47 protein-coding genes and 2 pseudogenes are annotated in these 57294 nt (G+C 62.6%); 20 read left to right on the forward strand and 29 right to left on the reverse strand.

Annotated elements, in window-relative coordinates; translation table 11 throughout:
• Window positions 1–149, reverse strand: a pseudogene (locus tag AWB68_RS46630) (1,2-phenylacetyl-CoA epoxidase subunit PaaA); the annotation flags it as partial.
• Window positions 150–416: 267 nt separating this feature from the next.
• Window positions 417–1172 carry a hypothetical protein gene (locus AWB68_RS19820; RefSeq protein ID WP_087646091.1) on the reverse strand — a complete coding sequence of 252 codons (756 nt, stop codon included), beginning with the start codon at window positions 1170–1172 and terminating at the stop codon, window positions 417–419.
• A 327-nt stretch (window positions 1173–1499) separates the two neighbouring features.
• Between AWB68_RS19820 and AWB68_RS19825 the strand changes: the two genes are divergently transcribed.
• The 4 genes from AWB68_RS19825 (at window position 1500) to AWB68_RS19840 (ending at window position 5438) form a co-directional block, all read left to right on the forward strand.
• The gene (locus AWB68_RS19825; RefSeq protein ID WP_087646052.1) at window positions 1500–1889 is read left to right on the forward strand and encodes a tautomerase family protein; all 390 of its coding nucleotides are present in this window, start codon (window positions 1500–1502) and stop codon (window positions 1887–1889) included.
• Between the two features lie 255 nt (window positions 1890–2144).
• Window positions 2145–2558, forward strand: a complete 414-nt coding sequence (locus AWB68_RS19830; RefSeq protein ID WP_087646053.1) for a VOC family protein — start codon at window positions 2145–2147, stop codon at window positions 2556–2558.
• A gap of 386 nt (window positions 2559–2944) precedes the next feature.
• Window positions 2945–4291 (forward strand): acetyl-CoA hydrolase/transferase family protein, encoded by a 1347-nt coding sequence (locus tag AWB68_RS19835; RefSeq protein WP_087646054.1) that lies wholly within the window; start codon window positions 2945–2947, stop codon window positions 4289–4291.
• A 148-nt stretch (window positions 4292–4439) separates the two neighbouring features.
• Window positions 4440–5438, forward strand: coding sequence for a LysR family transcriptional regulator (locus AWB68_RS19840; protein ID WP_087646055.1), 999 nt, complete (start codon window positions 4440–4442; stop codon window positions 5436–5438).
• A 22-nt stretch (window positions 5439–5460) separates the two neighbouring features.
• On the opposite strand, the gene AWB68_RS19845 is transcribed toward AWB68_RS19840, so the two are convergent.
• Entirely contained in the window at window positions 5461–6243 is a 783-nt protein-coding gene (locus tag AWB68_RS19845) for an SDR family NAD(P)-dependent oxidoreductase (RefSeq protein ID WP_200828742.1), read from the reverse strand.
• 316 nt (window positions 6244–6559) lie between these two features.
• On the opposite strand from AWB68_RS19845, the gene AWB68_RS19850 reads away from it, so the two are divergent.
• On the forward strand, window positions 6560–7495 hold the full coding sequence (locus AWB68_RS19850; protein ID WP_087646056.1) for a LysR family transcriptional regulator: 936 nt from the start codon (window positions 6560–6562) through the stop codon (window positions 7493–7495).
• A gap of 77 nt (window positions 7496–7572) precedes the next feature.
• Here the strand turns inward: AWB68_RS19850 and AWB68_RS19855 are convergent, their stop codons facing one another.
• From AWB68_RS19855 to AWB68_RS19900, 11 genes and pseudogenes are all read right to left on the reverse strand, one after another.
• Window positions 7573–9576: an AMP-binding protein gene (locus AWB68_RS19855; protein ID WP_087646057.1), complete on the reverse strand. Its 2004-nt coding sequence runs from the start codon at window positions 9574–9576 to the stop codon at window positions 7573–7575.
• A gap of 207 nt (window positions 9577–9783) precedes the next feature.
• The gene (locus AWB68_RS19860; RefSeq protein WP_087646058.1) at window positions 9784–10740 is read right to left on the reverse strand and encodes an electron transfer flavoprotein subunit alpha/FixB family protein; all 957 of its coding nucleotides are present in this window, start codon (window positions 10738–10740) and stop codon (window positions 9784–9786) included.
• A gap of 14 nt (window positions 10741–10754) precedes the next feature.
• Window positions 10755–11504 (reverse strand): electron transfer flavoprotein subunit beta/FixA family protein, encoded by a 750-nt coding sequence (locus tag AWB68_RS19865; protein ID WP_087646059.1) that lies wholly within the window; start codon window positions 11502–11504, stop codon window positions 10755–10757.
• Between the two features lie 72 nt (window positions 11505–11576).
• Window positions 11577–11702, reverse strand: a pseudogene (locus AWB68_RS46635) (citryl-CoA lyase); the annotation flags it as partial.
• Window positions 11703–11783: 81 nt separating this feature from the next.
• Window positions 11784–12653 carry a MaoC/PaaZ C-terminal domain-containing protein gene (locus tag AWB68_RS19870; protein ID WP_087646060.1) on the reverse strand — a complete coding sequence of 290 codons (870 nt, stop codon included), beginning with the start codon at window positions 12651–12653 and terminating at the stop codon, window positions 11784–11786.
• Window positions 12650–13462 (reverse strand): enoyl-CoA hydratase/isomerase family protein, encoded by an 813-nt coding sequence (locus AWB68_RS19875; RefSeq protein WP_087646093.1) that lies wholly within the window; start codon window positions 13460–13462, stop codon window positions 12650–12652. The genes AWB68_RS19870 and AWB68_RS19875 overlap by 4 nt, the downstream gene beginning before the upstream one ends.
• A gap of 77 nt (window positions 13463–13539) precedes the next feature.
• A complete protein-coding gene (locus AWB68_RS19880; protein ID WP_087646061.1) occupies window positions 13540–14736 on the reverse strand; it encodes an acetyl-CoA C-acetyltransferase in 1197 nt (398 codons plus the stop codon).
• A 139-nt stretch (window positions 14737–14875) separates the two neighbouring features.
• Entirely contained in the window at window positions 14876–15781 is a 906-nt protein-coding gene (locus AWB68_RS19885; RefSeq protein WP_087646094.1) for an SDR family NAD(P)-dependent oxidoreductase, read from the reverse strand.
• A 352-nt stretch (window positions 15782–16133) separates the two neighbouring features.
• Window positions 16134–16763 (reverse strand): helix-turn-helix domain-containing protein, encoded by a 630-nt coding sequence (locus tag AWB68_RS19890; protein WP_087646062.1) that lies wholly within the window; start codon window positions 16761–16763, stop codon window positions 16134–16136.
• Window positions 16760–17887 (reverse strand): acyl-CoA dehydrogenase family protein, encoded by a 1128-nt coding sequence (locus AWB68_RS19895; RefSeq protein WP_087646063.1) that lies wholly within the window; start codon window positions 17885–17887, stop codon window positions 16760–16762. The genes AWB68_RS19890 and AWB68_RS19895 overlap by 4 nt, the downstream gene beginning before the upstream one ends.
• 9 nt (window positions 17888–17896) lie before the next feature.
• Window positions 17897–19093, reverse strand: a complete 1197-nt coding sequence (locus tag AWB68_RS19900) for an acyl-CoA dehydrogenase family protein (protein ID WP_087646064.1) — start codon at window positions 19091–19093, stop codon at window positions 17897–17899.
• Between the two features lie 472 nt (window positions 19094–19565).
• On the opposite strand from AWB68_RS19900, the gene AWB68_RS19905 reads away from it, so the two are divergent.
• Window positions 19566–20753 (forward strand): CaiB/BaiF CoA transferase family protein, encoded by a 1188-nt coding sequence (locus AWB68_RS19905; RefSeq protein ID WP_087646065.1) that lies wholly within the window; start codon window positions 19566–19568, stop codon window positions 20751–20753.
• 46 nt (window positions 20754–20799) lie between these two features.
• On the opposite strand, the gene AWB68_RS48250 is transcribed toward AWB68_RS19905, so the two are convergent.
• Window positions 20800–21015, reverse strand: a complete 216-nt coding sequence (locus AWB68_RS48250; protein WP_235028421.1) for an MmgE/PrpD family protein — start codon at window positions 21013–21015, stop codon at window positions 20800–20802.
• 259 nt (window positions 21016–21274) lie between these two features.
• On the opposite strand from AWB68_RS48250, the gene AWB68_RS19915 reads away from it, so the two are divergent.
• Window positions 21275–21970 (forward strand): nitroreductase, encoded by a 696-nt coding sequence (locus AWB68_RS19915; RefSeq protein ID WP_087646066.1) that lies wholly within the window; start codon window positions 21275–21277, stop codon window positions 21968–21970.
• Window positions 21971–22069: 99 nt separating this feature from the next.
• Here AWB68_RS19915 and AWB68_RS19920 read toward each other — a convergent pair whose 3' ends face one another.
• Window positions 22070–22861, reverse strand: a complete 792-nt coding sequence (locus tag AWB68_RS19920; protein ID WP_087646067.1) for an IclR family transcriptional regulator — start codon at window positions 22859–22861, stop codon at window positions 22070–22072.
• A gap of 7 nt (window positions 22862–22868) precedes the next feature.
• Window positions 22869–23735 (reverse strand): IclR family transcriptional regulator, encoded by an 867-nt coding sequence (locus AWB68_RS19925; RefSeq protein ID WP_087646068.1) that lies wholly within the window; start codon window positions 23733–23735, stop codon window positions 22869–22871.
• A gap of 1168 nt (window positions 23736–24903) precedes the next feature.
• Between AWB68_RS19925 and AWB68_RS19935 the strand changes: the two genes are divergently transcribed.
• The gene (locus AWB68_RS19935) at window positions 24904–26301 is read left to right on the forward strand and encodes an MFS transporter (protein ID WP_087646070.1); all 1398 of its coding nucleotides are present in this window, start codon (window positions 24904–24906) and stop codon (window positions 26299–26301) included.
• Window positions 26302–27217: 916 nt separating this feature from the next.
• Here AWB68_RS19935 and AWB68_RS19940 read toward each other — a convergent pair.
• The 5 genes from AWB68_RS19940 to AWB68_RS19960 all read right to left on the reverse strand — a co-directional run bounded on the left by AWB68_RS19940 (window position 27218) and on the right by AWB68_RS19960 (window position 32378).
• A complete protein-coding gene (locus AWB68_RS19940) occupies window positions 27218–28375 on the reverse strand; it encodes a CaiB/BaiF CoA transferase family protein (RefSeq protein ID WP_087646071.1) in 1158 nt (385 codons plus the stop codon).
• A gap of 51 nt (window positions 28376–28426) precedes the next feature.
• Window positions 28427–29671, reverse strand: a complete 1245-nt coding sequence (locus AWB68_RS19945; RefSeq protein WP_087646072.1) for a CaiB/BaiF CoA transferase family protein — start codon at window positions 29669–29671, stop codon at window positions 28427–28429.
• Between the two features lie 53 nt (window positions 29672–29724).
• Complete coding sequence (locus tag AWB68_RS19950) at window positions 29725–30915, reverse strand: acyl-CoA dehydrogenase family protein (protein ID WP_200828744.1); 1191 nt, start codon at window positions 30913–30915, stop codon at window positions 29725–29727.
• An 83-nt stretch (window positions 30916–30998) separates the two neighbouring features.
• Window positions 30999–31454 carry a MaoC family dehydratase gene (locus tag AWB68_RS19955; protein ID WP_087646073.1) on the reverse strand — a complete coding sequence of 152 codons (456 nt, stop codon included), beginning with the start codon at window positions 31452–31454 and terminating at the stop codon, window positions 30999–31001.
• A gap of 48 nt (window positions 31455–31502) precedes the next feature.
• Window positions 31503–32378, reverse strand: a complete 876-nt coding sequence (locus AWB68_RS19960) for an HpcH/HpaI aldolase/citrate lyase family protein (protein WP_087646074.1) — start codon at window positions 32376–32378, stop codon at window positions 31503–31505.
• 289 nt (window positions 32379–32667) lie between these two features.
• On the opposite strand from AWB68_RS19960, the gene AWB68_RS19965 reads away from it, so the two are divergent.
• Window positions 32668–33558 (forward strand): alpha/beta fold hydrolase, encoded by an 891-nt coding sequence (locus AWB68_RS19965; RefSeq protein WP_087646075.1) that lies wholly within the window; start codon window positions 32668–32670, stop codon window positions 33556–33558.
• A 31-nt stretch (window positions 33559–33589) separates the two neighbouring features.
• Here the strand turns inward: AWB68_RS19965 and AWB68_RS19970 are convergent, their stop codons facing one another.
• Together AWB68_RS19970 and AWB68_RS19975 are read right to left on the reverse strand one after the other, a co-directional pair.
• Window positions 33590–34237, reverse strand: coding sequence for a TetR/AcrR family transcriptional regulator (locus tag AWB68_RS19970; RefSeq protein ID WP_510183572.1), 648 nt, complete (start codon window positions 34235–34237; stop codon window positions 33590–33592).
• Window positions 34238–34461: 224 nt separating this feature from the next.
• Window positions 34462–35283: an enoyl-CoA hydratase/isomerase family protein gene (locus tag AWB68_RS19975; RefSeq protein WP_087646076.1), complete on the reverse strand. Its 822-nt coding sequence runs from the start codon at window positions 35281–35283 to the stop codon at window positions 34462–34464.
• 492 nt (window positions 35284–35775) lie between these two features.
• On the opposite strand from AWB68_RS19975, the gene AWB68_RS19980 reads away from it, so the two are divergent.
• Entirely contained in the window at window positions 35776–36957 is a 1182-nt protein-coding gene (locus tag AWB68_RS19980; RefSeq protein ID WP_087646077.1) for a porin, read from the forward strand.
• 91 nt (window positions 36958–37048) lie between these two features.
• On the opposite strand, the gene AWB68_RS19985 is transcribed toward AWB68_RS19980, so the two are convergent.
• Window positions 37049–37906 carry an oxidoreductase gene (locus AWB68_RS19985; RefSeq protein WP_087646078.1) on the reverse strand — a complete coding sequence of 286 codons (858 nt, stop codon included), beginning with the start codon at window positions 37904–37906 and terminating at the stop codon, window positions 37049–37051.
• A 120-nt stretch (window positions 37907–38026) separates the two neighbouring features.
• Here AWB68_RS19985 and AWB68_RS19990 point away from each other — a divergent pair, with 120 nt between their 5' ends.
• Window positions 38027–38980: a LysR family transcriptional regulator gene (locus tag AWB68_RS19990; protein ID WP_087646079.1), complete on the forward strand. Its 954-nt coding sequence runs from the start codon at window positions 38027–38029 to the stop codon at window positions 38978–38980.
• A 58-nt stretch (window positions 38981–39038) separates the two neighbouring features.
• On the opposite strand, the gene AWB68_RS19995 is transcribed toward AWB68_RS19990, so the two are convergent.
• The 3 genes from AWB68_RS19995 to AWB68_RS20005 all read right to left on the reverse strand — a co-directional run bounded on the left by AWB68_RS19995 (window position 39039) and on the right by AWB68_RS20005 (window position 43481).
• Window positions 39039–40772, reverse strand: coding sequence for an FAD-dependent oxidoreductase (locus AWB68_RS19995; protein WP_087646080.1), 1734 nt, complete (start codon window positions 40770–40772; stop codon window positions 39039–39041).
• 170 nt (window positions 40773–40942) lie between these two features.
• Window positions 40943–42115 (reverse strand): thiolase family protein, encoded by a 1173-nt coding sequence (locus AWB68_RS20000; RefSeq protein WP_087646081.1) that lies wholly within the window; start codon window positions 42113–42115, stop codon window positions 40943–40945.
• A gap of 61 nt (window positions 42116–42176) precedes the next feature.
• Window positions 42177–43481 (reverse strand): MFS transporter, encoded by a 1305-nt coding sequence (locus tag AWB68_RS20005; protein WP_087646082.1) that lies wholly within the window; start codon window positions 43479–43481, stop codon window positions 42177–42179.
• A gap of 287 nt (window positions 43482–43768) precedes the next feature.
• On the opposite strand from AWB68_RS20005, the gene AWB68_RS20010 reads away from it, so the two are divergent.
• Entirely contained in the window at window positions 43769–44536 is a 768-nt protein-coding gene (locus AWB68_RS20010) for an SDR family oxidoreductase (protein ID WP_087646083.1), read from the forward strand.
• Between the two features lie 13 nt (window positions 44537–44549).
• Window positions 44550–45353, forward strand: coding sequence for an enoyl-CoA hydratase/isomerase family protein (locus AWB68_RS20015; RefSeq protein ID WP_087646084.1), 804 nt, complete (start codon window positions 44550–44552; stop codon window positions 45351–45353).
• An 18-nt stretch (window positions 45354–45371) separates the two neighbouring features.
• Here AWB68_RS20015 and AWB68_RS20020 read toward each other — a convergent pair whose 3' ends face one another.
• Window positions 45372–46271 (reverse strand): LysR substrate-binding domain-containing protein, encoded by a 900-nt coding sequence (locus tag AWB68_RS20020; RefSeq protein ID WP_087646097.1) that lies wholly within the window; start codon window positions 46269–46271, stop codon window positions 45372–45374.
• A 171-nt stretch (window positions 46272–46442) separates the two neighbouring features.
• Between AWB68_RS20020 and AWB68_RS20025 the strand changes: the two genes are divergently transcribed.
• From AWB68_RS20025 to AWB68_RS20055, 7 genes are all read left to right on the forward strand, one after another.
• Window positions 46443–48476: a CaiB/BaiF CoA-transferase family protein gene (locus AWB68_RS20025; RefSeq protein WP_087646085.1), complete on the forward strand. Its 2034-nt coding sequence runs from the start codon at window positions 46443–46445 to the stop codon at window positions 48474–48476.
• 222 nt (window positions 48477–48698) lie between these two features.
• Window positions 48699–49730, forward strand: coding sequence for a PDDEXK nuclease domain-containing protein (locus AWB68_RS20030; RefSeq protein ID WP_087646086.1), 1032 nt, complete (start codon window positions 48699–48701; stop codon window positions 49728–49730).
• Window positions 49731–49981: 251 nt separating this feature from the next.
• Window positions 49982–50668, forward strand: a complete 687-nt coding sequence (locus AWB68_RS20035; RefSeq protein ID WP_374729586.1) for a hypothetical protein — start codon at window positions 49982–49984, stop codon at window positions 50666–50668.
• A gap of 559 nt (window positions 50669–51227) precedes the next feature.
• Window positions 51228–51941 (forward strand): thioesterase II family protein, encoded by a 714-nt coding sequence (locus AWB68_RS20040; protein WP_087646088.1) that lies wholly within the window; start codon window positions 51228–51230, stop codon window positions 51939–51941.
• Entirely contained in the window at window positions 51931–52755 is an 825-nt protein-coding gene (locus AWB68_RS20045; protein WP_087646089.1) for an SDR family oxidoreductase, read from the forward strand. The genes AWB68_RS20040 and AWB68_RS20045 overlap by 11 nt, the downstream gene beginning before the upstream one ends.
• Before the next feature lie 20 nt (window positions 52756–52775).
• Window positions 52776–55769, forward strand: a complete 2994-nt coding sequence (locus AWB68_RS20050; RefSeq protein WP_200828745.1) for an amino acid adenylation domain-containing protein — start codon at window positions 52776–52778, stop codon at window positions 55767–55769.
• Between the two features lie 11 nt (window positions 55770–55780).
• The gene (locus tag AWB68_RS20055; RefSeq protein ID WP_160110034.1) at window positions 55781–57265 is read left to right on the forward strand and encodes an AMP-binding protein; all 1485 of its coding nucleotides are present in this window, start codon (window positions 55781–55783) and stop codon (window positions 57263–57265) included.
• Window positions 57266–57294 lie beyond the last annotated feature (29 nt).

Raw genomic sequence — 57294 nt, forward strand, 5'->3', positions numbered from 1 at the left:
TAGGCATCGGGCATCCAGTCCTGCGGCTCGATCTTGCCGTCGGCCTGCATCACGGCGTCGAAGCGTTGCTGCTCGGGGGAGGCGTTGGCATCGGGCGATGTGCCGAGAGACTGGACGTTGCCGGGGATATCGAGGGATTGGGTGTACATCACTGTTCCTTGGTTGGGGAGCGAGTGAAGCGATTATATCCAGACCGACCGGTCGGTTAATTATTTATTTGATCGGGAATAACCCGTAGATGATTTCTCCACACGAATGATTGACCGTGCGCAAAGCATCAGCGAATGAGCGGGAGACTGCATGGGCTGAACCGACCGAGGAGTTAAAGCGCGGATGGCGGGCACTGCGGTCGATGAGGGAATGCGGGAGTGGCCAAACCGACTTGACTCACAACGCATGGCGGAGCGGTGCTCCGTTCACATCATGCCGCCAGTGGCACCGGTTGTGCCGCCCGTGCCGGATGAAGGCGCGGACGTGGTTGTGAGGGGATGAGCAGCGCCCGCCGCCGATATCAGCGAGACGGCGGCCGGATCGGGCATGCCATTAGCGTCGATCGCGCCGGCTGTCGCCAGCGCGCCGAGATCGCTGTCGACGCCTGCTTGCCCGACGACAAACGGTGTCGTCAAAAACGCTGGCGCCGTCAGTGTGACCGAATAGCGCGACTGCAGATTCGCGACGACTGCCGATTGCGCAGCCAGCACATCGGTCTGGTTTGCCAACACCTGCTGGAACCGCGAGTTGCCAGGAAAACCCGCAATCAAGCCGCTCTCGGTCGTGCCGAGTTGTGCAGCGAGGTAGACGAGCATCAGCTCGGTCTCGGGCGTCGTATTGAAGGTGCCACCGGCAAATCCGAGCGAATGCAGGGTCATGCCGCCGGAGGTCACGGCGAGAATGCACGGAAGCGTGGCGTTGAACGTGATGTTGTAGTGCCCACCGCCGTCGGACAGGGCGGACCCCGATCCCTGCGCGCAAGTGAAGCTGACCATCGCGCTGGCGAGCGCCTTGCCCGTGGCGGCGGTGCCGGACAGCACGACGCTTGGCGCCACGTTAGCGCCGCTACAGCCATCCAGACCGATACAGGCGTTTCCGCCGCACCCGACGAGCGCGGCGAGCGAAGCCACGCAAAGTGCAGCCAACCCGGGGCGAGCCAAACGTGCATCGTCAGTGTTCATGTCCGCCTGCCATTGATGCGAGGGCATAAGGAGACCGGTCACATGCAAATGGACCGGTGCCATTTCCAATCTTATGCCCGATGCGCCGAAGCCGCTTGTCACGCCGCACACTTCGCCGCGATATTGCCATAGCGCTCGTCAAGCAGTGAAGGTGCGACTACACCTCATATCGCCCGTGCTTGTCCATTTCCATATCGTTCCGAGTGCTGAACAGTGATTTCACGTTCAGCGCTTCCAGCATGCTGTCTGCGCATCTACACTCAGTCCATCGGTTTATGCGTAGAAGGCGCCGTCCGCTTTCCCTGACCCTGCCAACTGGAGAAGTCAATGCCCATGCTCAAGTTTGATCTCGTCGAAGGCCGCACCGATGAACAAATTCAAACGATGCTCGATGCAGCGCATCGTGCCGTGCTGACAGCTTTCAACGTGCCCGAGCGCGATCGCTATCAGGTCGTCAATGAGCATAAAGCCTCGCGGATGGTGATCGAGGACACAGGTCTCGGCATCACGCGCACCAACAATGTCGTCGTCGTGTCCGTTGTTTCCCGCGAGCGTTCGAAGCAAGCGAAGCAGCTTTTCTATAGCGAACTGTGTCGCGAACTCGAAGCAAGCTGTGGCATCAAACCGAACGATGTCATGGTTTCGATAACCATCAACGCGGATGTCGACTGGAGCTTCGGCAACGGCGCCGCACAGTTCATCACAGGCGAACTTTGAGCTTTGAATTCCATGACAAGGCCAACAGCCTACGCGTTGGCCAGTTATCGAGAGTGTTCACGCTGGGAGCGTGTGCGGTCAATCGACTGGCGGGAAAAACATTCTTTCCCCCATGGCGTCAACGGCGCGGCGCAAGACATCGGCGCGGAACCGGAAGCCGCCGCTTGCCGGCGACCGGTTCGTCAACTACGATCAAGGCTAACGCCATGTCAATCGTCACGGCGCCTCGCTGGGTTATGAACGGAGAAGATGACCATGGACGACAAACCTCTGACGCGCGGAATCGACCATCTTGGGCTGACGGTTCGCGACCTCAACGTCACGCGCGATTTTTTCATCCAGTGCCTTGGCTGGACCCTGGTCGGAGAGCGTCCTAACTACCCTGCGGCCTTTGTGTCGGATGGCCACGTCATGCTGACGCTCTGGCAGGTGACAAATCCCGACGGGCGTGTTGAGTTCGACCGCAAGACCAATGTCGGTCTGCATCACCTCGCGTTACGGGTTGGCAGCGAAGAAGCGCTCAACGATATCTTTACACGCGTCTCAGGATGGCCCGGCGTGGTGGCCGAGTTCGCACCGGAGAACCTGGGTGAAGGACCGAAGCGGCACACGATGGTGTACGAACCCGGCGGCATCCGGCTCGAGTTCGATTTCGACCCGCGCATTTAGACGGTGGGGTCGAAGGTGCAGTTGCGAGGCAGGTTGGGTGCGCGCTGAAACGTCAGCGGCGCCAGGCTGGGGGTCGCCATTTTCGTGTCTCCATAACCTGATGTGGGTGACAGCAGCCGGCTGGTTTCTCGGCTGCGTGGAAAGGACAATAGCGGGATGCGCCGCGCCGCCCAATCCCTCCGTCGACATTGACTCTATGTGGGCGACTTAATGGGCTTCCATCGCCCGCGAGCGCTATCCACTTTCGCCAATCAATTTCCAACTCGCGAAGCGGCGCTTCTCGACACACAAATTGAAGACCTACGTGACCCGGCCTAGGATTCTGAGTACACGATCCGCTCCCCGGTGCAGGAGCGAAGCGCTCTAGCCAACCGGAGAGACCCCCCATGATTGTTTGCAGCAGCGTCGATGCGCTGGACCTGTCGGCCTTGATTCGCGCGGGCGATGCCGTCGTCTGTAGCCAGGGACTCGCCGAGCCCGTCACGCTGACGCGGGCACTGGTCTCGCAACGCAAGGCGATCGGTCCGATCAGTCTCTTCATCGGGCCGACGTACAGCGACACCTTCAATACCGCGCATGGCGATTCCATCGCGTTCAGGAGTTATTGCGGCACGGCCGGCAACGCACCGCTTCAGGCCGCGCGGGTGCTCGACATCGTCCCCGCGCATTACTCCGATCTGCCGCGTCTTTTCGAGCGCGGCATCTTTCCGGCTGACGTCGTCCTGCTGACGCTGAGCGAGCCTGACGAGCACGGCCGCTTCAACCTGGGGCTGGTCAACGATTACGTCGTCGATGCGGCGCGTCGTGCGCGAGTCGTGATCGCCGAAATCAGCGATCGCATGCCGCGGGTGTACGGCGCCGAATTGCCAGCCGACATTCGTCCGCATGTCGTCGTGCGCACGTCGCGCGATCCCATGAGCCTGCCACGCAAGGAACTCGACGATGCCAGTGAGCAAGACCGCGTCATTGCCCAATCGGTCGCATCGCTGATCCCCGACGGCGCGACGCTCGAGCTTGGAATCGGCACGTTGCCCGATCTGGTGTTGCAAGCGTTGCACGGCCACCGCGACATCGGCATCCATTCGGGCGTGTTGGGTGACGGCGTCGCGGACCTGATGGAACGCGGCGTGATCAATAACGCTCGCAAGCCAAACTTTCGCGGCATCAGCGTCGCGGGAATGTTGATGGGAAGCCGGCGCCTGTATGACTTCGCGCATGGCAACAGCAGCGTCTTTCTCGCTGCTCCAGGCGAAACGCACGACATCGGCGTGTTGCGCGCGATCCCGCATTTCATCGCGATCAACGGCGCGATCGAAATCGATTTGACCGGCCAGGTGAACGCCGAAACCGTGAATGGCAAATACGTGGGCGCAGTCGGCGGACAGGTCGACTTCGTGCGAGGCGCCAACGGTTCGCCTGGCGGCCGCTCGATCATGCTGCTGCCAGCTACGGCGCGCAACGGCGCGGTCAGCCGCATCGTCCCCTGTCTGCCGGGCTCGGTCGTCACCACTCCGCGCAGCGACGTCGACATCGTCGTCACCGAGTGGGGCATCGCCGAACTGCGCGGAAAGAGTCTGAGCGAACGCGCGGTAGCCCTTGCCGCGATTGCCCATCCCGACTTTCGCGAACCACTCGAACGGCTGGCTTGCGAGACGGGCCCGATACACGTGACCCGAGCCGGAACCTCGATTCAACGATGCCTGCATGACATCGAGGTCCGTGAGCATCCCTGAAGACAGGACATCTTCAATCGACGCGATCCGCCCCTCTTGCTGACCAAGGGAACTCCAGCACGTATACCCGCCGTTGACCATCAACCCGGCAACGTGATAGCTTTTTGAGCCAAGGAAAACAATAATAAAAAGTGACTCAGGAGGCGCAATGAACGGGCTCAGCATTCACTCCCTGGTGAGGAAAGTCGATCTCTTCACCTTGAAGCTCTTTCTCACCGCGATCGAGGAAGGCCAGATCGGCCGGGCCGCGGTGCGCGAGCACATCGCAGCCTCAGCCGCCACCAAGCGCATCCAGGACCTCGAAGATCTCGCAGGGCTCAAACTGTTGGACCGCAGCCCGAAAGGCGTCGTGCCGAGTGCGGCGGGCGAGGTATTCGCGCGTCACATCCGGATGATGCTCGCCAATCTCGACGACATGCGTCGCGAAATCGGAGAGTTCACGGAAGGCATTCGCGGCCATGTCGCCATCTGCGCGCCGCGCCTGATGATCACGGGATTCCTGGGTAACGAGATCGGCGATTTCACGCGGCGCTTCCCGCTGGTGAACATCGAGGTGCGGGAAGACAGCAATGCGAATGCGGTGAAGGCGGTCGCTGCCGGCGACGTCGATCTGTCAGTGTTCGTTGCGAACAACGAGTTGCCATGCGACACCATCGACATGGTCGAGTATCGGTCCGACAGGCTGGTCGCCGTGCTGCCGCCGAATCATCCGTTGAGCAGCCGGAGCAGTTTGACACTCGAAGAACTGCTCGATCTCGACTTCGTGGCACATCACACGACGGTGATCACCGGCATCCGTCGTGCGGCGATCGGCATTGGCCGGGAACTTCACGTGAAGTTAAGCGTGAACACGGTTGAATCCGCGCGCAGCCTCGTCAGAGCGGGCCTCGGCGTTACCGTGCAGCCAGGATGCATGCTGTCCGTGGAAGATCAGGCGCAACTCGCGGCGGTGCCACTCGACGGCGACTGGGCGAAGCTCAGTCATTGCATCGGGACGCTGCGCGGCCGTTCGTTGACGGCCGCCGCCAAAGCGCTGATCGATCAGCTCACGTCGCATGCGTCGGCGTTGACGGCAGAAGGCAACGCACCACCGCCGCATTCAGGCGCAGACGGCGAACGCATACCGACGAACCCGCTTGCGCATTGAATTGATCACATGCCACCGCCGCTCACCAGCCGCCGAATGACAGGCCGCCGTTCACGCTGATCGTCTGCCCCGTGACCTGGGCCGATTCCTCCGACGAGAGGAACACGGCGACCCGTGCCACTTCTTCCGCGGTAGGCGGTCGTCCGGAAGGGAAACGCTCGACCAGCTTGCTAAAAAGACGATGCTGGAAGTTTTCCTGCGCGAAGATGCGTTCCCACGAGGGCGTATCGGAGGTCAGCGTCAACGAGACGCTATTCACGCGAATCTTCCATCGCGAGAATTCCTTCGCAAGCGCCTTGGTCATCAGGATGACGCTTGCACCGACCGCACCGACGATCGACTCGCCCGGCGTCGGATGCCGGCCGGCATCGGTGCCGACCATCACGACCGCGCCGCCGCGAGTCTTCAGGTGTGGCACCGCCGCGTGGACCGGAAAGATGCGCGCGAAAAAGCGTGATTCGAACGCTTCCACCAGTTGCGCACCGGTCATGTCGGCGAAGGGCATCGGGCTGACCGATCCCTGCGCGCCAGAACTCACGACGATATCGATGCCGCCGTTGATGCTTGCGGCCGTCTCGGCCAGGCGGGTCGCCGCCGCGTAGTCAGCGCAATCGCCGAGGGCGTAGCTGACGCGGTCGGAAATCGAGCGCAGGCCGGCGACGGCTTTTTCCGCGGATTCCTGGGTTCTGCTGTTGATGACGACGATCGCACCGCTCGCGGCAAGCTTCTCGGCGATTCGCAATCCCAGCCCGCCGGATGCGCCCGTTACCAGTGCTACCTTGTCTTCGAAATCGGCATATCGCACGATCTGTCTCCTGTATGTTTGTGGGTTTTGCCAAACACGCGGCTTAGGAAGATCGTAGAGCCGACCCAACCACGACTCAATGAGTGAGTCACGAAGCGGCGCTTCTCTTTCCAAGAAGTACACGTCCCGCTTTGCTTCGCGAAGGCCTGATCTCAAACCTGTACGCTAACGTACAGGTTTGAGTATAATTGGGGCACTCCACGCCTGGCCGTCAGACGCGATCCTCTCAGCAAGATATCGACAACCCCTCGCGAAGGTCTGCATCGAGCCATTTCAATCATGCGCGAAGCGCACCACACCGCGGAGTAACCGAACCGTGGACACACTCACGAACATGCGGATCTTCGCTCGCGTAGCGGAAGAAGGCAGCTTCACCATCGCAGCGCGTCGCATGGACCTCACGACACCCGCCGTGTCACGCGCGATCACCGCCCTCGAAACGTATCTGCGCGCTCGCCTGATCAATCGAAGCACGCGCAGGCTCGTCCTCACCGAAGCGGGAATTCGCTATCTGCAGCGTTGTGAACAGATTCTCGCGTTCGTCGATCAGGCCGAAGCCGAGGCCGCCGACGCCCAGGTCAGTCCGACCGGCCAGCTCCGCATCCACGCGACGGCCAGCTTCGGCCGGACCTATGTCACGCCCGCCATCGTTCGCTACAAGCAACGCTATCCAGCGGTGTCGGTGGACCTCACTCTGTCGCAGCATGTGCCCGACATCATCGACGAGGGATACGATGTCAGCGTGCAACTGACAACCACTGACCTGCCCGATTCCAGCCTCGTCGCGCACCGGCTGGGTACGTTGCACAGCGTGTTGTGCGCAGCGCCCGCGTATCTGAGCGAACATGGCGCGCCACAAAGCGCTCAGGCCTTGTCGCGACATGCATGCTTCCAGTTCGTATCGGCCGTCTACGCCAACGACCGCTGGCTGCTCGAAGGGCCACATGGTGTTGAATCCGTGAATCTTTCGGAAGCGGGTTTTCGGACCAATTCGGCCGACGCGCTGGCGGTGGCCCTGAAGGAAGGAATCGGCATTGGGGCATTGCCGATGTCGACGGCGGTTTCAGCGGTGCGCGATGGCTCTCTGGCCCGGGTTCTGCCGGCCTACCGTCTTCAGCCACTCACGGCATACGCGCTCTATACCTCGCGCCGTTATCTCGACGCCAAGACGAAGACCTTTGTCGAGTTCCTGCAGCAGTTCATCCCAACGATGCTGGAAGCGCATGAGGCAGGTCTGCGGGACATGGCGTAGCGCATGTCGACGAGCCCGGCGCCAGCCATGCTCCACCGCGTTTTCGCGCGCTGCCGGGCGAGAACGCGCTTCCTTCTTCAACTACCTTGCGCGACCCGTACCGAAGCGGCGAGTGCATCGATCGCTTCGGGATTGGCAAGCGACGAGAGATCGCCCGGAGGCTGCCCCACGTAGACCGCCCGCACGACGCGGCGCATGATCTTCATGTTGCGGGTCTTCGGAAGGTCCGGCACGAACAACACCGCGGCGGGCCGGAACGCCACGCCAAGCCCCGCGACGACCGCATCGGACAGCCTCTTTTGCATGGCCGGCGTTGCCTCGACACCGGCCATCAGCGATACCACGAGCACGAGCGATTCACCCTTGACGACGTCCGGCACACCGATCGCCGCGACTTCCGCAGCCATGCCCGTCGCACTGACGAGCGCTTCGACCTCGGACGGGCCGGTTCGCTTGCCGGCGATCTTGAGCGTATCGTCGGAGCGACCGAGGATGAACCAGTAGCCGTCCTTGTCGACATATGCGCGGTCGCCGTGCCACCACACGCCGGGCACTTTGCTCCAGTAGCTCTCGATATAACGCTCTGGGTCGTGCCACAGGCCGCGCGTCAACCCGATCGACGATCGGCGCAACACCAGTTCACCCGTTCCGCCCGGTTCGACGGACCGCCCCGTCTCGTCGACGACATCGGCTCCGATGCACGGCACGGGGCCCGAGAATGCGCAGGGCTTCATCGGATGCAGCACCGTGCCGGTCACGATGGCCCCGCCGACTTCAGTACCGCCGCAATAGTTGATGATCGGTGCGCGGCGCGCGCAGACCTTCTCGAACATCCACCGCCATGCGTCCTCGTTCCACGCTTCGCCGGTCGAGAGCGTGATCCGCAACGACGAAAGATCGTATTGGTCGATACCCGCGCCGCCGGCCTGGATGAAGCTGCGAACGATGGTCGGCGCGATGCCGAGCACGCTCACCCTGTTTTCCTCGATGAGGCGCCAGAAGCGGCCGGCATCGGGATAATCGTGGGCGCCTTCGGCCATCACCATGGTGGCGCCGAGCAAGGTGGTCGAGTAAATGAGGATGGGGCCGACCAGCCAGCCCATGTCGCTCATCCACATCATCCGGTCGCTCGCCTTATAGTCTGCGCACAGGCCCATGTCGAGTGCAAGCTTGACGATGAAGCCGCAATGCGTGTGCACCGTGCCCTTCGGCTTGCCCGTGGTGCCCGAGGTGTACATCACCATCATCGGCGCGTCGGCATCGACCATGGTGGTCGGCGCGTGATCGGTGCGGCCTTCGCAGATCTCATGCCACCACTGGTCGCGTCCGGCCTCCCACGGCAGCGGGCCGTCGACGTTCTTCAACACGACGACGTGCCGCAGCGCCGGCACGTCCTTCACCGCGAGGTCGACGGTCGTCTTCATGTCGATCCGCTTGCCGCGACGCCAGGTGCCATCGGCCGTCAACACGCCCACGGCGCGGCCGTCGTTCAGCCGAGAAGCGATCGCGGCGGGACCGAAGCCCGAGAAAAGCGGCAACACGATGCCGCCGATCTTCGAGATCGCCAGCAATGCCGCGGCCGCTTCCGGCACCATCGGCATGCATACGCCGATGACGTCACCGGGGCCGAAGCCCAGCGCACGCAACCCCTCTGCAAGGCGGCTCGTCTGTGCGCCGAGTTCGGCGTAGCTCCAGCGACGCTTCCTCCCGTCCTCCCCCTCCCACACCACCGCATCCTTTGCAGCATGAGCTTCGTCTTCGTGGCGGTCGAGACAGTTCAACACCGCGTTGCCCGTCGCGCCGACGCACCACTTCGTCCACTCGATGCCTTCCGTGTCGTCGAACACGCGCGAATAAGGGCGATCGAAGCGAATGTCCATATGCTCGATGATCTGGTTCCAGAAGCCCGCCGGGTCCGAGTCGGCAAGCGCGATCAGTTGTCGATAGCCCTGCGGGTCCGCGGATTCGATACCGACGCGCCGCATGAATCCGGCGAGATTGCTCGATTGCACGAGCTCGGCATCCGGGCGCCAGACGATCTTGGCGTTCTCGTTGATCTCTTCCACTTTGTCTGTCTCCATGCGGGTCGTCGCACCGGTGTGGTGGTCGCCTTCGCGAATCGTGTTGTGAGGAACCAGCCGTTGCTAATCAATGCGTCACCCGCGAAGGACTGGCACGCGCCGCAGAGTCGGCCAGCATGGCTTCATGCTACGTCGCTCCCTGCGAACTGCAATTTCCGAATTTCGAACCGCCTGCTTCTCATCGACGAGTTCACTCCCGAAGTCCGCTCAAAGCGCCGCGTCCAGCTCCGGCACCACGCTGAACAGATCGCCGACCAGACCGTAATCGGCGACACTGAATATCGGTGCTTCCGGGTCCTTGTTGATCGCGACGATCACCTTCGAGTCCTTCATGCCCGCCAGATGCTGGATCGCCCCGGAAATGCCCACCGCGATATACAACTGCGGCGCGACGATCTTGCCCGTCTGCCCGACCTGATAGTCGTTGGGCACGTAGCCCGCATCGACGGCCGCGCGCGAAGCGCCCATCGCGGCACCAAGCGTGTCCGCCAGAGGCTCCAGCACCTTCGTATAGTTCTCGCCACTGCCGAGACCACGGCCGCCCGAGACGATGATGTCCGCGCTCGTCAGTTCCGGACGATCGAGTTTCGTCACTTGGCGGCTTACGAACTGCGAAATGCCGGCGTCGGCGGCTGCGTCGATCGTCTCGACCGGCGCATTGCCGCCTGCGGCCGCGACCGGGTCGAAGCCCGTCGTGCGGACGGTGATGACCTTGATCGCATCCGACGACTGCACGACGGCAATCGCGTTGCCCGCATAGATGGGACGCTCGAACGTATCCTCGGCAACGACGGCGGTGATGTCGCTGATCTGCGCGACATCCAGCTTCGCCGCGATGCGCGGCGCGATGTTCTTGCCGTATGCCGTCGCGGGCGCGAGGATGTGCGAGTAGTCGTTCGACGGGTCGCTCAAAAGCGTCAGCACCGTTGCCTCGACGTTTTCCGCGAGGCCATCGGCCAGTTGCGGCGCGTCCGCGAGCAGCACCTTTGTGACGCCTGCGATCTTCGCGGCCGCATCCGCTGCGCCCCGTGCGTGGTGTCCCGCGACCAGTACATGAATGTCCCGGTTCGAGAAGCTGGCGATGACAGCGGCGGCCGCTATCGTATTCAACGTGGCCGGTTTGATCGACGCGGCGTCCTGTTCAGCAATAACCAGAATCGTCATTTCTTTTTCTCCCTTTACAGCACCTTGGCTTCATTCCTGAGCTTCGCGACGAGCGAACCCACATCGGGGACCTTCACGCCAGCGGTGCGCCTGGGTGGCTCACTGACCTTCAGCGTCTTCAGACGCGGCGTCACATCGACGCCGAGGTCTTCGGGTTTCATCGTGACCAGCGGCTTCTTCTTTGCCTTCATGATGTTGGGCAGCGTCACATAGCGCGGCTCGTTCAGGCGCAGATCGGTGGTCACCACGGCAGGCAGCTTCAGCGACAGCGCTTCTGCCCCGCCATCGACTTCGCGCGAAACGGTGGCCCGGCCGCCGGCGATCGTCACACTGGAAGCGAACGTCGCCTGCGGCAGACCCGCCAGTGCCGCGAGCATTTGCCCGGTCTGGTTGGAATCGTCGTCGATGGCTTGCTTGCCGAGGATCACCAGTTGCGGCTGCTCCCTGTCGACCAGCGTCTTCAAAATCTTCGCCACCGCGAGCGGTTCGACCGGCTCGTTCGATTCGACGAGGATCGCGCGATCCGCGCCGATAGCGAGCGCCGTGCGCAACGTTTCCTGCGCCTGCGCGACCCCCACCGACACCGCGATCACCTCCGTCGCCACGCCTCTTTCCTTCAGGCGCACGGCCTCTTCCACCGCAATCTCGTCGAACGGATTGATCGACATTTTCACGTTGGCGATATCGACGCCGGACTGGTCGGATTTCACGCCGACCTTGACGTTCGCATCGACCACGCGTTTCACCGCGACCAGGATTTTCAAGTTCAATCTCCTCACTTTGCTTGCGTTGTTTCACTGACACGCGCCATTGCGCGACCTTTACATGCGCCCCGCTCACGCCTCTGCACGCAAGTACGCGGACGCCTCGTCCTCGACGCGCTGCCACAGTTCTAAAAACGCCATCGGCCGTTCGCCTTCTTCCAGCAGATGCCCGACCAGCCCGATGGCGCGCGCCATCACTTTGCGATGTCGGAACGCACCAGCGGTTTCGGTTGACGGGACATGACATGATTTCCGTGAAGGAGTGAGCAGACGCGCGTTTTAGCGCAGTTCCGCGTAACCATTGTTGAGCACGACGACATCGCGCTCGATCACGCGTGAACGGAAATGCACCACGTTATTCTCATGCCAGACTTCGGTACGGATCGTCTCGCCCGGATAAACCGGCGCCGTGAAGCGCGCACGGAACAGCGCGAGGCGCGTCGGGTCGCTGCTGCACGTCGTCTTCAGCACCGCGTGCGCCGCCACGCCCCAGGTCGCGAGACCATGCAGGATCGGACGCTCGAAGCCGGCATTGCGGGCGACGTCGGGATCGACGTGCAACGGGTTGTCGTCGCCCGACAGGCGGTAGATATGCGCGATTTCCGGACGCGTCGGCAAATCGCAAACCGCGTCGGGCCCGTGCTCGGGCACCGGCGGCGGCGAGCTTGGCGCTTCGTCGCTCGGGTCTCCGCCCGCGCTGTATCCGCCATCGCCGCGACAGAAATTCAACTGCTCGATGGTCGCCAGCAGTTCGCCGGTTGCCTTGTCGGTCACGGTGCGTTCTATCAGCACGAGCGCGCCCTTTCCCGGACCCTTGTCGACAATGCGCGCGACCCGCGAGCGGCCGATCACGGTCGCTTCGCGTGGCAGCGGCTTGTGAACGCGCAACGTCTGCTCGCCGTGCAGCATGCGGACCCAGTCGATCCCGCTACGCGGGTCCTTGACCCAGAAGCCCGGGAAACCGAGCGCGACAGCGAAGGTCGGCGTGACGCGCAGTTCCTTCTCGTAGACGAACGCAAGCTCGTCGGGATCGAGCGGATTCGACCCATAGCCTGCACCGAGGCTATAGAGGATCACGTCGCGGGCACAGTAATGCTGCTCGATATCCTCGAACGGCCAGTTCTTCAGGTTGTGGTAGTCGATCGTCATTGCAGGTTTCCCAGGCTTGGGCCTGAAGCGGGCCATTTGAAGAGCGGCGCGTCCTTCTCCTTGAAGCGCCGCACGGCTTCCTTGTGGTATCCGGTCGTGAACGCGATGCCTTGCGCAAGCGCCTCCATCTCGAGCATCCCGCGCAGGTCGCTGCTCAACGACTGATTGATCGCGCGCTTGGCAAGGCCGAACGCAACGGGCGATGCGTTCGCAAGGCTTGTCGCCAGTTGCCGGGCGCGGTCGTGCAACGCCTCCTTTGCAACGATCTCGAACACAGCGCCCATCTGCCGCGCTTCGTGAGCGTCGATTTCCCGCGCACTGAAGACGAGGTCCCGGGTGCGCGCCATCCCGATCACGCGTGGCAGGGTGTAGAACGCACCGCAGTCCGGAACGAGGCCGACCTTCATGAACGGCATGCAAAAGCGCGCGCGCGGTGTCGCGATCACGAAGTCAGCCAGCAAGGCGAGACTGAATCCGGCGCCATAGGTGACGCCGTCCACCGCCGCGATGACCGGCCGGTCGAGATCGAGCAGCAGGCCGATCCAGCCATGCAGGTCGTCGATGCGCTCGCGTCCTGCCTGGGCGTCGGCCACGTTCATCGCGCGGATGTCGCCGCCGGAACAAAAGTCCTCACCGCTGCCGCGCAGGATGACCGCGCGCACGGAGCGGTCCGCGCGAATCGCGTGGACTGTGTCGCGCAACGCATGGCGCATCGGGTCGTTCAATGCGTTCTTTTGCTGCGGACGGTTCAGCGTCAGCGTGGCGATGCCGTCGGTCAGGTCCACCAGCAGGCTTGCTTCTTCATTCATCGATTTCGCTCCAGTCAGTGGGCGGGAATCCGCGAGGCTCGCGAGAGCGCATTCGAGCGCAGGGTCAGTCGCATCCATCACGCGCGCTCGAAAATCGCCGCGATGCCTTGCCCGCCGCCGATGCACATCGTCTCCAGCCCGTAGCGCCCCTTGCGGCGCTGGAGTTCGTGGAGCAGGGTCGCGAGCATCCGCACGCCTGTCGCGCCGATCGGGTGGCCGAGCGAAATCGCCGATCCGTTCACGTTGAGCCGCGAGCGGTCGTCCCAGCCCCAGCCCTTCAGGACCGCGAGCACCTGGCACGCGAACGCCTCGTTCAGTTCGACGAGATCGATCTGGTCGATCGTGAGACCGGTCTTCTTCAGCAGCTTCCGGACGGCGGGCACCGGGCCGATGCCCATCTTCGCGGGCTCGCATCCGGCTGCCGCCCAGCCCGTGAGATAGGCGAGCGGCGTGAGCTTCAGCTCCGCGAGCTTGTCCTCGGCGACGATCAGGCAGGCCGCCGCCGCATCGTTCTGCTGGCTGGCGTTGCCCGCGGTCACGGTGCCGTCCTTTGTCAGCGCGCGCAGCTTTCCAAGCGACTCGACGCTTGCATCCGCGCGCACGCCTTCGTCACGCGTGAAGAGCAGCGGTTCGCCCTTGCGCTGCGGCACGCTGACAGGCACGACCTCTTCGTCGAAGCGGCCGGACGCCCATGCGTCCGCCGCGCGCTGGTGGCTGCGCACCGCGTATTCGTCGGCGGCTTCGCGGGTGATGCCGTACTCCCGCACGAGATTTTCGGCGGTCTCGATCATCCCCGAGATGTAGCCGAATCGCGCCTCCGGCTGCGAGCGCTCGCGGCCGCGTTCGAGCCGGTCGTGCAGCCTGACGGACCCGGCTCGCGAGCCCCAGCGCATGTCCGTCGTGTAGTACTCGATGTTGCTCATGCTCTCGACGCCGCCCGCGATGACGACATCGGCGGCGCCGCTCTGGACCATCATCGCGGCTGTCACGACGGCTTGCAGGCCGCCGCCACAACGGCGATCGAGCTGCATGCCGGGCACCTCGACCGGAAGACCGGCTTCGAGCGCCGCCCAGCGGCCGATGCACGGCGTCTCGCTGCTGGCGTATGACTGCGCGAACACGACGTCTTCGATGCGGGCCGGATCGATCCCGGTGCGTTCGAGCGTCGCGCGGATGACCGTTGCCGCCAGCGCCTCCACCGGCACCGAACGCAGGCCGCCGCCAAACGTGCCGACCGGGGTCCGCACGGGTGCAACGATCGCTGCTCGTCTCATGGTGTATTCCTCTTGATGAACGTATGCGTGTCAGAAGCGCAGTCCAGACCGCGCGCGTAATCGCCGTGATGCGCCCGCCGGCCGTCTTGCGTTGCACGACGAGCGTCTGCGTCAACGTGCAGGGTTCGGCGCCGCGCGTTCACACCGGGTCCCAGCTGAAGACGTCGGCCGATACGTCGAGCGAATGGAAGCTGGAGCGCAGCGCCGGCATTGCGTGCTCGGCGATCAGCTCCGGCGTCCATCCACCGCTCCGATGCACCGAGCGCACCGGACGCGGCTGGCTCATCACGAAGATCTCGTTGTTGCGCACCGCGAATATTTGGCCGTTGACGTCGCGCGCCGCATCGCTCGCGAGATAGACGGCGAGCGGCGCGATCTTCGCGGGCGTCATCTGCTTGATCTTCTCGACGCGCGCTTCCTGCTCAGGCGAATCGACCTTGATCGAGTTGATCATGCGGCTCCACGCAAACGGCGCGATGCAGTTCGAACGCACGCCGTATTTCTGCAAGTCGAGCGCAATCGATTTCGACAGCCCGGCGATGCCGAGCTTCGCCGCGCTGTAGTTCGCCTGCGCCAGATTGCCGATCAGACCGGACGTCGAGGTCATGTGAACGAACGCGCCGCCGCCCTGTTCCTTGAAGTGATCGGCTGCGGCACGCGACACGTGATAGCTGCCGTACAGATGCACCTTCAGCACCGCGTCCCATTCTTCCGCCGACATCTTGTGAAAGAAGCGGTCACGCAGGATGCCCGCGTTGTTCACCACGCAATCGATACGGCCGAAGGTGTCGACTGCCTGCTCGACGATGCGCGCGGCGCCCAAGGGGTCGGCGACGCTGTCGGTATTCGCGGCCGCTTCCCCGCCGAACGCCTCGATCTCCTTCACGACCTGATGCGCCGGGCCGGTACTGTGCCCCTCGCCTGTCAGTGAAGCGCCCACGTCATTGATCACGACCTTCGCGCCCTGGCGCGCCATCAGCAACGCGATGTCGCGTCCGATGCCGCCGCCCGATCCTGTCACGACCACGACCTTTCCTTTCATCATCTGTTGTTCCATCAGCGTTGCTCCATGTTCTTTCGCGTTCGGTTGATATGAGCTTGATGCATGCTCGCGCGCACGACAATTTGCATCTCGCGAATCCGGGCTTCGTGTTCCGCTAACCCGGGTCGTGAATAGAGTGATTCACATCGCATAGACTCCTACTCGTAGTTCCGCTAATTTATTCATGACTCGTCCAGCGCGATACTTCGCCAGCGACGCAATTCGTATTCGAGAAAGGCGGAATTCGGTGCGTTCGAAGTCCGGTGCGCCCTGCGATACAGCGAGGCGGGCGGCCAAGCGACACGTCGCGCGATGCGTTCAAGGTCCACCTCCGTGTGCGGCACGCAACATGACGTCAGGTCGATACCACCGACCAGGTCAACGCCCGGCACCACGCAAGCCGCGCGACTCGCGACGCAGTGCAACCGAAATGCGCATCGAACGCGTCGTCCATGCGCAAGTCCGAGGCAAATCCGACCTCCATCGCAAGCGACGCCAGGTCATTGCGCGGTTGCGGATCGGCGAGCAACGCGAGCAGCGCACGCATCAGACGCTGCTCGCGCACGATCGCCGTCAACGCGTTGTTTTCGCGGAATAGCTGTGCCTTCAGCGTCCGCGCACTGATCTGCATCCGCTCGGCCGCCAGCGCAATCGACCAGTCGCAGGCAGGCTCGCGAAACACCGCGAGCGCAAGGCGTGCGGCGAGGCTCGAACGCGTCCTGGAGCCAGGTTCGTCATCGTGGATCAGCAGATGAAGCTCATACCCGACACGCGGATCGATCAGGGTCGTGCCCTCGTAATGCACGGTACGGTAGCGCTCGACAAAGACCGCCTCGCCTTGCGCAAGCACGCCACGGCGACGCGTGGAGGCAAGCAGATGCCGTCCTCTTCGCGCGATCATCTGCATCCGGAACGGCAGCCGCAGATTGTGGACACGCAGCAAACGCGTGTCGCTGGCTGCGACTTGCGCTGCGTTGCCGTTCACGATTCCATCGCGTCGCAGTAGCGCGCCATGTGGTAGTCGCTGTCGCCGAAGAGCGGGTCGAACATCGTGAGCCGCTTGAAGTAGTCGCCGACCTCCAATTCGTCTGTCATTCCCATTCCGCCGTGTAATTGCACCGCCTGCTGGCCCACATACCGGCCTGCCTTCGCGACTATGACTTTCGCCGCTGACAGCATCCGCGTGCGCTGCCGCGCGTCGGGCTCGTCGAGCGCCTGAGCGGCGACGTATGCCATCGACAGCGCCAGTTCCTTCTGGACGAGCATGTCCGCCATCCGATGCTGAAGCGCCTGGAATTTGCCCAGCGGCTGGCCAAACTGGCGACGCGTTTGCAGATGCTCGGCGGTGATCTCGATCAGCCGCTCCATCGCGCCGGCCGCCTCGGCACAGAGCGCGGCAATGCCGTGGTCGAGTCCATGCTGGAGGGCGAGCAAGCCGTCGGCCGCCTCGCCAACCAGCGAATCCTTGCCGACGATCGCATTGTCGAGATTCACGTCGGCCGCGCGCAGGCCGTCCATCGTCGGATATCCGGTCAGCTCGACGTTGGCCGCATCGCACGGCACGATGAAAAGACCGATGTGTTTCGATCCGCTGATGCGCGCCGTCACGAGCAACGCGTCCGCAGCCTCGGCGTGCCACACCAGCGACTTCTGACCATTCAGCACATAGCCTTCACCGCTGCGCTCAGCGACCGTCGATACAGCCTCGATCCGGTAACGCGAATCGTGTTCGAGCCAGGCGACGGACAGGATCTTTTCGCCGCCCGCGATACCCGCGAGCCAGGCCTGCTTTTGCACCGGACTGCCGTACTTCCCCAGCACCGCGGCCGCAACCACCGCACACGGCACAACGGGCTCCACGAGCAGCCCGCGGCCCAATTCGCGCTGTACCACGAGGCGGCTTGCCGGACCCTCGCCAAAGCCGCCGTAGTCCGCGTCGATCGTCAAGCCGAGGATGCCCAACTCGGCCAGCGAGCACCAGACCGCGCGCTCGAATGCGCCGCCTTCCCGCGAGCGCTTTCGTCGCTTGGCGAACGTGTATTCGCTATCCACGAAACGGCGCAGACTGTCGGCGATCATTTGCTGCTCTTCGCTATATGTGAAGTCCATGGCCGCTCCTTAGAAACCGGGGATCATCTTCGCGATGATGTTCTTCTGAACTTCGGTCGCACCGCCGTAGATCGACACCTTGCGCATATCGAAGTAAGTCGATGCCGCGGGCGACGCCCAGTCCGGACCGCTGACCGGCTGCATCGCACCGTCTTCGAGCCATTGCGGCGAGTAAGGCCAGCCATGCGGCCCGGCGACTTCCTGCTGAAGCATCGCGATATCCTGCTGGACCTCGGACCCACGGATCTTCACGATCGATGCTTCCGGCCCGGGCCCTTTGCCATTGCCCTGCGTCGCGACGCGCAGCAACAGCATCTCGAGCGCCATCACGTCCATTTCGATCCGCGCGATCTTGTCGCGCATGCGCACGTCATCGAGCAGGCGGCCGCCCTTGCCGTCCGCTGCAAGCGCGGCGTAGTGCTTCAATTGACGCAACTCGCGATGACAGTGCCCGATGCCCGCGATGCCGGTACGCTCGTGGCCCAGCAGATACTTCGCGTAAGTCCAGCCACGGTTCTCCTCGCCGACGAGATTCTCGACGGGCACCTCGACATCCTCCAGCCACGTCTCGTTGACGTCATGGCCGCCGTCGAGCGTCACAATCGGGCGCACTGTCACGCCGGGCGTCTTCATGTCGATCAGCAACAACGAGATGCCTTCCTGCGGCTTGGCCTCCGGATCGGTACGCACGAGGCAGAAGATCCAGTCGGCGAAGTGCGCCATCGTGGTCCACGTCTTCTGACCGTTGACGATGTACTTGTCGCCGCGACGGACGGCGCGTGTCTTGAGCGATGCGAGATCGCTGCCGGAGCCGGGCTCCGAATAGCCCTGGCACCAGAAATCCTCCATCGAGGGAATGCGTGGCAGGAAGCGCGCCTGCATCTCCTGCGTCGCGAACTTCATCAGCACCGGGCCGATCATCGTCAGGCCGAACGGCAAGAGCCGCGGTGCCCCGGCCTTCAGTGCCTCGATCTCGAAGATCAGCCGCTGAAGCGCGTTCCAGCCCGTGCCGCCAAAGTCCTTTGGCCACGTCGGGGCACCCCAGCCGTGCGCGTGCAGGATCCGGTGCCAGCGCACATAGTCGTCCTTCTCGACACGCCGGTGTCCCAGCACTTTCTCGCAGATGTCGTGCGGCAAGCTGGCGTCGACAAATGCGCGGACTTCGTCGCGGAATGCCTGCTCCGCCGCTGTATAACGCAAATCCATCGTTGTGCCTCCTCGTTGTGCGCGTCACGTAATCCGCATCGTCGATGACTCATGCGCGTGGTCGCAAAAGAGCCTTTGCTCGACAGTTCGAATTCAGTGACGATCGAATTGAATCGATGGTATTGACGGCATGCATGCGCAGTCAATCGCGCCAGAGCGGGCGTTCCGTACTTCGGTCGTAGAGGCTTCTTGTCGTGAGAATCATGCGTCGCTAGCAGAAGCATGACTAAGCGGTATGCGTGCGCGGGCCGGGTGATCTGGCGTACTGAAGGAACTGGCCCGCGCAGCCGATTGACGAACCGCGCGCCCCCTTTTGACGTACGGAACATCGCACGCCGCAACGTTGACCTCGCGTGGCGCGGCATTCACGATTGGCCTAAAGCTCAAATGCAAGTTCACACCGATTTCCATGCTGCGCGCGGCGCCGCGACGAGCCGCTTGCGCCCTGGCACCATTCATACTGGAACCACTGATGACGGCCAAAGTTCTTGAAGGCATTCGCGTCCTCGATTTCGGACGCTATATCGCGGGACCTTTCTGCGCCGCGCTGCTCGCGGATTTTGGCGCCGAGGTCATCCGGATCGACCGGATCGGCGGAAGCGAAGACCGCTTTGTCATGCCCGTGACGGAGACGGGCGAAGGCGCGTTCTTCTTGCAGTCCAATCGCAACAAGCGCTCGCTGACGCTGGACGTCGATAGTCCCGAGGGACGTGAGGTCGTGCGGCGGCTGGTCCGTAGCGCGGACGTCGTCGTCGCGAACATGCCCCCGCGGACTTTGGCCAACCTCGGGCTCGACTACGAGTCGCTCTGCGACATCAAGCCGGACATCATCCTGACCGCATCGTCGGCATTCGGGTCGCATGCGGCTGTTGCGCACCGGGTCGGCTTCGATGGCGTGGGCCAGGCGATGAGCGGGGCCGTCTACATGTCGGGCACGCCCGACAGCCCGGCGAAGGCAATGGTGCCGGTCGTCGATTTTGCGACTGCGTTGTCGTGTGCGCTCGGTACCATCATGGCGCTATATGAGCGGCGGACGAGCGGTCGCGGGCAGGTGGTCGAGGTCTCGTTGCTGCAGACTGCGCTGACCATTGCAAGTGGCGCGCTGATCGAGGAATCGGTGCTCGGCTTGAACCGGCAGGCAACGGGCAATCGCAGCCCGAACTATGGGCCGTCGGACATCTTCCGCACGACCGACGGATGGATCATTGCCCAGGTGATCGGTCAGCCGCTGTTCAGGCGCTGGGCAAACCTCATCGGCGCGCCCGAGTTGCTGGACGACCCGCGCTTCACCGACGACCTGAAGCGAGGTGAAAACGGAGAAGTGTTGAGCGGGTTGATGGGGAAATGGTGCGCCACGCGTTCACGCGCGGAAGCACTGGCGGAGTTGGAAAAGGCCAAGATTCCCGCTGGTCCCATCTATTCGCCGCGTGAAGCGCTGGAAGACACCGCGGTTCAGGCGCTGGGCGCGTTCAAGTGGCTCGATTATCCGGGGCTTTCGCGTGCCGCTCCAATCGTCGCATCGCCGGCGACGCTATCGCGCACGCCGCCGTCGATCGAATCGCGCCCGCCGACGATCGGCGAGCATACCGACGAAATTCTGCTGGAGGCCGGTTATAGCGAGGTCGAGATTGCTGCGCTCCGGGAGTTGGGGGTTGCGTGAGGACGAGAGCCTGGTGGGGGCGGCCGCTTGCCCCTGACCCGATACATCAAGCCGTAAACATGCCCGTCAAATCCGCGGCCTTGGTGCGAAGGTCCATATTCCTGAGCATCGCCAGCAGCGCTCGTGCTCGTTCGTTACCGAGTACGCCAGCAGTGAGTTCCATGAACTTCGCGTCCTGGTCGTTCTCGGACATCGGGTTTGCGAGCGTGCCGATCGGATCTTCCACGAACACATGCTCCGACGTCCCGTCGCGGAACGACATCAGACTCCCCGCATGCGTTTGGCAAGTCAACACGGCCTGACTTCCCGTTCCGTACTTTGAAGACCTGTCTTGTTTGGATGAAAGCACGTGGTTTGTCGTCGTCAACGCACAGGGGAATCCCTGATACGATTTTCGGCGCGGACAACATAACCTAACCATCGTTAGACTGGAAGAGCGGCGTTGGGAAGCAAGGCCCGCCCGATGAGCGCATCGTGTCGCCATCTCATCCGCTCGCAGACAGGAGACTCAACCCGTGCCAATGCAGTCCAGCAGCAACGATGCCACTTCCGATGCCGAAGTCCTCGCGCGACTCACGTCCGGCCGGTTCACCTGCCGGGCATATCAAACAACGCCTGTACCGAACGATGTCATCGAAAGCATCGTGGAGATCGCGAGGAAGACCGCATCCTGGTGCAACGTCCAGCCGTGGCACCTCCTCATCACGTCGGCGGAAACGACCCAAAGTTTCCGTGACGCACTGGTGGAGCACGCAACCCATGCGAGCGGAATCGATTCGGACATTCCATTTCCGGAGGAATACCGCGGAGACTTCGCGGAGCGTCGACGCGAAGCCGGTTACAGGCTTTACGAAGCGCTGGGCATTGGCAGAAGCGACAAGGATCGTCGCGTCGCTCAAGGCTTCGAGAACTTCCGGATGTTCGGCGCGCCGCATGTAGCCATCGTCACGATACCGGCTGAGTTGGGTCCTTACGCCGGTGTCGATTGCGGTGCGTTCATCGGTTCGTTCCTGCTTGCGGCACATGCTCACGGTGTCGCCACCACGCCGCAAGGAGCGCTTGCCCAGCACGCAAGGTTTGTCCGATCGCACTTCGGAATCGGTGACGATCGAAAAATGGTGTGTGGTATCGCGTTCGGCTATGCAAAGCCCGATCATCCCGTCAACAGTTTCAGAACGAGCCGCATCCCGCTCGATGAAGTGATGCGAATCGTGTAACGGAGGCGTGGAAGGCTGACGCGATCGCTCGCCTTGCCTTTTGGTACAGCGTCGAATCATGACATGAGCGCGCGCGAGAACCCGCGCAAGCAGCCATCATCAAGGCTCATAGTCGACGTCGGCCAGCAGATCGACCACATTGCGCGCCGCGGTCTTCAACGCCGGCATCAGCTTCCTCCGAATCGTCGCTGCGTTCGGTTGCAGTTCGATCGCGCCGCAATTCAGCGCCATCAATGTCTGCGACCGCCCAACCGTGACGGGAAGCGCGATTCCATAGGCGTTGCGCTGATACTCGCCCACGCAGATGCAAACGCCCGACTGCTTGAGATCCTCGAAAGCGGCTTGGATGTTGCCTTTCACCGTCTTCGCGTGTATGCCGGCGGCGAGAAGAATGGCGTCCATCTGCGTGCGACGTTCCTGTGCAGGCAACCCGTACAGATAAGCGCGGCCAAGCGCCGTGGACTCCATGGGTATCAACGACCCTACGCCCGTCCGCAGCGTGGCGATCTTCGCGCCGATGCCGCAAGCGATGTAGAGCATGTCCAGATGATGAGGTACGCCCAACGCGACACATACATCGAGCTTGTCGGCGAGTTGTTGCAGGTAGGGATTGACGACGCGCGTGACGGGATTCGTCTCCAGGTAGGCGTGTCCCATGCTCAGGGCGCCCGCGCCCAATTCGAACTGGCGGCCGCCACCCGCGCGACGCAGGAAGCCGATGCGGATCAGCGTCGTCGTCAGACGCGAGACCGTCGCCTTCGACAGACCGGTTCGACGCACGAGTTCAGCGTTCGACAGGGGCGTCCGCTCCGCGTGAAACGCCCGCAGCACCTCAAGGCCGCGTTCGACGGTCAGGGTCACACTCGGCGAACCCTCGCCACTACTTTTCATGTAAGCCTCACTCCTTGAAAAGCGCCTTTTCCTGCAAGGACTGCGCTGCCGCCACCAGTCGAGGCCCCAGTTCGCGCTCGACGCGGGCACGTCCCATGCGCGCGCTGCGTGCAATGCATGCGAGCACAAGCGGCGTATGGTCGGGAATGAACAGCGGCGCGGCCACGATGGCAAGCTCCGGTTCCCACTCACCAAGCGACATGCAATAGCCGACGTTATGAACCTGCGAAATGCCCTCGCTAATCCGGCGACGCAAATGCGGCCATTCCCGCCCCGTCTTCCGCTCGATGTTGCCGAGCAGGTAGAAGCGTTCGAGCTCGGGTAATGCGGCGAGCATGGCCCAGCCCATCGGCGACGATGCGATGCGCAGACGCGTGCCCGCATACAGCTTCAAATCCAGCGCAGCGGGTTTGTTCGCACAGGTTTCGAGGACGATCACGTCGAGACGATCCCGCGTGCCAAGCACGACGTAGGCTTCGCTCGCATCTGCGAATGACTGCATCTCGAGCCGGGCCACGCGCTGGACGTGCGAATGCGCAATGGCCGAATAGCCCAGCGACAAAACGGCCGCGGCCAGACGATACTTGCGCCGCTGCGGGGAATAGTGAAGGTAGCCAAGCGTGACCAGGGAACGCAGCATTCGCGAAACCGATGGCGCGGGGATGCCCGTTTCCAGCACCAGTTCCTGATTGCCGAGCCAGGGCGCTTCAGGCGTAAAGGCGGACAGTATCGCGAGACTGCGCGCAAGCGGCATCACCATCGTGCGTCCAGACCCTGGCCGCTGCGTCGCCCTGTCTTCCGACGATTCCTCGTCCGGGCCGTCGTCACTGTCTGGGTGGAGCGATGGAGCACCAGGGCGCGTCTGCAAGGACATTGATCGCTCCGTCTATTCAACTCGATCGTTGCTTCGTAGCCCAACGACCAGCACGTCATTGCGGGAACCTGTTCGATACCGACCCACTGCTGGCGACGCGATGTTGCTCCGCATTTCAATTACAGGCGCCGCAGGGTCAGAGGTCAAGATTACTTTTTGATCCGTTCCGTACTCTGGAAGTTTGCGTGCGGCGCCGCGGATGAGGCTCGAAGCTTAAAAGTCGAACGCTCCTGGTCGCGCGATTCGCTTTTATTGTACGGAACACTTTCGACCTTGCGCTGGATCGGCGATTGTCCAGCCTCTTGTTGACCCGCAGTTAGCTGTACGACCTCGTCAACCGGTGACACGCCCACTCTGCATGTTTCGCGCTCCGCAATTGAAAGACGATCTATGCGATCTTCAAGGCCGGACCCTGTGGACGCGGCGGAAATACGTGCCACGCTCCGTTGTCGTGCCGAAAGAAGCAGAACGCTACATTTCCTGTTGCCACTTTCGCTTCGATGCGCACGCCGCGCCTGTATCGGGAAAGACGAAAAGCCTGGATTCGTATGGGTATCGCCCTGTTTGGCGCGAGCCAGCATTCGACGGCATCACGCAGTGAGATTCGCGCAGCTTCCATTTTTGCCTCCTCCAACTACTCTATCAACTCGTACATGAGTGTGATCGGATGCTCGCGGGCCAAGCGTGAATGACTGCCTCGCGGCACTTTGAAACGCTTGACGTTGTGGCTTTCGCTACTCTCGTAGTTCATCCGTTCGTCGTGTGATTCCATACTCGGATTCGGATCTCTCCGGGTCAACGGTTTCCATGCGGGTGTTCCGTACTTCGATATTACGGTGGGGCGGTTTACTGGGGTGCCCTGACGGCGCGCGGCAGTTTTGATGTACGGAATTATTGGAGCGACGCGACGCGCGTGGTGGGTGGCTATGCCGCTTGATGCGTCCCAAGCTACCGCCCCCCATCGCTAACCCTAACCCGTTATCGAAGTACGGAATTCTTCAACCCCTTCGATGCATGAAGGCTCGCAGCCCTGTCATCGTCGAAGCACCAATGCGGCAGCGACCAACCGCACAGTCATGCGCCAAATCGGAACGTACCGACTTCAACTCGACGCTCGCATGTGCCGGCGATGCTCCAAAGAAAATTCGACGACCCTCAAGGAGGAGACATGAGAAACACCTGGCAGACAGCCGTACCCGCAGACGACACACCGGAAATCCCGATTCCAACGCGGACGACTCACCGGCTATCGCTCGACAGCACTCGCTCGTGGTACGCGCTGGCGATGCTGACGCTATCCTATTCGCTCGCGTATATCGATCGACAACTGCTCAATCTGCTGGTCGATCCCGTCAAGCATTCGCTGCGTATCTCCGATACGCAGTTGAGCCTGATTCAAGGCGCCGCATTCATATCGGCCTACCTGCTGGCTGCCCCAGTGTTCGGCCGTCTGGTCGACCTGACCAACCGCCGCAACATTCTTCTCGTCGGTATCTGTCTGTGGAGCATCTTCACTGCGCTTTGCGGACGAGCGGAGACCTATCAGGAACTATTCCTCGCGCGCTTTGGCGTCGGCGCAAGTGAGGCTTGCGTGTTCCCGGTCGGCTGCTCGCTGATCTCCGACTATTTCTCGGCGCGGCGCGCGCCGCGGGCATTGAGCATCTTCCTGCTTGGACCGCTGCTCGGCGGCGGCTTCTCGCTCGTGGCGGGCGGACTCGTCATCGCGTTTGCACGCGATGTGCGGACGCAATTGCCGGTCTTCGAGCAACTCCAGACGTGGCAGTTGGCATTCGTGCTCGTCGGGCTTCCGGGGCTGCTGCTCGCCACCATCGTGCTGCTGACCGTACGCGAACCCGCGCGCACACACATGATGAAAGAGACAGTCGACGAGCGGCACTACACGCTCCGCGAGGCCGCGTCATTTCTCTGGACGCGTCGGGGCTTCTATGGCCGGCTCTATCTCGGCCTGGGCATGCTCGCGATCGTCCTCCTCGGCATGCCCGCCTGGTTGCCGTCCTTTCTGATTCGCTTCCATGGCGTCTCTCCTGCTTACGTCGGATTCCGTTTCGGCGCCCTTGTCGTGAGCTTTGGTGCGGCCGGTGTTCTGGTCGGCCCCTGGGTGGCCGACATTCTCGCGCGGCGCGGCTACGAAGACGCCGGGCTTCGGACGGCTGCGTGCTCGATGGTCCTGATGCTCTTCTTCTGTGCTGCCATTCCGTTTGCGCCGGGCCCCAACGGAGCGCTGGCGGCCGCCGCAGGCACAGTCTTCTTTTTCAGCCTGCCGACCGGGCTCATGGCGGCTGCCATGCAGGTCGGCGCGCCAAGCCGCATGCGGGGTGTGGTCGGCGGCTTCTATACCTTTTTCGGGCAGTTGATCGGCTTCGGATTGGGGCCGACCGCGATCGCGCTCGTCACGGACCGCGTATTCGGAAATCCGAAAATGGTCGGCTACTCGATTGCCATCGTATGCAGCATTGCATCCGCCATCGCCGCATGGTTGATCTTCTCCGCGCTGCCGCACTATCGACGGATGCTGGACGAGGAACGCGCCGCGCAAGTCGCCTGACGCTTAGCAAAGCGTGTGAATGGGGCAGTAAGCGCTATTGCGCTTACTGCCCTACTTCCTTTTCGTCCTTGCTTTAGTTGCTGATCGCGGGTGTTGTCGCCGAGTGGCGGAGAAATGATGCTGGCGAATCTTCCATCGATGCGCTTGCTGCAGGATCGTGAACAGCGTACGCAAGCGCGAGTTGGACGCTTGCCCATTGCAGAACTGGAATGACAGATTTCCGTTTCCTTGCGCGAAGAAACGGTGATGTGTTGATCTACGACGTCCGGCGATGTCGCTTCGATCGTGCCCACATACGAGGCGAAGTATCCTCGAACGCCTTCGGCCCCGACATGGTGGCGTGGCCTTCCGCCAAAAGATCAGTGAATTGGACTTTAAACGCTCGCGAGCGCGTCGAGGTCCAAATGCGCTGCTCCCGCATTCCATGCCGCCCGACGCGGGACTTTCTTTGCTGAGGCTGCAAAGAGAGCAAAGCAAGCAGCTATCGGGGCAAAACGATGTAAGAACGCGATCACTCTTGCTGTTCGGAGTGGCCCGCCAGTTGGAGTGTCGCCCTCACGGAGTCACCGGGCTTGATACGCGGACCCATTGCGCCAACTCGCGGTATGACAAGCAGGTGCAGCCGTCATACATCCGGCCTCGCGCTTCGCGCTCAGACGTTCGGTGCATTGGGTGGTTAATTGAGGTAAGCGGCAAGCAATTGACTTAAGCGACAAGTGCACGCGCAAAGTGAAGCGGAGCGGTGGGTTTTAGTGTGCCGCACCTTCGAGTGCAGCGAGGCCGGAGCTGAACGGGGTGCGTACCACTTCGAAAGAAGGGAAGTCCCGCCCCGGAGAGGGGCGGTGCTTATAAGCCAATTCCAATACAAGTTTCATGGAAACCATGACGCATCAAACGGGTGTCAAACCGCCGACGCTTAGCTGAACGTCCCCGCAGCGGCCAAACCGGCAATCTCCGTCTCCGACAGCCACCCATCCAGCGCAGCACTCGCGTTCTCGACGCTCAACGCCGCCGGTGGTGTAGGCGTAGGGAGTGTCGTCCTCGAAAAGCGGGGAGCGGGTGCCGGCTGCCTAACCCCGTCGACTTCGATGAAGGTCTTCCGTGCCTTGATATGCGGGTGCTCATACGCTTCCTCGAGATTCAACACCGGCGCGACGCAGGCGTCCGTTCCTTCGAGCAGCGCCATCCATTCGGATCTCGTCTTTTCCTTGAACTTCGCCGCGAGGATCTTCTTGGCGTCTGGCCAGTTCCGGCTATCCATCTGATCGCCGAGCGCGGCCGCATCCAGTCCCACGCGATCGAGCAATTGCCGATAGAACTTCTGCTCGATAGGGCCGACGGAAACGTGTTTCCCGTCCGCGCATTCATAGACCTGATAGAAGTGAGCCCCCGAGTCGAGCAGATTCGTGCCTCGTTCTCCGTTCATCATCCCCGCTTCTCGAAGGCCGACGAGCACGGTCATCAGCGAAGCGACGCCATCGACGATTGCCGCGTCGACCACCTGCCCTTGCCCGGAAGTGCGCGCCTCCAGAACGCCTGCCAGGATGCCAAGCGCGAGATACAACGATCCCCCGGCGTAATCCCCGATCACGTTCAGCGGAATAGTGGGAGGCTGTCCGCGCTGGCCTATCGCATCCAGCACGCCCGTGATCGAGATGTAGTTGATGTCGTGCCCCGCCGCCTGGGCGAGGGGCCCGTCCTGCCCCCACCCGGTCACGCGCCCGTAGACGAGCCGTGGATTGCGTTGCAGACACGTATCCGGACCCAGCCCGAGACGCTCGGTGACACCGGGTCGAAAACCCTCGATCAGCGCATCCGCCCGGCCGATGAGTTCGAGCACCAGTTCGATGCCATCCGGGTCCTTGAGGTCGACCCTGATCGACTTGCGGTTTCGCAGCGCCACATCGAACTGGACCGGGCGCGGCAAGCCGATCCCGGATGGCTCCTTGCGATCCACCCGTATCACGGTCGCGCCGAGATCGGCCAGCAACATCGCGGCGACGGGTCCGGGTCCGATCCCCGCCAATTCGACGATTCGTACGCCCGCCAGCGGTCCCAATCCATCTTGCTTCATTGGTTTCAAGGCCTGAATTGAAGTGATAACGTCGGTATCGAAGCGCGCCGCCTAGATGATTCCAGCGGTGCGCAGCTCATCGATTTCCCGCTTGGAAAGGTCCAGCAATCCGCCATACACCTGTTCGTTCGCTGAACCCAGTTCGCACGCCGGTTGGTCGAATTGCGCCTTGCTCTTCGAGAACTGAATGGGCAGTCCCATGCCGATTGCGCCAATCGGGCCGAGCGTCGGATGTTCGAGGTTCATGACGGCGCCGCTTTCGTGCAGTAGCGGATCGTTCAACACCTCGTCCGGGCGGCGGACGCGCGAACAAGGCACCGAGCGCTTCTCAAGCAGTTCGTGGACGATCTCGTCGGAGGTTCGCTCCTGGGTCCACTGCGCGATGATCGCGTTGAGTTCGGCGGCGTGTTTCACTCTCGGTCCCCGGCTGCTGAAACGCGGGTCGTCCATCAACTGAGGCTGGCCCACTGCATCGAGCAAGCCGCGCATCCAGTCCGAATGGACCGCCGCGATGGACACGTGGCCGTCCTTGCTCGGGTACACGCCGAACGGAACCAGGCGGTCCTGATAATTCCCCGTGCGCATTGCGTAACCGGCCTTGCCGAACACGTCGAAATGCTCTTCCGCCACCCACGACGCGAGGCAGTCGAGCATCGAGACTCTCACGAGTTGCCCTTCGCCCGTGCGGCCGCGATAAATCAGCGCCGACAGGATGCCGTTGACCGCATAGAGCGGGGCGACCAGATCCGCGATAGGCAAACCGCAGCGCGTAGGCGGACCGTCCGGGAAGCCGGTGACTTCCATGATGCCGCTAAGCGCCTGCACGACGATGTCCATCCCCTTCAAGCCCGGATAAGCGCTCGGCTCGCCCAGCGCCTTGATCGACGCATAGATGATCTTGGGATTGCTGCGGCGGACACTCTCGTAGTCGACGCCCAGACGCGCGGTCGCGCCCTCGCTCATGTTTTCGAGCACCACGTCGCATTGTTTCGCGAGCTTCATGAAAATCTCGCGGCCCTTTTCGGTCTTCAGGTCGAGCGTGACGCTTCGCTTGTTGCGCGCACGATTGAGGATGGTGAGCGAGACCTCGTCATCCGCCTTCGCCCCGAAGTTGATCCCTTCCTTGCCGACGAAAGGCGGATTCGTCCGGGCGATATCGCCGCCGCCGGGCGACTCCACGCGAATGACATCCGCGCCCAGGCCGCCCAGCATCATCGACGCATACGGGCCGGCGAGGGCAACCGTCAGGTCGAGGACCCGGATGCCTTCGAGCGGGCGCGAAATCGAATTGGGCATCGTTGTCTCCAGTTTTCATTTGGGCAGGCGACCCCCGCAGGGGTCGTCGCCGGTCAATAGGACTTCGGCAAGCCGAGGACCTTGTTCGATACAAAGTTGAGCACCATTTCCTGCGAGATGGGCGCAAGGCGCAGCAAGCGCACTTCGCGCCACAAGCGTTCGATGTGGTACTCCTTCGCATAAGCGAAGCCGCCGTGCGTCTGCATCGCCTGGTCGCAGGCACGAAAGCCTGCGTCGGCGCCAAGGAACTTCGCTGCGTTCGCTTCGGCGCCGCACGATTTGCGGGCATCGTAAAGCGCTGCCGCCCGCAGGGCCATCAGTTCAGCGGCCTCCAGCCGGATCCAGTTCTCGGCGAGCGGATGCGCGACGGCCTGATTCTTCCCGATAGGCCGGTCGAAAACGACGCGCGTATTCGCATAGTCGACTGCCAGCTTCAACGCGGCGCGACCGATGCCGATGGCTTCCATGCCAACCACGATACGCTCCGGATTCAGCCCGTCCAGCAGATAGTGGAAGCCCTTGCCGACTTCGCCGACGACATCCTCGTCAGCCACTTCGAGACCTTCGATGAATACCTCGTTCGAGTCCACCGCGGCGCGGCCCAGCTTGTCGATCACGCGCACGTCGCAATGCTTGCGGTCGAGATCGGCGAAGAACAGGGTCATGCCGTCGAGCGGACGCTTTTCGTCGCGCGGCGAGGTCCGTGCAAGCAGCAGGATCTTCTTCGCATTCTGCGCATTCGTTGTCCAGACCTTCTGGCCGTTGATCACCCAGCGGTCGCCGCGACGCTCGGCCTTCGTGCGGATGCGCGAGGTGTCCACGCCTGAGGTCGGCTCCGTCACGCCGAACGCCATCAGCAGTTCGCCCCTTGCCAGCAACGGCAAGTACCGCTGCTTCATTGCCTCCGAGCCGTGTCTGAGAATCGGCTGCGGCGGGAACACGTAGAAGTGGACCGCCGATGCGCCGCTCATGCCCGCTCCCGCTGCGGCGATCTCGTTCAGCATGACTGCGGCTTCGCTCAAGCCCAGCCCCATGCCGCCATACTCCTCCGGCATCAGGATACCCATCCAGCCCGCTTTGGCAAACGCGTTCACGAACTCCCACGGGTACTTCTCTTCCTTGTCGCAGGTGCGCCAGTAGGCGAGATCAAAGCGCCGGGCGAGCGTGCTCGCGGCCTCCCGTACATCCTTCAGATGAGACTCGCGCGCTTCCTGCACTTCGTTCACTACACTCGATTCACTCATGATTGCTCCGGCATCGACCCTGTCGGGTTCACTAGAAGTTCATTCGTATTCACATAGCCAAGGGCAGGTGCCCTGTGCCGCGCTTACTGCTTCGGACGCAGCAGCATCAGTCCGACGCGCACCGCTTCGCACACGATCTCGTCGCGTTGATTCAGTCCGATGTGCTTGAACGTCACGATGCCGGAGTCGTCGCGGCTCTTCGACAGGCGCGCGTTCACGATCTCCGTGCGCACACGGATCGTGTCGCCGTGAAAGGTCGGCTTCGGGAACTTCACCTCCTGAAAACCCAGGTTGCCCAGCGTCGTGCCGAGCGTGGTCTCCTGCACGGTCACACCCGCCACCAGCGCAAGCAGGAACATGCTGTTGACGAGACGCTGTCCGTAGATGGAATTCTTCGCGTATTCGGCATCGATGTGCAGCGGCGCGCAGTTGTAGGTCATCGCCGAGAACAGGACGTTGTCGGTCTCGGTGACGGTCCTGCGGATCGCGTGCTCGATCACGAGGCCTTCTTTGCATTCTTCGAAATAGAGTCCAGCCATGATGGTGTGTTCCTGAAGGAGGTTTAAGGGACCGGTGGCGTCCGTTGCCTAGCGGCTGTACGCCCGGGCCTGTTCGATGGTTTCCTGCGCCGTTTTCACGTGCGCGATGTCGATATGCTCGCCGTCGTAGATGGTCGAGGCCCGGCCCTCGGCCTGCGCTTTCTCCAGCGCGGCGATCATGCCTTCGTAGTAGGCGACCTGGTCCGACGACGGGCTGTAGATCTCGTTGATGGCCGCCACGTTTGACGGATGCAGCACCAGTTCACCCGTCATGCCGAGGGCACGGTCCTGCCCGGCCGACTTCTTCAGGCCGTCGATGTCGTGCACCTGCTGCCATACGCCGCCGATGGGCAGCTTGCCGGCCGCGCGCGCCGCCATGACCGCACGCGACTTGAAATACAGGCTCTCGCGTCCTTCGGGCGACCACACGTAACCCAGTGCGCGCGCTACGTCCGCGTTCTTCGCCGTCGCGCCGCACATTGCCGCCACGCGATCGCGTGTGGCGATCTCGTACGCGAAATGCAGCGCACGTGCGGTCTCGAGCAGCGGAATGACGCGCGTCGTTCCGATGGGCACGCTGTTCCGGAACTCCGCTTCCGACAGCATCATCGACACGCAGTCCACGTCCTCCGGTCCGCATGGCTTCGAGATCACGATCCCTTCCACGTGCGGCCCCACGACCGCGAGGATGTCCTCGAAATCGTACAGATGCGGGCTGCGGTCGATCCGCACGAAGGTCCGCTGCTTCTGCTCGGCCAGCCACGCCAGTTTCGTCTGGACAATGCCGCGCGCTTCCACCTTCAGGTCGGGCGGCACGCTGTCCTCCAGATCGAGAATCAGCGCGTCCGCCTTCGCGGCGACCACTTTCTCGATCCAGCTCGGCTTGTTGCCGGGCACGAACAGAAACGATCGAATGGGTTTCATCGGAGTGGGACTCATAGGGGCATACCTTCTCGTCAAAGTTGTCTTCACTTACCTAACGTTAGTTAGTCTGATCGCCGGAATCGGGTCGTGCCATTAGGGGAAATCCCAAGCTGAGGAAATACCGCCGACATCGATCTCTCGGCGACTCGCGCCTCGTTCATTGCACGGAACATTCGCGCGCCGGGCGTTGACACGCGCGGGCTCAGGACCGACCCTGATCGGTCAACAAACGGAACGCTCCATTCACAACGCATTTGGGCGCGTTCATCAGCCACCCATCAGGATCGCCATGAAACAGGGAAAACGTCTCGCGGGTACACCGAATCCGATGCACATGTGGAACGGCGCCGATGGCGTAAGCATCGCCGGCGACGCGTGGGGCGATCCGGGCGGCCCGCTGATCGTGCTTCTGCACGGCGGGGGCCAGACGCGTCACGCGTGGGGAGCAACGGGCGAGATGCTCGGCGGCGCGGGCTATTTCGCCGTGGCGATCGACGCCAGGGGGCATGGCGATTCAACCTGGTCCGCCAATGGCGACTACAGCGCGGATTCGATGGTCCGCGATCTGAAGTGCGTGCTCGCGGCGCTCGGCGGACAGAGGCCGGTGCTGATCGGTGCGTCGATGGGCGGCATGACGAGCCTCATCGCGGTCGGCGAAGGCCATGTCGATGCGAGCGCGCTGATCCTCGTCGACATCGTGCCGTACAGCGAGCCTGCCGGGGTCGCCCGAATCCGGTCGTTCATGGAGCAGAACGCCGAAGGGTTCGATTCACTTGAAGCGGTCGCCGACGCGATCAGCCAGTATCGCCCGCAGCGGGCACGCCCGAGCAACCTCGACGGGCTGCTCAAGAACGTGCGCCTCGCGGACGACGGACGATATCAATGGCATTGGGACCCGCGCTTCATGGCGCGCCCGTTCGATCTGACACAGCGATATCAGCGCTTGTCGGCGTGTGCCCGCCGCTTGACGCTGCCTACGCTTCTCGTGCGCGGAGGCAGTTCCGACGTCGTGAGCGAAGCGGGGGTTCAGGACTTCCTGGGTCTCTGCACGCACGCGGAGTACGTCAACGTTCAGGACGCCGGCCACATGGTAGCCGGCGATCGCAACGATGTGTTCGGTCAGGCGGCGATCGGCTTTCTTTCACGCAACGTTCCCGTCGAGGGGATCGTGGAACGTTAGACCGGACCTGATTTCCTGACCATCAGGACCGTCAGGACGAAACCGCCGGCGCGGCTCGACGGGCCGGCTTGCGCGTCGTCGCGGGTTTGACGCCCTCGAAGAACATGCTGCAGATCTGGTCCGCCACATGCTCCAGCGAGCCTTTGCGCGGGTTGAACCAACCCTGCACCGAGTTGATGGGACCGAGCAGCATCACGCGACACAGCGCGAGATCGAGTTCGGGACGCACCAGCCGTTCCGCCCGCAAGTCCTCGAGCAAGCTCATCCACAATTGCTGGTTTTGCTCGTGGCGCTTCACCTGCCGCTCTCTCGCCTTGTCCGGCAACTGGGTCAGGAGTCGTCCGTGCGCCAGCGCGTAGTCGCCGAACTTGATCAGCGCACTCATCTGCCCGAGGACGGCGGCCTTGAACCGGGCCTCCGAACCCGCGTCCGACGGCACGGCGTCGACATGCTCGCGGATGTGCTGAACGATACTGTCTCCGCCGTGCGCCACGACGACTTCGACGAGTTCTTCCTTCGACGCGAAGTGATAGTAAATGCTGGCGGCCTCGATGCCGGCCTGATCCGCGATGGACCGCATCGTCGTCGCCGTGTACCCCTGCGTGGCGAACGAACGCGCTGCCAGTTGCAAGAGGGTCTCGCGCATATCCACGCTGGAGTTGACGTTTCGCTTGCCCACGGATTGGTATCGAGTGATTGATTGGAAGACTGTGATTGTTTGCGGCCTTGATCGCGAAAGGTTATCCCATTTTCGCAGGGCAAGCTAGCCAGCGGCGAGCGCAGCGCGCCTCGCTCCAACGCACGCACTCTGGTTGCGCTAACTTTCAGTCTATCCGCTCTGACTGGACGCATCGGCAGACTCGACGCCGCCATCGCCGCCATCGTCGGATCGAGGACGCGTCATCATAAGCCTGCGCCCTGAGGCAACCTCGCAGACGGAAAATCCGCTGGACGTTTCGCACGGATCGCATCCACGCCTTCGCGTGCATCCGGGCCGAGGAAGCACATCATCTCCAGCGCGAGCGAGTTGTCGAAGATCGGACCGGCCGCCCGCATCCAGTTGCTGAGCGATTTCTTGGTCGCCCGGATCGCCGCCTGGCTGCCGCGCGCCAGTTGCGCGGCCACTTCCAGCGCGCGCCCGAGCAGACGCTCACGCGGCTCGCACAGGCTCACCAGACCGATGCGCTCAGCTTCGCGACCGTCGATGAACTCGGCCGTCATCAGATAGTACTTGGCCTTCGCGACGCCGCACAGAAGCGGCCATACGATCGCCGCATGGTCGCCCGCGCTCACGCCGATGCGAACGTGTCCATCGGTCAGGCGGGCTTCCTCCGCGATGATGCTGATGTCGGCGAGCAACGCGACGGCAAGGCCCGCACCGACTGCCGTACCGTTGATCGCGGAGATGATCGGCTTGTCGCAGGCGAGCATGTTGTAGACGATATCGGAAGCTTCACGCATGACGACATCCACCTTCGCCGGATCGCCGACCATGCTGTCCACCAGCGCGAGATCGCCGCCCGCTGAGAACGCCCGGTCGCCCGCCCCTGTCACGACGATGACCTTCGTCATCGGATCGTTCTGCACGACGCCCCATAGCTGGGTCAGTTCCCAGTGCAACCGCGCGTTGGTGGCGTTCATGGCTTCCGGTCGATTGAGCGTGGCAAGCAGCACACCATCGGGATGGCGGTCGAAGCGGATGAATTCGAAGTCTTCGTATTTCATGGGGACGTCGCAAGGGTTCGTGGTCAAAGATGCATGCTCGCGAGGCGGAGGGGAAGCGTCAACGATTCGCTTGCGAGTGTTCCGTACTTTGGTTCCTGCGTTATTTCGTCTGGGCGCCGGCTTGCGTGCCGTCGAACCGCCTTGCCGCTCTTCACAGCGCCAACGCAAAGCATGCATGTCCGCATGAATCACTTAAGCGACGATCGCACTTCGTACGTTTTCCGAAGAGATCGCCGATACCTGCACCCGTAGTACGGAACATGTCATTGCGATCTATTGCTCCATCGCCGTCTCCACGATCCAATGGCCGAATAAATCAATAGAACCGTGGAGACACCCTATGTTATGCCAACCAATTCACGACCATCGTCCGACGGGTTATCGCGCGCCCTCACGCAGCCGTCCTTCACGCATCTTTGCCATAGTCGCCAGATTTTTTTCGCAGTTCGCAGCAACCGATGGTCCGACCAATAAATCAATGGAGATCGTTCGATGAAGAAGTCTTTTGCGTTTTGGGTGCTGCTCGGAATGGCGAGCGGTGCCGCTTACGGGCAAAGCAGTGTGAAGCTCTACGGCCTTATCGACGAGGGCGTCAACTACAACAGCAATGCGGGCGGCAAGCGGCTCTACAACCTGTCGAGCGGTGAGCTGCAAGGCAGCCGCTGGGGTCTGCGTGGAACGGAAGACCTGGGTGGCGGACTCGCCGCGCTCTTCGTTCTCGAGAACGGCTTCGACGTGAATACCGGCAAGCTCGGCCAAGGCGGACTGGAGTTCGGGCGGCAGGCGTATGTCGGACTGTCGAGTCCCTATGGAACCGCGACGTTCGGGCGCCAATACGACTCGGTCGTCGACTATCTGGGCCCGCTCGAAGTCGGCGATCAATGGGGCGGCTATATTGCGGCCCATCCTTCCGACAGCGACAACTTCAACAACACCAACCGCACCAATAACGCGATCAAGTACACGAGCCCCACCCTCGCGGGCTTCACCTTCGGCGGCGTGTACGCATTGAGCGGAATCGCGGGCAGCGTGGGACGCAATCAGATCTGGTCGCTTGGCGCAGGTTACTCGAACGGGCCGGTCGTCGCGGGCGTCGGATATCTCAACGTGCGCAATCCCAACACGTCGTTCTATGGCGCGGGGGGAACCGTCGCTCCGGTGACGGGTGGCGTGCCCGGCTCGAATTTCGGCGCATCGCCGGTCATTTCGGGCTATGCGTCCGCGCGGTCGCTGCAGGTGATCGGCACCGGCGCGGCCTACACGTTCGGGGCCGCGACGCTCGGCGCGACCTACTCGAACACGCAATTCCGAAACCTCGGCGACCCGACTTCGGGTCCGGTTCCCGCTGGCGGCATCGGCGGCACGGCGACCTTCAACAACGTCGAAGTCAACTTCAAGTATCAGATCACGCCGGCTCTCGTTGCCGGTGCGGCGTATGTCTACACGAAGAACGACGGCGCGGATGGTTCCAGCGGCGCCAAATACCACCAGGTCTCCGTCGGCGCCGACTACTTTCTGTCCAAGCGAACCGATGTCTACCTGGTTGCCACGTATCAGAAGGCAAGCGGGACCGATTCCACGGGCAAGGAAGCAGTCGCTTCGATCAATCAGTTGACACCTTCGACCTCGAATCATCAGACTGCCGTGCGGCTCGGCATTCGCCACAAGTTCTGACGGACGGGGCGCACTCAGGGCTTCCAAAAACAAAAGCGCCGCTGCATTCGCAGCGGCGCCGACAAAACCTGCTGTCCCGTGCAGAGACAAATCAAGCCGGAAAATCGGTCGACCGCGACAGTTCCTTCCACGTTTCGGTTTCCGCGGCGACATACGCGTTCTTGTCGGCGATGGCCTTCAGCGTGTCCGTGCCGAGCGGAAGACGCAGAGGCGGCGCTTCTGCATCGGCGAGCGTGACGAGGGCCGTCGCCAGCTTCTCCGGATCGCCCGGCTGGTTGTGGTTCATCCCAACCGCAAAGCGGCGCACATTGCCCGAGGTCTCGTCATAGTCGGCGATGATCTGCTTGCCGACGACGAGCGACGACGCATCCAGGAAATCCGTCCTGAAGTACCCCGGCTCGACGACCGTCGCATGGATGCCAAGCGGCTTCAGTTCCGCATGCAACGACTCCGTGATGCCCTCGACGGCGAACTTCGTCGAGCTGTACACGCCAAACCCCGCTCCCGCCCGGTAGCCGCCAATCGACGACATGTTGACCACATGTCCCGAGCGCTGTGCACGCATGACCGGCAAGACGGCGCGCGTCACGTTGAGCAATCCGAAGACGTTGGTGTCGTACATGCGGCGGACGTCGGCGTCGCTCGATTCCTCGACGGCCGCGAGCAGCCCGAAGCCGGCGTTGTTGACCAGCACGTCGATGCGGCCGAACTTCGCGAGCGCAGCCTCGACAGCCGCCTTCGCTTGCGCTTCGTCGGTCACGTCGAGTGCGACGGGCAGCAACGCGTCCGACTCGCCCAGCCGCTCGGTGATCGCGGCGACATTGCGGCCAGCCGCAACTACCGCGTTGCCATCAGCCAGCGCGGCGTGCGCGATCAGCGCGCCAAGGCCGCGCGATGCGCCCGTGATGAACCAGACGCGCTTGAATTGCTGTTTCGTAACGTTGTTCATGATGTTTCCCCCTGCGTTTCGTCGTGAAAGTGAATGAATCATAGGACAGCGGATTCGCCCGAACTAGCCGCAAATTGCTAGACTGATAATCAACTTTTATTTGCGAATCGGGAAGGTTCGATGAACGAGGTCCGTGCGATTTCGATCTTTGTCCGCGCCGCGACGCTGGGCAACTTGCGCAAGGCGGCCGTCGACCAGGGCATCTCGCCCCAGGCGGCCAGTCATGCGGTGATGCAACTGGAAAAGACGCTCGGCGTGCGGTTGTTTCATCGCACGACGCGCAAGCTGAGCCTCACCGAAGAGGGGCAACGACTGCTACATAGCGTGGAACCTGCGCTGGCGACGCTGGCATCCGCACTGGACGACGCGCGCCGCTCGAAAGAGGAAGTCGCCGGTCCGCTACGGGTGAGCGCGCCGGCGGCGCTCGGGCGCACGGTGCTGTGGCCGTCCATCCTCGAATTCGCGGCGCTGCATCCGGCCGTGCAACTGGACGTGCGCTTCGACGACCACTTCACCGACCTCGTCGCCGATCGCGCCGACGTCGGGTTTCGCGGCGGGTCGCCGCCTGCGGGCGGTGCGATCGCGCGGCGGCTGTTGCCGATTCAACTGATCGTCTGCGCGTCGCCGGATTACATCGAGCGCCACGGTGTGCCGAAGTCCGTCGACGATCTCGACGCGCATCGCTGCAGCGGATACCAGCGCGCGAACACCGGCAAGCAGGCGCCATGGGAGTTCCTGATCGGCAACGAGATCGAGTACCGCGAGATCGCGACGACGCTGTGCACGAACGATATCGACGCGGAGACGGAAGCCGTCCTCGCCGGGCTGGCGATCGGCCAGCTTGGAAGCTTTTCGGCGGTCTCGCATATTCGCAGCGGACGGCTCGTGCCATTGCTCACGCAGCACATGACCCAGCGCGAGTCCATCTACGTTTACTACCGACATCGGACCGAGCAGCCGCTGCGCGTGAGAACCTTTATCGACTTCATGATCGCGCGGCTTGCGGACAACAAGAGCTTCTTTCTCGAGCCGTCCGATTTGCGCACGACACGGAGCACGAAACGCACACCTTGAACGCAAGCGGGATGGTCCGCCAGAGGCTTGCATGACCCGACGAACGCCAAACGGACATTCACCGCCCCGCGGCGAGGAGGCTGTGAATCTGCGCGACCACCGCCGCACCTTCGCCAACCGCCGACGCGACGCGCTTGGTCGATCCCGAGCGAACGTCGCCGATGGCGAAGACACCCTTGACGCTCGTCTGCAAAGGCAGCGACGGCACGCCAAGTCCGGCAGCGTCGCCGCCTGTCAATACGAACCCCTTGTCGTCGAGCGACACCCCGCATGTCTTGAGCCAGCCGGTGTTCGGCTCGGCGCCGATGAATACGAACAGATGATGCGTCGTCATGCTTGCCTCGACACCATCGGCATCGCGATAATGCACGCGCTCGAGACGCGCATCGCCCTCGAGCGCAGTGAGCTCCATCCGCGCATGAAGCGTCACGTTCGGCAGCGCCGCGATACGTTCGGTCAGGTAGTGAGACATGCTGTGGTCGAGGCTCGCGCCGCGAATGAACAGATGCACATGCTCGACGTGCGATGCCAGGAACACCACCGCCTGCCCCGCCGAATTGCCGCCGCCGACCAGCAACACCGGCTCCTTGCGGCATAGCCTCGCCTCGATCGGCGTAGCCCAATAATAGACGCCCGCGCCCTCGAAGCACGCGAGGCCGGCCACGTCAGGACGCCGATACTCCGCGCCGCTCGCGATAACCACCGTGCGGGCGGTGATGCGCCGCGCATCGGCAAGCTCGACGATCGGCGGTTGCAGGTCGCAAAACAACGCCCTGACCTCGCACGGGATGCCAATATGCGCACCGAACTTCTGCGCCTGGACGAACGCGCGGCCCGCGAGGGCGTGACCCGTGATGCCGGTCGGGAAGCCCAGGTAGTTCTCGATGCGCGAACTCGTGCCGGCCTGGCCGCCGGGCGCGCGGCAGTCGAGCGCCGCGACCGACAGTCCTTCGGATGCCGCGTAGACGGCCGTCGCGAGTCCCGCGGGTCCGGCGCCGACGATCGCCACATCGTAGACGTGCAAGGGATCGAATTCGGGAATCAGTCCGAGACAGGACGCGAGTTGTCCCGCATCGGGATTTCGCAACACCGTGCCGTCCGGACAGACGACGAACGGGAAGTCGTCGGGCTGTGGCGTCAGGCGTTCGAGCAGCGCAACGGCTTCGGGGTCCTGCTCGGCATCGAGCGTCATGTTCGGAAAAGCGTTGCGGCGCAGGAAATTCTGCAAAGCGAGCAGTCGGGCGTTGCCGGAGGAGCCGACAAGAATGACGCCTTGTCCGCGTTCGACCACGAGGACTCGCCTCAGGATCAGGGCACGCATGATCTTCTCGCCAAGATCGGCTTCACTGATCATCATCGCGCTGAGTTCGTCGGGCCTCAGCAACACCGCTTCGACATCTTCGACGACATGCGCGTCCACCACGGCGGGCTGATTCGAGAGCTGGGTAACGTCGGAGGTGAAGTTGCCGCGCTGCGTGTAGGTGTGAATGGTCCGCTCATGGCCCAGACCATCGCGGCCAACTATTCGCACCACGCCCGACAGCAGGACAAACATCCCCGGGCAAAGCGTTCCCGCACGGTAGAGCAATGAACCCCTGGCGTGGCGGGAAAGGCTTCCAAAGCGGCGCACCCGTTCGATCTCGGCCGCCGTGAGAACCGGAAACATCTGCGCGTAACGCGGATGATTGCGCACGCTCGGATCGTCGGCGAACTCGCCGTCCTCGATGGGGCTCGCAGCGTGTGCCGGCTGGGGGATGGGCGTGTCGTCCTGCAGCTTCGAATCGTTGCTCATCGCGGATTTCCTCCGGCGGCTGATCGGCGCCGTCGCCGATCTGGCGACTGTCCTCCGCATGTAATGCCATTGTAAATCGGTGGTTTCGTCAGGTATGAGGTGGTATTTGCCGAGGCAGGACAGGCGCGCCCGAGTCGACTCGCGGCGCGCATGCCCATCGTTCCGCCAGCTCAGGTCGACAAGATAGTGACCAGCGCAACCGCTGAGTCGCCAGCCAGTTGCCCGCCATTATTCTCGGCAAGCGCCACCTTCGCGCCCTTGCGTTGACGCGCGCCCGCCGTGCCGCGCAATTGCTGCGTCAACTCGACGATCTGCGCCACGCCCGTCGCGCCGACCGGATGCCCTCGCGACAAAAGCCCGCCGCTCGGATTCACCGAGACGCGCCCGCCGATGTCCGTATCGCCGGAGCGGATCAGCTTCGGCGCGTCGCCCGCGGCGCACAGGCCGAGGTTCTCGTAGTGGATGAGTTCGGCAGGCGCCGACGCATCGTGCAACTCGACCACATGCACGTCCGACGGACCGATGCCCGCCTCTTCGTAAGCAGCATTCGCCGCCCGCACCGCGACGAGTTCGCCCGACCCGTCCGCCTTCGCCGATACGATCGAACTGGCGCGAATGAACACGGGACGTATGTCGTGCCTTGCCGCATAGTCCTCCGAGCAGATGAACACGGCCGCGCCGCCGTCGCCGATGGACGAGCACATGAAAAGCGTCAATGGATCGCTGACCATCCGGCTCGCGAGCACTTCTTCGACGCTCGTCTCCTTGCGGAACTGCGCAAGCGGATTCAGCGATCCCGCACGTCGGCTCTTGACGACAACGCGCGCGAAGTCGCTCGCGTCGGCGCCGGTCTTTTCCATCCACTTGCGAGCCTTCGCCGCATAGAGATCCATGAAGAGCGAACCCGTTCCCGTGGTGACGCCTTCAGGCAGCGGCTCTTCGAGATCGACGGCCTTGGCGAACGCGCCGAACGAGATCGCCTTGTCCTCGTGAGAGAGCTTCTCGACGCCCACGACGAGCGCGGTTTCCGCCTGTCCCGAAGCCACCGAGAGCCACGCCAGGTTCAGCGCCGAACTGCCGGACGCACACGCGTTCTCGATGTTGAACATGGGCTTGCCGTCGAGACCCGTATTGCGCAGCGACGACTGCGCGCGGATCATCTCCTGCCCGGTGACGACACCCGCCGCCGCGTTGCCGAAGAACACCCGGTCGACGTCGTTCACGCTCACGCGCGCGTCCTTCAGTGCGAGTGAAACCGCTTCTTCCGCGAGCGACTTCAGGTTGCGTTCGAGAAACTTCCCAAAGGGCGTCATGCCGACGCCGCCAATGACTACCTTGCGCATTGCTGTCTCCAGTGAATGAACGTTTGAAACCTTGCGATGACGGCGCACTCGCGCCGCACGTCTAGTCGAGAATCTTTCCGCGTGTCTCCGGCATCCGCGCATAGACCGCGAAGCCCACGGCGCACACGGCCGCCACATAGACCCACAGGTATTGCGACAGACCCGAATTCGACATCGCCGTGACGATGTAGGGAAGCGTGCCGCCGAAGAGGGCCGCCGATACCGCATAAGGCAACGCCACGCCGGTAGCGCGCACGTGGGCCGGGAACTGCTCGGCCATGACCGTCGCGCAGGTCGCGGCGAAGCCTGACGAAAGCAGCATGCCGATCGTGACGATCGCCGTGGCGGTCCAGAAGTCGTTGCTCAGGAAATGCAGCGCGGGCCACGCGAACAGCGCCGAGCCGCCCGCAAACACGAGCAGCACAGGCTTGCGGCCGATGCGGTCCGACACCATGCCGATGAACGGAATCGCGACGAGCGAGACGATGATGGAAATGACGCTCGCGCCGAACGCGTCGTGCAGCGGCAAGCCGGTGCGCAGGTGAGCGAGCGTGGGGAACAGCACGAGCCAGAGATAGATGCAGAGGTTGCCGGCCATCGCGATGCCGATCACGCGCAGCGCTTCCCGGCGATGGTCGCGGACGATCACGAGAAACGGATGCCGCGCACGATGATGCGTCGCCGCGGTCTTCTTGAACGCGTCGGTTTCGGCGACGGCAAGCCGCACCCACAGCGCGACGAAGCCCATCAGGCCGGCGATGGCGAACGCGATGCGCCAACCCCAGTTCGCCATTTGCGGCGGGTCGATCATCGACGTGAGGATCGCGCCGATCAACGCGGCAACCAGCACGCCGGCGTTCACCGCGAAGTGCTGCCACGAGCCGGCGAAGCCGCGCCGCGACGGTGCCGACGATTCGATGAGAAACGTCGATGCCGAGCCGAACTCGCCGCCCGCCGCGAACCCCTGGACGAGCCGCGCGAGCACGAGAATGAGCGGCGCCGCGATGCCGATCGACGCGTAGCCCGGACACGCCGCGATGACGAGCGAGCTTCCCGCCATCAGCGCCACCGACAGCGCGAGGCCGTTCTTGCGCCCGCGCCGGTCGGCATACGCGCCGAGCAGCGCGCCTCCAATCGGCCGCATCACGAAGCCGACCGCGAACACCGCGAACGCCGAGAGCAGCGAGACGCGGTCGTTGTGGGCGGGAAAGAAGTGTCGCGAGAAGAGCGAGGCGAACGTCGCGTAAATGATCCAGTCGGTGAATTCGACGATCGTGCCGAGGGTCGCAGCGACGATCGCCTTTTTTTGCGCTCGCGTCATCGGTGTCGCGGTTTCCTGGGCAAGGCCGGGAAGCGTGGTTTCCATGTTGTCTCCGTGTCTCTTTGTGGTGAAGGCGCGCGCCGTTTGTGCGACGCATGCAGGAAGTGCCTGGCAGTTGCATGCATCGTAGGTTTCGGGAAACGCGTCACGCAAACGACTTTTTCTGCGCTCTCGATTGATTTTTTCTGCAGTGAAGACGCAATGCGAGGACGTGCGCGCGCAAGCGGCTTCGATTGAGCGCAAGTCAATCGAAGCCGGCAAAAAAGTCGTTTGAGCGCGGGATGGGGAGTGCCTAGCATCGGAACGAACCGGCTTTTCATCACGGAGACATCATGAAACCTTCACAACAGAACGCGGCCGCCGAGGTCGCCATCATCACGGGCGGCGCAAAGGGCATTGGCTTCGGCATCGCGGCGGCGCTGGCGCGTCATGGTCGCCGCATCGCGCTCTTCGATCTCGACCGCGCGGGCCTCGACCAGGCGGCGAGCGAGCTGGCCGCGTCAGGCGCGGACGTCATCGGGTTGCCCGTCGATGTCACGAATGGCGCGTCCGTCAACGCCGCGGTCGAAGCGGTGATCGAGCGCTTCGGCCGCATCGACGTGCTGGTGAACAACGCGGGCATCGTGCGCGACAAGCGCATCACCCGCATGAGCGACGACGACTGGGACGCCGTTATCGGCGTGAATCTCAAGTCGCAGTTCCTGTGCTGCCGCGCCGTGCTGGCGCACATGATTCCCGCCCGCCACGGGCGCATCGTGAACATCTCGTCGCGCGCCTGGCTGGGGGGCGTCGGGCAGTCGAACTATTCGGCTGCGAAGGGCGGCGTCGTGAGCCTCACGCGCAGTCTCGCACTCGAATGGGCGAGCGCCGGCGTCACCGTCAATGCGATTGCGCCGGGCATCGTCGATACGCCGCTCTTTCGCACCTTCGATGCGGACCTTCAGGAACGCCTCAAGAAATCGGTGCCCGTGCAGCGCATCGGCACGCCGGACGATATCGCGCAAGCCGTGCTCTTCTTCGCGCAGAGGGAGGCGTCGTACATCACGGGGCAAACGCTCTATGTGTGCGGTGGCCGGTCACTGTCATCACCGAGCGTTTGAGAGAGAGGACCTCATGACCATTCACTACAGCGTGTCGAACCATGTGGCCACGGTCAGCCTGGACCGCCCCGAGGCGCTCAATGCGCTCGATCTCGACAGCCTGACCGAACTGCGCGCGGCGCTCGCCACCGCGCGCGACGACGACAACGTGCGCGTGATCGTGCTCACCGGCGCCGGGCGCAAGTCGTTTTGCGTCGGCGCCGATCTGAAGAACACCTTGCCGCCCTCGACGAGCTTCAGTTCGTCATTCGTCAGATCGATCGACCGCGCGGCGGCCGAAGGCATCTACGTGCGGCTGATGGACCTGAGCTCGCTGCGCCTCTTCAAGCCGATCATCGGCGCGATCAACGGCTATTGCCTCGGCGGCGGCCTCGAACTCGCGCTCCAGTGCGACTTGCGGATCGCATCGAGCAATGCGGTGTTCGGCCTGCCCGAAGCGGCCGTCGCGAGCATTCCTGCCGTGTGCGGCATCCAGGCGCTGCAAAAGGCCGTGCCTTCGGCGATCGCGATGAAGATGCTTCTCACGGGCGGCAAGATCGACGCCGCGTACGCGGAACGCGTGGGGCTGATATCCGATGTCGTCGAACCGGAAGCGCTGCTCGACAAGGCGCTCGAACTCGCGGGCACGATTGCGGCGAACGGTCCGCTCGCCGTGCAGATGATCAAGAAAGTGGCGGAGACGAGCAGCAACGTGCCGCTTGCGCAGGCGATCGAATTCACCGAGCTGGCGTGGGGCGCGATGCGCGATTCGCAGGACCGCATCGAAGGCCGCAAGGCGTTCGCCGAAAAGCGCAAGCCACGGTTTACGGGACGCTAGCGGCGGCGGCGCAGCGCCTCAGCCACTTGCTTCGGCGATCGCCAGCAGCCAGTCGCGGAACGCGGCGAACTCGGGGTTCGACAGATGCTCGTGTGGATAGACGAGGTAGTACGTGAACGCGCCCAGATCGAGCACGAACGAAAAGGGCGTTACCAGCGTGCCCTCGCGAAGCTGGTCGGCGACGAGCACGCGCTGCGCCATCGCGACGCCGTGTCCTTGCGTCGCGGCGAAATACGCGAGCACCGAGCTTTCGTAGCTGAGGCCGCTCAACGGATTGACTCCGCGCACGCCGGCGGCGTCGAGCCATTTCGCCCAGTCTTCGCGGCGCGCAAGCGAATGCAGCAGCGGCACGTTGCGCAGGCTTCCGGGCGTGGCATCGGTCAGGTCGGGATGCGCGCGCAGGAACTCGGGGCTGCAAACGGGGACGAGTTCATTCGGCACGAGCCGGTCGGAACCCACCTCGGACGATGGCGCATGAGAAAGGCGGATCGCCCCGTCGACGTCCTCGGCATTGAAGTCGACCGGCTGCAATGACGTCGTGAGGCTGACTTCGATGTCGGGATGGTCGCGATGGAACGTCGAGAGGCGTGGCAATAGCCAGTTCATCGAAAACGTCGTGTAGCCGCGAATCTTGAGCGTGCGGCGGCGTCGCGCCTCGGTGAGATTGATGGTGGCCGTTCGCAGGGTCTCGAAGCCGCGCACGACATCCGCCAGATAGCGGGCTCCCATCGGCGTCAGCGTGATCGCGCGATATCCCCGTTCGAAAAGCTGCACGCCGAGTTGGTCTTCGAGCAGCTTGATCTGACGGCTCACCGCAGCAGGCGTGACGTTCAGCTCGTTGGCGGCGAGTTGAACGCTGAGCAGACGCCCGCATACCTCGAAGGCGCGCAGCGCGTTGAGTGACGGAAGGGTTCGCATCGAAAAATAGTAGCACGCACGGCGCGACGCGCGGGCCAGGAAGCCGGTGTGGAACGCGGCCTTATCCGCCGCAGAAAATCTCAATCGAGCGAGCAGGAAATGTCGTTTGTACGGGGTTTCTCCACGCCGTATCGTTGATTAAAGGACAACCTGTGAGACAAGGAGACAACCATGCTGGACGATGTGCGAATCCTGGCCTGGGGCGAACGCAGCGCGGTGAAGCTTTGCGCCACGCTCCTCGAACGAGCCGGCGCGCAAATCTGTTTCGCCGACGCCGGGCCCGTCGCCGGCATCGCGCATGACGTGGTGATCGTTTCGTCGGATATGAGTTCGACGAAGGAGAAAAGCGTCATCGCGGAACTGAAGGCGGCGGGCAACACCATCGTATGCGACATCACCGCGACAGGGCCGCAAGGTTCGCGCGCGGGCGGAAGCTGGTCCGACGCGCAGGTTCAGGCGATCAGCGGCCTGATGGATACCACGGGCTTCGCGCATGGCGAGCCGGTACGTATCGGCGTTCCGTTCACGGATATCTCGGCGGCACTGTATGCGTCGGCTGCGATTGCCGCGGCGATTCGCGTCAGGCGCATGCGCGGCATCGTCCAGACCATCGACGTCACGCTGTTCGGTTGCGCGGCGAGTGCGCTCACCACGTTTCTGCCTGCCGCCTTTGTACGGGATACGGTCGGCCGCGTCGGCAACCGTCATCCGGCATGCGCACCCTGGAACGCATACCGCACGAGCGATGGCTGGATACTCATCTGCACGAGCACGGAAGAGCAATGGCGAAGGATCAGGAGCGTGGCGCGCGTGCCGCAGCTCGACGATCCGCGCTTTGCCACGTTGCGCGAGCGCGTCCGTCATGTCGATGTGCTCGATCCTTTGATCGAAACCTGGACCACGACCTTGACCACTGCCGAATGCACCCGCCTTTGCGAGACGATAGGCGTGGCAGCCGGTCCGATCGTGTCGGTCGCGGGGCTTTCGGGCGAGCCGAATTTTCGTCTGCGTCACGGGGAAGCCGCAGAGCGGATCGATGCGCGTGGCATCGACGGCGATACTTACCGGCAAGTGTCCGTCTTTCGCACCTCGCGATTGACCGACCGTGCCGTGCATGCGCCGCTGACCGCAAACGCAGAGCGTGTCTTTCCCACCGATGCAGGTCCGCTTGCGGGCGTCAAGGTCATCGAAATCGGGCAGTACACGACCGCGCCGCTCGTCGGCAAGCATCTGGCTGCGCTCGGTGCGCGGGTCATCAAGATCGAGCCGCCCGATGGCGAGGTCGCGCGCTCGTGGGCGCCGGGGCGGGACGGCACGAGTTACTTCTTTGCGCTCAACAACACCGACAAGGAAACGATCGCGCTCGATCTCAAGCAGGATCGCGACCGCGAATATCTGCGACGCCTTCTCGCCGATGCCGACGTGCTGGTCGAGAACCTGCGGCCGGGCGCACTCGCGAAGCTCGGCTTTGGACGCCAGTCTCTCGGCGAAATCAATCCACGCCTGATCTATTGTTCGATCTCCGGCTTCGGTATCGAATCGGCATACCCGACGCGGCCTGCGTTCGACACCGTGATCCAGGCGATGGGCGGCCTGATGGATTTGACGCGCAGTCACGGGATGCCGGTCAAGCTCGGCGCGTCGGGTGCGGACATCCTTGGCGGCCAGGCTGCGCTGCTTGCCATCCTCGCGATCCTGGCCGAGCCCTCGCGGCAGGCGGGCAACTTCGTCGAGATTTCGATGCAGGATGTCGCGGCATGGGGCGCGCTTTATTCGTCGGGGCATCCCGAACCGCAAGGGCTGGCGGTTCCGTGCGCGGATGGTCATATCTGGATCGAGAGCGATGGCCTTCGAGATGCGGCCTCGCTCGCGGCGCACGCGAAGCAACTGCGGTGCGGCTCGCTGACGAGAGCGTGTGCCATCGCGGCACTTGCTGAAGCAGGGATTCGTGCCGTGCCCGTGGTCCGTGTGCCGGAATTGATGGAAGACGGCGATTTTCTTGCAGACGTGCTGAGCGTGGCGCGGGATGCCAGCGGTGCGTTCTGGCCGGTGCTCAAGATGCCGTACCGGCTCTCGCGCACGCCTGCGCGGATTCGGGCCGTTCCGGGGATGCCTGAAGTCCGTCATGCCATCGACGACGAGGGCGAAGAGCGCAGTGGCCGAGGGGCGATTCGCCTGTCTGGCCTGGCGAAGCTCGATCTTTGACGGGAACGTTCTCGTGGTCCATCGATGTTTGGCGGCAAGACCACGAGAACATTGAATGGCACTATCCGCCGGTCAGCGCGCCGGTCAGCGTCGTCAACGCGGGCACGGGCGTGCTGTTTTCTTTCATCGTCTCCGACGGATGCGTTGCCGCCACGACGGGTTGTCGCGATAATGAAACGTCGCCGGCCCGCCGGCCTCACACGCCATCCACCCGCAATCCGCATGACCGACACTTTTTCGTTAAGCGCCGCCAGCGACTACCGGGCCTGGCTCTCCGATCTCAAGCTGCAAGTCGAGCGGGCCAGGCAGCGCGCGGCCACCAGCGTGAACCGGGAGCTCGTATCGCTTTACTGGCAGATCGGCCGGCAGATTCTCGAACGCCAGCAGCGCGCCGGATGGGGTGCCAAAGTGATCGACCAGCTCGCGCGGGACCTGCGCGGGGCGTTTCCCGACATGCGCGGGTTTTCGCCGCGCAATCTCAAGTACATGCGCTCGCTCGCCGAGGCGTGGCCGGAAAACGGATTTGTGCAACACCCTGTTGCACAATTGCCGTGGTCCCACGTCGTGACGCTGCTCGACAAGCTCGATGACAACGTACATCGGGACTGGTATGCCGCGAAGTCGACCGAGCACGGCTGGTCGCGCAGCATCCTGGTGATGCAGATCGAGACGCGCGCATACGAACGCCAGGGCAACGCGGTCAACAACTTTCCGGAGCGCCTGCCGCCACCGCAGTCGGATCTCGCGCGCGATGTATTGAAAGACCCGTATATTTTCGATTTCCTCGGTCTCGCGGAAAACGCGCAGGAGCGCGACATCGAAGGCGCGCTGACGCGGCATATCACGCGGTTCCTGCTCGAACTCGGTGCAGGGTTCGCGTTCGTGGGGCGGCAATACCGACTCGAAGTCGGCGGAGACGAGTTTTTCATCGATCTCCTGTTCTATCACCTGAAGCTTCGCTGTTACGTCGTGGTCGAACTCAAGGCGACGCCGTTCAAACCGGAATACGCGGGCCAGCTGAACTTTTATCTGTCCGCGGTGGACGCGCAGGTGAAAGCGGACGACGACCACCCGACCATTGGCCTGCTGCTGTGCAAGGAGAATAACCGTCTGGTTGCCGAATACGCGCTGCGCGGAATCGCCAAGCCGATGGGCGTGGCCGAATACCAGTTGCTGCGCGAGATACCGGCCGGGCTGAAGCCGAGCCTGCCGTCGATCGATCAGATCGAGGCCGAATTGCGCTCCGAGGACTGAGCGGACTGGTTCTTTGTCTCTACGGGGCGGACGCATCGTCGACGTTCGCGTTCGTGTTCGCAAGCGCGCCGGAACGACCTGGCCGTCCGGCCGCGGAATTCGTCCATTGAGCTCAGACAGGCACAGTCAGCCCGATACGACGCGCTGCATGGCGGGAATAAAGTTGCGCAGTTGCAGGTACTACGGTCAGATCAGGGGGAACCGAAGTGCAATCCATTCTGCGTCACCTGCAGCTTGCGTCGGGCGTAGTCTTGCTGACCTATCTTTCCCTCCATCTGGTCAATCATGCGCTCGGCATCTGGTCGCTGGATCTTGCCGAACGTGGCCTCATACTCGCTATCCGGCTGTGGGACAGCACGCCCGGCACGGTCATGCTGTACGGTGCTGCCGGCCTGCATTTTGCACTGGCGCTGCGTACCGTCTATGAGCGTCGCCACTGGGCTCTTCCGCCGACCGAATGGGTCCGCCTTTGGGCCGGTTTCAGCCTGCCGCTGCTGCTCATCCGCCACGCGGTCGGAACGCGCCTCGCGGCGTCGCTCTATGGCTTCGAACCGGACTACGAAAAGATCGTGACCTCGCTGATCACCAGCGGTACGCAGGGCTTGCAACTCGCGCTGCTCGCCCCCGGCTGGGTGCACGGCTGCCTCGGGGTGTGGATCCGCTTTCGTCACCATGACTTCATGCGTCGCGCGAAGCCCGCGTTGGTAGCGCTGCTTGTGATCCTGCCGCTGCTGTCCGCAATTGGCTTCGCGCAGATGTCACGCGCTGTTGTCGCGGCGCATGCACCGCAGCTGACGCCCGATCAGACGCTCGTCGCGCACCGTGGTGCCCTCGATGAGTGGCGTCATGATCTTCTTATGGTCTATGTGTCGCTGCTTGTCAGCGCTTTTCTGGCTGGCAGGTTGCGCAATCGGTTGCAGCATCGGGGGTCTCGGTAGTTAGGGATGTTGAAGAGGCTCCAGGCAATCGACAGGTCAGCAGAACCTCTGCCGCTTGACTTCCCATCAACAGTCCATATACAGGCTTTGACCCTACCCCACATCCATTCGGCAAGTAATCATCAAATGACCACCCGATAAGTCTGATATTTTCTTTGTCGTTTGCCCTAATGGTGACGCACCCGGTTTCGTATGATTATTGAATCAATAGAACGAACGACTGGGCATTGTGCTTTCCGGGTAACTTTTGACTTTAATCAAGTTGCGGAGCCGCTTGCGACATGGATCTTTGGTTCACGGGTTCTTGCGAGGTAGGCACATGATACGACGCCCGGAATGATTCGGCCTGCTTATCCTACCAACGAATATAACTAGCCAGCTAGCGAATGATGGGATCCGTGTAGGCAATTCATTTCCCCTTTGACGATCATAAGCATAACTATCACTCTATAGTCAGAAGTATCCTGCCAACCTCGGCAGTTCCCATTGTCCGTCCACGGTTCTGATTCGGATTCTTAAAGATCAAGATCTAAAATCCACTATTTTTATTGGCCACTTTATGCGCAAAGTCTTTTGTTTTCCATTCGCCGGCGCAGGCGCATCCGTCTATCGGCCATGGATCAAGCCGCTCGCGGACCATTTATCCGTGGTGCCGATTCAATTGCCGGGGCGCGAGCAACTATTCGCCGAGCCACCGCTTACGAACGTTCACGATGCAGTTGCTCTGCTCAGTCGGCAATTGGCGCCATCGGTAAGCGAAGCGTCGGAAGTCATATTTTTTGGTCACAGCCTCGGCGCGGCCCTCGCATACGAGTTTGCGAGAACGATGCCGCCTGACAAACCCCGCCTGTTAATTGTCAGCGGCTCTCCGGCACCGATCTGTCCGCGCGCGCGACGTGCAACGGGGTTGAATGACGAACAATTTCTCGCGCGCGTGAGGGAATTCGCCGGCTATAGCCATCCCGCACTTGAAGATCCCGACATGCGCGAACTATTGCTTCCAACACTGCGTGCCGACGTGGAAATGCACGAGGGATATTCCCCGTCCGGAACTACGGAGCTCGATATACCGATCATTGGAGTGCGAGGTTCCAGTGACGATCTCGTCACGCGCGATGAAGTTATTGCCTGGCGAGACGTCACCCGGTCGTCATTTGAATTCATCGAGCTTGATGGTGGTCACATGTACCTGATTGACACGCCGGCACCGCTCTTCGATATCTTCAGGAAGGCCAGGATCCCAGTTTTTAAAGGAAAAAGTAATGCAGCTTGAGGGGAAAGTCGCGGTCATAACTGGTGCGGCGCGCGGTATCGGGCGAGCCTGCGCAGAGCGGTTTGCACGCGAGGGTGCTCAACTTATTCTGCTGGATGTGGCCGACCATATCGAAGGGGTGCCCTATCCGCTCGGTTCGCGCAGCCAGCTCGACTGTACCGAGTCGTTGTGCCGCGCGGAGGGCGTGGCGGCGTGGGCGTTACCAGTCGATGTGCGCGATTCCCAGGCAATACGCGCCGCAATCAAGTTCGCCGTTGACCGATGCGGCCCCATCGACGTGCTCGTGAACAATGCAGGCATTGCTGCACCTTCCGGAAAAGCCGTGCATGAGATCGAAGAAAGCGAGTGGGAACTGATGATCGATATCGACCTCTCTGGAGCGTGGCGCATGATTCGTGAGGTCAGTAAGTCCATGCTCGAGCGACGATCTGGAAGCGTTATTAACATCTCATCGACCGCCGGTCTCGTCGGGTATCGCCACTTTGCCGGCTATGTCGCGGCGAAGCACGGAGTGATCGGCCTGACTCGGGCGGCTGCTCTCGATTTTGCCCCGCTCAAGGTGCGGGTCAATGCAATCTGTCCCGGTTCGGTTCGCGACGACGTTAATGTCGAGGGGCGCATGCTCTCTGAAATTGCGCGTTCACTGTCGGTTCCCGTGAGCGAGCACGAGGCGACCTTTGTTCAAGCGCAGCCAATGAATTCCCTGATCGAACCATCGGACATCGCCGACGCGGCGGTCTGGCTTGCGTCGGACGGGTCTCGACAAGTCACTGGTTCGATCGTCACCGTCGACGGCGGGTTCTCCGCTCGCTGATTTCTTATCTTTCCGATCCCATGCCTTCTCACTTCTCGTCCGACGCCTCGCCTCAAGCCACGCCGACTCTCGTTGAAGCGGCGCCAAAGCACGACTATCTGTCGACTCTCATCAAGACCCGGTCGGCAGGTGCGCTCTGCCAGGGGCTGCGTATTCGGGGCGCCGCTCCCCGCCTGATTTCGAGGTTCAATGAATGCGTCGCCCGATCAGGGCTCGGGTCGGCTCAGACTTCACTCTGGCGCGAAGACCTGCCGATCCTGTCGGACGATCTAGCTGCCGATCGCCGGCGTACGCTTGAGTTGATGCGGCCTATCGACACAAACGGCGTCTGTGCGCTGCGCGGCGCGCTGCTTGAGTTCACCGACGGCGTCGCAGACCTGATCATTGTCGCCAGCCGACGTTTTATCGACGCGGCGACAATACGCGATATAGCCACGCTGTTGACCGGAGAGGCCGTTCCGGACGCCTGCGTGCCACTCGTTGTGCGGAGTCCGAAAGCCGCCGAGATTCACTGCAACGATGGGGCAGCGAGCATTCCGGAATGGGGTTTGGGCGGTCAGCCGCCCAAACCGGGATATGGCGAGATGAAGGGACGCGCGTTCAACGCGGCGGTCAGTCCTCAGCGCCTAGTCGAGGCGATCAGTCTTGTCCTGACGAGGTTCGAGGCCCGGACGTCGGCCGTGTTCGGCATGCTCGGCAATCCGGCCGGCGCACGAGCACGCGGGATTCCCCATGCGCGACTCCTGTCTATCGGCATCGAACAAACGGCAACTGTTTCGGATCTTGCTAGCGCCGTACACATGTCTCTAGTAACCGGTTCTGCAACAGAGGAGCCAGCCGGAATAACGGATGCCGCGGTCGGAATCGTCTGGAGTGTCGAGCGCGACGCGCGCGACGGCGAGACCGAATTCCGCTCATATCAGACACCGCCGTTCGCTCTGAGTATCGAGCCGCACGTACGGGATGGCCGCGTCATTGGAATCACCTACGGATTCGACCGCGGCTGTTTTTCGACTGCCATGGTTCAAACATTCGACAGTGCCGTTGCGAGCGTCTGCGAGTTCCTCGAACGAGAACATGCAGAGGGGGCAAGCAGGGTGCTGGCGAGCATCGGTTTGCTGGACGCGGCGAGTGCGGCCGATGTCGCGGCGTGTGGCGCACTCAAACGGCTGCCGAGCGGCTTCAAGCCGTTCCGGATCGAGCAGCGGATTGCCGCGTTCGCCGCCAGTCAGTCGGACGCGCGGGCAGTTACCTACGAGCATCGAAGCCTCAGCTACCGTGAACTGGATGGTCTCTCAGATCAAATCGCGGGCGTGCTCGGAGAAATCGGGGTTCGCGAGGGCGATCGCGTCGGCGTCTGCCTTGATCGCTCCCTTGAACTCGTGCCCGTCATGCTCGCGGTATTCAAGGCCGGCGCTGCGTATGTGCCTTTGGACCCGGCGTACCCGGCAGATCGGATCGCCTATACCCTTACTGATGCGCGCCCGGCGCTGGTGGTCGGCGCGCCCGGTGCTCTGCCAACGGGACTTGAGATTCGGTCGATTGATCTCGATACGCTTCTCGCTCGCGCGGCATGTTTCGCTGGTCCCTTACCGCAGCAGCCACGCTCGGCCAGCGCGGGCGCCTATGTCATCTATACGTCGGGCTCGACCGGGCGCCCCAAGGGCGTCGTGGTCCCACATCGCAATGTCGCTTCGCTCGTCGCCGCGACAGAAGACGACTTCGCATTATCGAGCGCGGATACATGGACGATGTTTCATTCAAGCGCATTCGATTTCTCGGTATGGGAAATCTGGGGATGTCTCGCGACAGGTGGGCATCTTGTTGTCGTGCCGTACTGGATCACGCGCTCTCCTGAGGAATACGCGCAATTGCTTGCGCGTGAAGCCGTGACGGTATTGAACCAGACGCCGTCAGCGTTCGCCCAGTTGCTAGCTGCGGAAAGCCGTGCCGAACAGAAACTGGCGGTTCGTTTGGTCATTTTCGGCGGAGAGGCGCTGGATGCGCGCATGTTGCTACGGTGGTTCGATCGGTATCCGGAACCCGTGTGTCGACTCGTCAACATGTTCGGTATCACGGAGACTACCGTCCATGTGACTGCAGAGACCATTACGCGCACGCATGCGTTGGCGAATTCGCGCGTGGTCGGCCGCGCGCTTCCCGGCTGGCATGTCTACGTGATGGACGGCCATCGACATCCGCTGCCGCTCGGCGTGCCGGGCGAAATCTATGTCGGCGGCGTCGGAGTCGCGAATCACTATCTGAACCGCGAGGATCTGAACAAGCAACGCTTCCTGAGCGATCCATTTGCTGACGGTCGCATGTATCGGAGCGGCGATCGTGGCCGCCTGCTCAAGGACGGCCGACTCGAACACCTCGGCCGTCTCGACAGTCAGGTAAAGATTCGCGGATTCCGCATTGAGCTCGACGAAATCCGCGCGGTCCTGCTCGAATGTCCTTACGTTAGCGCTGCCGCTGTGGTCGCCAACCGGTCAAGTGCGGACGACGCGGCGTCTGCTCGCCTCGATGCTTATGTCGTGCTCGCCAGCGGCACGGTGGCTGGTGTTCGGCGTCACGCCGCAAATGTTCTGCCCGAGCATATGTTGCCTTCAACCGTCACGCCACTGCAATCGCTTCCGCTCACGGCCAACGGCAAGCTCGATGCGGCGCGGTTGCCAACGCCAAAGTTCGGCTCGTCATCGAACAAGGCCTCCCGCGAATCGCCCGGTGAAGCCGTCCGGCAAGCCGCACCCGAGAATTCGGGTGGCTCGCTGCTGGAAGCACTCCGGCAAATCTGGAGCAATGTGCTCGACTTGGACGTGGGCCCCGACGATAACTTCTTCGACCTGGGCGGCAATTCGCTCTATGCGGTGCGCCTTGCGACGGCGATGCGTGACCAGGGGCTTCCGGCTCTGCCGTTGCGCGAGCTCTATCTGCGCCAAACGTTGCGTGGAATCGCCGGTTATCTGGACTCCGCCAATGCGCCAGAAGCCAGAGAGGCCGCGCAGCAATGAGCAAACATGTCATGCTGATCGATGCGGCTCTTTCCCATGCAGTCGCGCATCTTGCGGACACGCAACGCACCACTCAGGAAGTCGTCTGGGCGACCGGATTCGATATATTACTGCACTTGCTCGGCTATCCGTTTCAGGAACTGGACGCTGACCGGTGTTTCGCCGAACTGGTGAGGAATTGCGCATCTCGCCAAGGTGCGAGCGCCGCTGTAGCCACCGGCTGGGACATCACTGTCAGTGGTGGACAACGAGACGTCCAAGTTGTACTACATTTGCCGGCGAATCTTGCTGGCGACGATCCGAGCCGTCACGGAGCCTGGCTGTTGAGTCTCGTCGGGCGGCTGATCGATTCTCCGGCAACGCCGGTCAAGCAGTTCGACGTCCTCGGTCTGGACGAGGTCGCGGTGCAGCTTGAGCGCGCGCGTGGCAGTCGTGCCACCTATCCTCGCGACGCGCGCATCGAAGCGCTTTGCTTCGATCGCGCCGCATCCGACCCACACAAGATCGCCGTTATCGACGGCAGCATCGAATTGACATTCGCCCAGCTGTGCGAGCGCGCGGAAATGCTCGCGGCAGAACTGCGTGACCTGGGTGTTGAGACCGGTGAGTCGGTCGTGCTGCTCATGCCGCGTTCGGCCAGCATCGTGGTGGCAGCGCTCGCCGTGTTGCGCACAGGGGGAGTCTACGTTCCAGTCGATCCCGAATATCCACATGAACGGATCCGCTATCTGCTGGAAGACAGTGGAGCGCGCTATCTGGTCCGGCAGGCCGGCGGGGCGGCGATCGAAACCGGTGTGGCCGCGATGGTGCTCGAACTCGACTGCCTGGGCGCGTTGGAGCACGTGTGCGCCTGTCCGAACCAACGGCCCGCTCGGCGTATCGCCGCCGCGCCGGATCCGGCGTTCCAGCCTGCTTATCTGATGTACACATCGGGCTCAACTGGGCAACCGAAAGGGGTCCCAGTCTCCCATCGCGGCGTGGTGCGTCTCGCCTATGGTCTCGACGATCTGACGCTCGATACATCCACCGTCATGCTGTATGCGGGTGCGGTCGGCTTCGATTCAACCGTCTTCGAGATGTGGTGCGCATTGATTCACGGCGGTTGTCTTTGCATCGCCACCCGCAATGACCTGCTCGATTCCGACAGCCTGAAGGTGCTCCTCGTTCGGCACAAAGTGAACACGCTCTTTATGACACCGGCTCTGTTCGCGATGCACGCAGATCGTGAGGCAACTCTATTCGCGCCGTTGCGCCAAATCGTGCTGGGCGGAGACCGCTTTCCTGTGCGGCAGGCGGAAATCGTCGCCCGCGCCTGTCCCGACCTGGTATTCGCTAATGGCTATGGTCCGACCGAAAACACAGTGTTCTCCACGATGTGCCAGGTGGTCCCGTCCGCCGCAAGTGCGGTGTCGATCGGCCGGCCCATCGGACACAGCACGGCGTACGTATTACTGACAGGTGCACCAAATAGTGCCTTGCGCGTTATACGGGTATGAAGACGAAAACTGATGGCCGAAAACTGGAT

The organism is Caballeronia choica, from assembly GCF_001544535.1.
Classification (GTDB): domain Bacteria; phylum Pseudomonadota; class Gammaproteobacteria; order Burkholderiales; family Burkholderiaceae; genus Caballeronia; species Caballeronia choica.

Bases quoted from the DNA above. Each gene is read 5' to 3' on its own strand.
- AWB68_RS19885 (WP_087646094.1), bottom strand. From the start codon at position 15,781: ATGATGAAAGGAAAGGTCGTGGTCGTGACAGGATCGGGCGGCGGCATC.
- AWB68_RS20020 (WP_087646097.1), bottom strand. From the start codon at position 46,271: ATGCGAACCCTTCCGTCACTCAACGCGCTGCGCGCCTTCGAGGTATGC.
- AWB68_RS19980 (WP_087646077.1), top strand. From the start codon at position 35,776: ATGAAGAAGTCTTTTGCGTTTTGGGTGCTGCTCGGAATGGCGAGCGGT.
- AWB68_RS19975 (WP_087646076.1), bottom strand. From the start codon at position 35,283: ATGAAATACGAAGACTTCGAATTCATCCGCTTCGACCGCCATCCCGAT.
- AWB68_RS19905 (WP_087646065.1), top strand. From the start codon at position 19,566: ATGACGGCCAAAGTTCTTGAAGGCATTCGCGTCCTCGATTTCGGACGC.
- AWB68_RS20010 (WP_087646083.1), top strand. From the start codon at position 43,769: ATGAAACCTTCACAACAGAACGCGGCCGCCGAGGTCGCCATCATCACG.
- AWB68_RS19950 (WP_200828744.1), bottom strand. From the start codon at position 30,915: ATGAGTGAATCGAGTGTAGTGAACGAAGTGCAGGAAGCGCGCGAGTCT.
- AWB68_RS19840 (WP_087646055.1), top strand. From the start codon at position 4,440: ATGAACGGGCTCAGCATTCACTCCCTGGTGAGGAAAGTCGATCTCTTC.
- AWB68_RS19960 (WP_087646074.1), bottom strand. From the start codon at position 32,378: ATGAAACCCATTCGATCGTTTCTGTTCGTGCCCGGCAACAAGCCGAGC.
- AWB68_RS20050 (WP_200828745.1), top strand. From the start codon at position 52,776: ATGCCTTCTCACTTCTCGTCCGACGCCTCGCCTCAAGCCACGCCGACT.
- AWB68_RS19990 (WP_087646079.1), top strand. From the start codon at position 38,027: ATGAACGAGGTCCGTGCGATTTCGATCTTTGTCCGCGCCGCGACGCTG.
- AWB68_RS20045 (WP_087646089.1), top strand. From the start codon at position 51,931: ATGCAGCTTGAGGGGAAAGTCGCGGTCATAACTGGTGCGGCGCGCGGT.
- AWB68_RS20040 (WP_087646088.1), top strand. From the start codon at position 51,228: ATGCGCAAAGTCTTTTGTTTTCCATTCGCCGGCGCAGGCGCATCCGTC.
- AWB68_RS48250 (WP_235028421.1), bottom strand. From the start codon at position 21,015: ATGTCGTTCCGCGACGGGACGTCGGAGCATGTGTTCGTGGAAGATCCG.
- AWB68_RS20055 (WP_160110034.1), top strand. From the start codon at position 55,781: ATGCTGATCGATGCGGCTCTTTCCCATGCAGTCGCGCATCTTGCGGAC.
- AWB68_RS20015 (WP_087646084.1), top strand. From the start codon at position 44,550: ATGACCATTCACTACAGCGTGTCGAACCATGTGGCCACGGTCAGCCTG.
- AWB68_RS19860 (WP_087646058.1), bottom strand. From the start codon at position 10,740: ATGACGATTCTGGTTATTGCTGAACAGGACGCCGCGTCGATCAAACCG.
- AWB68_RS19945 (WP_087646072.1), bottom strand. From the start codon at position 29,671: ATGCCCAATTCGATTTCGCGCCCGCTCGAAGGCATCCGGGTCCTCGAC.
- AWB68_RS19830 (WP_087646053.1), top strand. From the start codon at position 2,145: ATGGACGACAAACCTCTGACGCGCGGAATCGACCATCTTGGGCTGACG.
- AWB68_RS19855 (WP_087646057.1), bottom strand. From the start codon at position 9,576: ATGGAGACAGACAAAGTGGAAGAGATCAACGAGAACGCCAAGATCGTC.
- AWB68_RS20000 (WP_087646081.1), bottom strand. From the start codon at position 42,115: ATGCGCAAGGTAGTCATTGGCGGCGTCGGCATGACGCCCTTTGGGAAG.
- AWB68_RS19940 (WP_087646071.1), bottom strand. From the start codon at position 28,375: ATGAAGCAAGATGGATTGGGACCGCTGGCGGGCGTACGAATCGTCGAA.
- AWB68_RS19820 (WP_087646091.1), bottom strand. From the start codon at position 1,172: ATGAACACTGACGATGCACGTTTGGCTCGCCCCGGGTTGGCTGCACTT.
- AWB68_RS19995 (WP_087646080.1), bottom strand. From the start codon at position 40,772: ATGAGCAACGATTCGAAGCTGCAGGACGACACGCCCATCCCCCAGCCG.
- AWB68_RS19895 (WP_087646063.1), bottom strand. From the start codon at position 17,887: ATGGACTTCACATATAGCGAAGAGCAGCAAATGATCGCCGACAGTCTG.
- AWB68_RS19915 (WP_087646066.1), top strand. From the start codon at position 21,275: ATGCAGTCCAGCAGCAACGATGCCACTTCCGATGCCGAAGTCCTCGCG.
- AWB68_RS20030 (WP_087646086.1), top strand. From the start codon at position 48,699: ATGACCGACACTTTTTCGTTAAGCGCCGCCAGCGACTACCGGGCCTGG.
- AWB68_RS19965 (WP_087646075.1), top strand. From the start codon at position 32,668: ATGAAACAGGGAAAACGTCTCGCGGGTACACCGAATCCGATGCACATG.
- AWB68_RS19920 (WP_087646067.1), bottom strand. From the start codon at position 22,861: ATGAAAAGTAGTGGCGAGGGTTCGCCGAGTGTGACCCTGACCGTCGAA.
- AWB68_RS19925 (WP_087646068.1), bottom strand. From the start codon at position 23,735: ATGTCCTTGCAGACGCGCCCTGGTGCTCCATCGCTCCACCCAGACAGT.
- AWB68_RS20005 (WP_087646082.1), bottom strand. From the start codon at position 43,481: ATGGAAACCACGCTTCCCGGCCTTGCCCAGGAAACCGCGACACCGATG.
- AWB68_RS19985 (WP_087646078.1), bottom strand. From the start codon at position 37,906: ATGAACAACGTTACGAAACAGCAATTCAAGCGCGTCTGGTTCATCACG.
- AWB68_RS19935 (WP_087646070.1), top strand. From the start codon at position 24,904: ATGAGAAACACCTGGCAGACAGCCGTACCCGCAGACGACACACCGGAA.
- AWB68_RS19875 (WP_087646093.1), bottom strand. From the start codon at position 13,462: ATGAATGAAGAAGCAAGCCTGCTGGTGGACCTGACCGACGGCATCGCC.
- AWB68_RS20025 (WP_087646085.1), top strand. From the start codon at position 46,443: ATGCTGGACGATGTGCGAATCCTGGCCTGGGGCGAACGCAGCGCGGTG.
- AWB68_RS19880 (WP_087646061.1), bottom strand. From the start codon at position 14,736: ATGAGACGAGCAGCGATCGTTGCACCCGTGCGGACCCCGGTCGGCACG.
- AWB68_RS19900 (WP_087646064.1), bottom strand. From the start codon at position 19,093: ATGGATTTGCGTTATACAGCGGCGGAGCAGGCATTCCGCGACGAAGTC.
- AWB68_RS19825 (WP_087646052.1), top strand. From the start codon at position 1,500: ATGCCCATGCTCAAGTTTGATCTCGTCGAAGGCCGCACCGATGAACAA.
- AWB68_RS19835 (WP_087646054.1), top strand. From the start codon at position 2,945: ATGATTGTTTGCAGCAGCGTCGATGCGCTGGACCTGTCGGCCTTGATT.
- AWB68_RS19870 (WP_087646060.1), bottom strand. From the start codon at position 12,653: ATGACGATCGACTACCACAACCTGAAGAACTGGCCGTTCGAGGATATC.
- AWB68_RS19955 (WP_087646073.1), bottom strand. From the start codon at position 31,454: ATGGCTGGACTCTATTTCGAAGAATGCAAAGAAGGCCTCGTGATCGAG.